The organism is Rhodococcus sp. NPDC059969 (genome assembly GCF_042738325.1).
Taxonomy (GTDB): Bacteria; Actinomycetota; Actinomycetes; order Mycobacteriales; family Mycobacteriaceae; genus Rhodococcus_F.
Window position 1 is genome coordinate 115,344 of sequence record NZ_JBHWUF010000009.1, and the last position, 57,671, is coordinate 173,014.

The 57,671-nt window shown below is 62.8% G+C and carries 42 protein-coding genes and 1 pseudogene (1 of these 43 only partly in view); 35 read left to right on the forward strand and 8 right to left on the reverse strand.

Annotated features, from left to right (window positions below):
- The 3 genes and pseudogenes from ACFWAD_RS22770 to ACFWAD_RS22780 all read left to right on the forward strand — a co-directional run.
- Window positions 1-12,175: pseudogene (locus tag ACFWAD_RS22770) on the forward strand (non-ribosomal peptide synthase/polyketide synthase); it begins 14,678 nt to the left of the window's first position.
- A gap of 110 nt (window positions 12,176-12,285) precedes the next feature.
- Entirely contained in the window at window positions 12,286-13,308 is a 1,023-nt protein-coding gene (locus ACFWAD_RS22775; protein ID WP_378547979.1) for an alpha/beta hydrolase, read from the forward strand.
- A gap of 101 nt (window positions 13,309-13,409) precedes the next feature.
- The gene (locus ACFWAD_RS22780) at window positions 13,410-14,237 is read left to right on the forward strand and encodes a helix-turn-helix domain-containing GNAT family N-acetyltransferase (RefSeq protein ID WP_378547982.1); all 828 of its coding nucleotides are present in this window, start codon (window positions 13,410-13,412) and stop codon (window positions 14,235-14,237) included.
- Between the two features lie 11 nt (window positions 14,238-14,248).
- Here ACFWAD_RS22780 and ACFWAD_RS22785 read toward each other — a convergent pair whose 3' ends face one another.
- From ACFWAD_RS22785 to ACFWAD_RS22805, 5 genes are read right to left on the reverse strand one after another with little or no spacing between them, the layout of a single operon-like run.
- Window positions 14,249-15,715, reverse strand: a complete 1,467-nt coding sequence (locus ACFWAD_RS22785; RefSeq protein WP_378547985.1) for an FAD-dependent oxidoreductase — start codon at window positions 15,713-15,715, stop codon at window positions 14,249-14,251.
- Window positions 15,716-15,769: 54 nt separating this feature from the next.
- A complete protein-coding gene (locus ACFWAD_RS22790; RefSeq protein WP_378547988.1) occupies window positions 15,770-16,231 on the reverse strand; it encodes a carboxymuconolactone decarboxylase family protein in 462 nt (153 codons plus the stop codon).
- Window positions 16,228-17,178, reverse strand: a complete 951-nt coding sequence (locus ACFWAD_RS22795) for an NAD(P)-dependent oxidoreductase (protein ID WP_378547991.1) — start codon at window positions 17,176-17,178, stop codon at window positions 16,228-16,230. Before ACFWAD_RS22795 ends, ACFWAD_RS22790 begins: the two co-directional genes overlap by 4 nt.
- Entirely contained in the window at window positions 17,175-17,924 is a 750-nt protein-coding gene (locus ACFWAD_RS22800) for an SDR family oxidoreductase (protein WP_378449797.1), read from the reverse strand. The genes ACFWAD_RS22795 and ACFWAD_RS22800 overlap by 4 nt, the downstream gene beginning before the upstream one ends.
- 51 nt (window positions 17,925-17,975) lie before the next feature.
- On the reverse strand, window positions 17,976-19,442 hold the full coding sequence (locus ACFWAD_RS22805) for an aldehyde dehydrogenase (protein ID WP_378547994.1): 1,467 nt from the start codon (window positions 19,440-19,442) through the stop codon (window positions 17,976-17,978).
- Between the two features lie 199 nt (window positions 19,443-19,641).
- On the opposite strand from ACFWAD_RS22805, the gene ACFWAD_RS22810 reads away from it, so the two are divergent.
- The 20 genes from ACFWAD_RS22810 to ACFWAD_RS22905 all read left to right on the forward strand — a co-directional run bounded on the left by ACFWAD_RS22810 (window position 19,642) and on the right by ACFWAD_RS22905 (window position 39,190).
- The gene (locus ACFWAD_RS22810; RefSeq protein ID WP_378547997.1) at window positions 19,642-20,499 is read left to right on the forward strand and encodes a mycofactocin-coupled SDR family oxidoreductase; all 858 of its coding nucleotides are present in this window, start codon (window positions 19,642-19,644) and stop codon (window positions 20,497-20,499) included.
- Between the two features lie 97 nt (window positions 20,500-20,596).
- Window positions 20,597-21,202, forward strand: a complete 606-nt coding sequence (locus ACFWAD_RS22815; protein ID WP_283306808.1) for a TetR/AcrR family transcriptional regulator — start codon at window positions 20,597-20,599, stop codon at window positions 21,200-21,202.
- Window positions 21,199-22,404, forward strand: a complete 1,206-nt coding sequence (locus ACFWAD_RS22820; RefSeq protein ID WP_378548000.1) for a cytochrome P450 — start codon at window positions 21,199-21,201, stop codon at window positions 22,402-22,404. Before ACFWAD_RS22815 ends, ACFWAD_RS22820 begins: the two co-directional genes overlap by 4 nt.
- Window positions 22,404-23,210 (forward strand): SDR family oxidoreductase, encoded by an 807-nt coding sequence (locus ACFWAD_RS22825; protein ID WP_378539739.1) that lies wholly within the window; start codon window positions 22,404-22,406, stop codon window positions 23,208-23,210. The genes ACFWAD_RS22820 and ACFWAD_RS22825 overlap by 1 nt, the downstream gene beginning before the upstream one ends.
- Window positions 23,207-24,601: a cytochrome P450 gene (locus ACFWAD_RS22830; protein WP_378548003.1), complete on the forward strand. Its 1,395-nt coding sequence runs from the start codon at window positions 23,207-23,209 to the stop codon at window positions 24,599-24,601. The genes ACFWAD_RS22825 and ACFWAD_RS22830 overlap by 4 nt, the downstream gene beginning before the upstream one ends.
- A gap of 2 nt (window positions 24,602-24,603) precedes the next feature.
- Window positions 24,604-24,795 (forward strand): ferredoxin, encoded by a 192-nt coding sequence (locus ACFWAD_RS22835; protein WP_378548006.1) that lies wholly within the window; start codon window positions 24,604-24,606, stop codon window positions 24,793-24,795.
- A gap of 58 nt (window positions 24,796-24,853) precedes the next feature.
- Window positions 24,854-25,405, forward strand: a complete 552-nt coding sequence (locus ACFWAD_RS22840; RefSeq protein ID WP_378449790.1) for a nuclear transport factor 2 family protein — start codon at window positions 24,854-24,856, stop codon at window positions 25,403-25,405.
- A gap of 5 nt (window positions 25,406-25,410) precedes the next feature.
- Window positions 25,411-26,658, forward strand: a complete 1,248-nt coding sequence (locus tag ACFWAD_RS22845; protein ID WP_378548009.1) for a hypothetical protein — start codon at window positions 25,411-25,413, stop codon at window positions 26,656-26,658.
- A gap of 26 nt (window positions 26,659-26,684) precedes the next feature.
- Complete coding sequence (locus ACFWAD_RS22850) at window positions 26,685-28,322, forward strand: acyl-CoA synthetase (protein WP_378548012.1); 1,638 nt, start codon at window positions 26,685-26,687, stop codon at window positions 28,320-28,322.
- A 54-nt stretch (window positions 28,323-28,376) separates the two neighbouring features.
- Complete coding sequence (locus tag ACFWAD_RS22855) at window positions 28,377-29,630, forward strand: cytochrome P450 (protein WP_378548015.1); 1,254 nt, start codon at window positions 28,377-28,379, stop codon at window positions 29,628-29,630.
- Window position 29,631: 1 nt separating this feature from the next.
- Complete coding sequence (locus tag ACFWAD_RS22860) at window positions 29,632-30,405, forward strand: ABC transporter permease (RefSeq protein ID WP_283306798.1); 774 nt, start codon at window positions 29,632-29,634, stop codon at window positions 30,403-30,405.
- Window positions 30,402-31,274, forward strand: a complete 873-nt coding sequence (locus tag ACFWAD_RS22865; RefSeq protein WP_378548018.1) for an MlaE family ABC transporter permease — start codon at window positions 30,402-30,404, stop codon at window positions 31,272-31,274. The genes ACFWAD_RS22860 and ACFWAD_RS22865 overlap by 4 nt, the downstream gene beginning before the upstream one ends.
- 9 nt (window positions 31,275-31,283) lie before the next feature.
- Window positions 31,284-32,453: an MCE family protein gene (locus ACFWAD_RS22870; RefSeq protein WP_378548021.1), complete on the forward strand. Its 1,170-nt coding sequence runs from the start codon at window positions 31,284-31,286 to the stop codon at window positions 32,451-32,453.
- Window positions 32,450-33,472, forward strand: coding sequence for an MCE family protein (locus ACFWAD_RS22875; protein ID WP_378548024.1), 1,023 nt, complete (start codon window positions 32,450-32,452; stop codon window positions 33,470-33,472). Before ACFWAD_RS22870 ends, ACFWAD_RS22875 begins: the two co-directional genes overlap by 4 nt.
- Entirely contained in the window at window positions 33,469-34,491 is a 1,023-nt protein-coding gene (locus ACFWAD_RS22880; RefSeq protein ID WP_378548027.1) for an MCE family protein, read from the forward strand. The genes ACFWAD_RS22875 and ACFWAD_RS22880 overlap by 4 nt, the downstream gene beginning before the upstream one ends.
- Window positions 34,491-35,753, forward strand: a complete 1,263-nt coding sequence (locus ACFWAD_RS22885; RefSeq protein WP_378548029.1) for an MCE family protein — start codon at window positions 34,491-34,493, stop codon at window positions 35,751-35,753. The genes ACFWAD_RS22880 and ACFWAD_RS22885 overlap by 1 nt, the downstream gene beginning before the upstream one ends.
- Window positions 35,750-36,907, forward strand: a complete 1,158-nt coding sequence (locus ACFWAD_RS22890) for an MCE family protein (protein ID WP_378548032.1) — start codon at window positions 35,750-35,752, stop codon at window positions 36,905-36,907. Before ACFWAD_RS22885 ends, ACFWAD_RS22890 begins: the two co-directional genes overlap by 4 nt.
- The gene (locus tag ACFWAD_RS22895; RefSeq protein WP_378548035.1) at window positions 36,904-38,223 is read left to right on the forward strand and encodes an MCE family protein; all 1,320 of its coding nucleotides are present in this window, start codon (window positions 36,904-36,906) and stop codon (window positions 38,221-38,223) included. Before ACFWAD_RS22890 ends, ACFWAD_RS22895 begins: the two co-directional genes overlap by 4 nt.
- On the forward strand, window positions 38,190-38,726 hold the full coding sequence (locus tag ACFWAD_RS22900; RefSeq protein WP_378548040.1) for a hypothetical protein: 537 nt from the start codon (window positions 38,190-38,192) through the stop codon (window positions 38,724-38,726). Before ACFWAD_RS22895 ends, ACFWAD_RS22900 begins: the two co-directional genes overlap by 34 nt.
- Before the next feature lie 5 nt (window positions 38,727-38,731).
- The gene (locus ACFWAD_RS22905; protein WP_378539753.1) at window positions 38,732-39,190 is read left to right on the forward strand and encodes a hypothetical protein; all 459 of its coding nucleotides are present in this window, start codon (window positions 38,732-38,734) and stop codon (window positions 39,188-39,190) included.
- On the opposite strand, the gene ACFWAD_RS22910 is transcribed toward ACFWAD_RS22905, so the two are convergent.
- A complete protein-coding gene (locus tag ACFWAD_RS22910; RefSeq protein ID WP_003943994.1) occupies window positions 39,187-39,777 on the reverse strand; it encodes a TetR/AcrR family transcriptional regulator in 591 nt (196 codons plus the stop codon). The two genes, ACFWAD_RS22905 and ACFWAD_RS22910, sit on opposite strands and share 4 nt — an antisense overlap.
- 219 nt (window positions 39,778-39,996) lie before the next feature.
- On the opposite strand from ACFWAD_RS22910, the gene ACFWAD_RS22915 reads away from it, so the two are divergent.
- A complete protein-coding gene (locus ACFWAD_RS22915; protein WP_378548043.1) occupies window positions 39,997-41,535 on the forward strand; it encodes an FAD-binding protein in 1,539 nt (512 codons plus the stop codon).
- 30 nt (window positions 41,536-41,565) lie between these two features.
- On the opposite strand, the gene ACFWAD_RS22920 is transcribed toward ACFWAD_RS22915, so the two are convergent.
- Window positions 41,566-42,075: a MarR family transcriptional regulator gene (locus tag ACFWAD_RS22920; protein ID WP_347872870.1), complete on the reverse strand. Its 510-nt coding sequence runs from the start codon at window positions 42,073-42,075 to the stop codon at window positions 41,566-41,568.
- Window positions 42,076-42,250: 175 nt separating this feature from the next.
- On the opposite strand from ACFWAD_RS22920, the gene ACFWAD_RS22925 reads away from it, so the two are divergent.
- Window positions 42,251-43,033 carry a dioxygenase gene (locus ACFWAD_RS22925; RefSeq protein WP_283306787.1) on the forward strand — a complete coding sequence of 261 codons (783 nt, stop codon included), beginning with the start codon at window positions 42,251-42,253 and terminating at the stop codon, window positions 43,031-43,033.
- Between the two features lie 39 nt (window positions 43,034-43,072).
- On the opposite strand, the gene ACFWAD_RS22930 is transcribed toward ACFWAD_RS22925, so the two are convergent.
- Entirely contained in the window at window positions 43,073-43,531 is a 459-nt protein-coding gene (locus tag ACFWAD_RS22930) for a peroxiredoxin (protein WP_378539725.1), read from the reverse strand.
- A gap of 57 nt (window positions 43,532-43,588) precedes the next feature.
- Here ACFWAD_RS22930 and ACFWAD_RS22935 point away from each other — a divergent pair, with 57 nt between their 5' ends.
- The 10 genes from ACFWAD_RS22935 to ACFWAD_RS22980 all read left to right on the forward strand — a co-directional run bounded on the left by ACFWAD_RS22935 (window position 43,589) and on the right by ACFWAD_RS22980 (window position 57,642).
- Entirely contained in the window at window positions 43,589-45,175 is a 1,587-nt protein-coding gene (locus tag ACFWAD_RS22935) for an anthranilate synthase component I (RefSeq protein ID WP_378548045.1), read from the forward strand.
- Window positions 45,172-45,879: a TIGR02234 family membrane protein gene (locus ACFWAD_RS22940; protein ID WP_214890297.1), complete on the forward strand. Its 708-nt coding sequence runs from the start codon at window positions 45,172-45,174 to the stop codon at window positions 45,877-45,879. The genes ACFWAD_RS22935 and ACFWAD_RS22940 overlap by 4 nt, the downstream gene beginning before the upstream one ends.
- Before the next feature lie 125 nt (window positions 45,880-46,004).
- The gene (gene trpC / locus ACFWAD_RS22945) at window positions 46,005-46,814 is read left to right on the forward strand and encodes an indole-3-glycerol phosphate synthase TrpC (protein WP_003944016.1); all 810 of its coding nucleotides are present in this window, start codon (window positions 46,005-46,007) and stop codon (window positions 46,812-46,814) included.
- Between the two features lie 74 nt (window positions 46,815-46,888).
- The gene (trpB, locus tag ACFWAD_RS22950; protein ID WP_378548048.1) at window positions 46,889-48,268 is read left to right on the forward strand and encodes a tryptophan synthase subunit beta; all 1,380 of its coding nucleotides are present in this window, start codon (window positions 46,889-46,891) and stop codon (window positions 48,266-48,268) included.
- Entirely contained in the window at window positions 48,265-49,068 is an 804-nt protein-coding gene (gene trpA / locus ACFWAD_RS22955; RefSeq protein ID WP_378548053.1) for a tryptophan synthase subunit alpha, read from the forward strand. The genes trpB and trpA overlap by 4 nt, the downstream gene beginning before the upstream one ends.
- Window positions 49,065-50,147, forward strand: coding sequence for a prolipoprotein diacylglyceryl transferase (gene lgt / locus ACFWAD_RS22960; protein ID WP_378548057.1), 1,083 nt, complete (start codon window positions 49,065-49,067; stop codon window positions 50,145-50,147). Before trpA ends, lgt begins: the two co-directional genes overlap by 4 nt.
- Window positions 50,144-50,569 (forward strand): TM2 domain-containing protein, encoded by a 426-nt coding sequence (locus ACFWAD_RS22965; RefSeq protein WP_378548060.1) that lies wholly within the window; start codon window positions 50,144-50,146, stop codon window positions 50,567-50,569. The genes lgt and ACFWAD_RS22965 overlap by 4 nt, the downstream gene beginning before the upstream one ends.
- A gap of 127 nt (window positions 50,570-50,696) precedes the next feature.
- On the forward strand, window positions 50,697-51,530 hold the full coding sequence (locus tag ACFWAD_RS22970) for an NINE protein (RefSeq protein WP_378548172.1): 834 nt from the start codon (window positions 50,697-50,699) through the stop codon (window positions 51,528-51,530).
- A gap of 132 nt (window positions 51,531-51,662) precedes the next feature.
- On the forward strand, window positions 51,663-56,147 hold the full coding sequence (gltB, locus tag ACFWAD_RS22975) for a glutamate synthase large subunit (RefSeq protein ID WP_378548063.1): 4,485 nt from the start codon (window positions 51,663-51,665) through the stop codon (window positions 56,145-56,147).
- The gene (locus ACFWAD_RS22980) at window positions 56,140-57,642 is read left to right on the forward strand and encodes a glutamate synthase subunit beta (RefSeq protein ID WP_378548066.1); all 1,503 of its coding nucleotides are present in this window, start codon (window positions 56,140-56,142) and stop codon (window positions 57,640-57,642) included. The genes gltB and ACFWAD_RS22980 overlap by 8 nt, the downstream gene beginning before the upstream one ends.
- Window positions 57,643-57,671 lie beyond the last annotated feature (29 nt).

A 57,671-nucleotide genomic window follows, 5' to 3' on the forward strand; every position in this document is an offset into this window, starting at 1 on the left:
CGAAGGTGTGGTCGCTCGTGCGATCTCTGACGTACTCGATCTCGACCAGGTGGGGGCCGATGACAATTTCTTCGGGCTCGGCGGGGACTCTCTCAGTGCTACCCGCGTCATAGCGCGTATCAACACCGCGGCGAGCACAAAACTGGGGGTCAAAGCTCTGTTCGACACTCCGGTGGTAGCTGATCTGGCGGCCTCGATCGATCCGGCGGAATCTGGACTTGGTGAAACGGGGTTCGGAGGGTCAGGTCTAATTGAACTCTCGGGTATGGCACGGCCAGAACACATTCCACTGTCCCTGTCGCAGTCGCGTATGTGGTTCCTCAACCAGTTCGACACTTCATCTCCGCTCTACAACATTCCCGTTGCCCTGCAACTCGACGGATTCCTCGATCTCGAAGCGCTCGAAGTTGCGCTCGGCGATGTGGTGGAACGGCATGAATCCCTTCGGACGATCTTTCCGACTTCCGCGGACGGGCCGCACCAGGTGATTGTCGAACCAGCGCTCGCTGCTCCTCGGATCCACCCCGTACGGATTGTCGGCGAGCAGATATTTGCGGCGCTGCATGGGTTCTTCGACGTGGGATTCGATGTGGCCGAGGAGTTCCCGCTGCACGTGAGGTTGCTCCGAATCGGACCGGAGCAGCATGTTCTTGCGATCGTTGTCCACCACATCGCGGCCGACGGCTTCTCGATGACGCCACTGGCACGTGACCTGATGCGCGCCTATACATCCCGTGCGCAGGATCAGAGTCCGAGGTGGGCGCCATTGCCCATCCACTACGCTGATTACAGCGTGTGGCAGAGGGGGATCATCGACGCAGAAGATGCTCCAGGTACGTCGATCGCGGAACAATTCACCTACTGGACCGAGGCGCTGTCGGGAATCCCTGAAGTCTCACCGCTCGTTCTTGATCGACCTCGAAGGCCGAAGCGCTCTTCCGAAGGTGCCGTGGTCTCGGTGAGTATCTCACCTGAAGTTCATCGAGCTTTGACTGACCTTGCACACCAGCATGATTCGACACTTTTCATGGTTCTGCACGCGGCGTTCGCGGTGCTGCTGGCGCGGCTCTCGGGGTCAGGCGACGTTGTGATCGGGACGCCGGTCGCGGGACGCGGCGAAGCGGTGTTGGACGACGTGGTAGGGATGTTTGTCAATACTCTGGTTCTTCGTACGCCGGTCGAATCCGGAGCAACCTTTGCCGACACTCTGGCGGCAGTGCGGTCGACAGATCTCGGCGCACTGGACCATGCGGACATTCCCTTCGAAAAGCTGGTGGACTACCTTGCGCCCGATCGTTCCACTGCGCATTCACCCCTATTTCAGGTATTACTCGAACTCCAGACCGCCACGAGTCTGCGCCTCGAACTACCGGAGTTGACGATCCGTTCGCTCGACATCGATCTCGAGGTGGCAAAATTCGATCTGCAACTGAGTGTGTTGGAGCAGGTCGACGAGCGCGGCGTTCCGGATGGGATCAGCGCCGGCTTCCGCTACGCCACGGATGTTTTCGATCAAGGATCAGTGGAGCGAATTGCACAGCGCTTCGGGAGGGTGATCGACGCCGTGATCGAAGATCCGTCTGCGATTGTCGGTGACATCGACATTCTTCTGACCGGCGAACGTAGCGAGGTGCTGGTTGCGCCGCCTCCCTCGGTTATCGGCAGGAACGATGATTCGCTCTCGGATCTCTTCGAACGAGCGGTGCTCACTTCGGGCGATGCCGTGGCGGTGCGTTGTGACGGCCAGTCGGTGACCTACCGCGAACTGGACGAGCGAGCCAACCGCCTCGCGCGACTGCTGGTGGCGCAGGGGGTCGTGCCAGAGACACTCGTGGCAGTGGCGATGACCCCGTCGTTCGAACTTCTTGTGGCTCTGCTGGCGGTGGTGAAATCGGGCGGTGGATACCTACCGGTGGACGTGACGTCTCCGCTCGAACGGGTGAGTTTCGTGCTGCGTGACGCTGCGCCGCTGTGCGTACTGACGACGACCGCGGGCGGTGATGACGTCGGCGACAGCGGCGTGCCCGTGATCGTCGTGGACAGTGCCGACACTCGTGATGCGCTGCAGAGGTTTTCGCCGCTGCCGGTGACCGACGAAGACCGACTACTACCGTTGCGGCCCGATTCGGTGGCCTACGTGATTTACACCTCGGGGTCCACCGGGAGACCGAAGGGGGTGCAGGTACCTCATCGCAGCGTCGTGACGCTGCTGGCAAACACCAGAGCGCTCTTCGGATTTGACCGCGGCGATGTGTGGACGATGTTTCATTCGGCGGCATTCGACTTCTCGGTGTGGGAAATGTGGGGTGCACTCGCACACGGAGGCCGACTGGTACTGGTCGACTATTTCACGGCACGGTCACCCGAGGCATTCCTCGAATTGCTGCGGGACGAACGTGTCACGGTGCTCAATCAAACGCCTACCGCTTTCTATCAATTGGCGGAAGCCGACCGGCGTGCCGGGGGCGAGGACCTGTCATTGCGTTACGTGATCTTCGGCGGTGAGGCGCTCGACTTCGGACAGCTGACGCGCTGGTACGCCCGACGCGGGACCTCGCCACCGGATCTGGTCAACATGTACGGCATCACTGAGACAACCGTGCACGTCAGCCACCTACCGCTGGATCGTGAACTGGTGCGTGAAGGATCTGCTTCGGTGATCGGGCGGGCACTGCAGGGGTTGCGTGTGTACGTGCTGGATCAGCGGTTGCACCCCGTGCCGCCCGGCGTCGTGGGTGAACTGTATGTCTCCGGCGACCAGGTCTCACGCGGATACCTCGGCCGATTCGGCCTCACCGCCACACGTTTCGTTCCCGACCTCACAGTCATCGGTGCGCGCATGTACCGGTCCGGTGACGTGGGGCGCGTGAATGACTACGGGCAACTGGAGTACCTCGGTCGCAATGACATGCAGGTGCAGGTGAAGGGCTATCGGATCGAACTAGGCGAGGTGGAGTCTGCTCTGCTCTCCGGAGCCGGAGTGGCGCAGTCGGCGGTGGCGGCTCGCGGAGACCGGTTGGTGGGCTACGTGGTGGCGGAGTCCGGTGCAACCGTCTCTCCGAAGGCGCTGCTCGAGGTCCTCTCGGCGAAGTTGCCAGCACACATGGTCCCCGCTGTCGTGACGGTTCTCGATGCCCTGCCACTGACGGTGAACGGGAAACTGGACCGGAAAGCGTTGCCTGAACCTGACTTCGGGCAACAGACAACCGAGAGTCGTTCTCCCGTCTCGGACACGGAAAGTATCCTTGCGAGCCTCTTTGCCGACGTTCTGGGACTCGACGAGGTGGGGGTGGACGACTCGTTCTTCGCCCTCGGTGGCGATTCGATCATGTCCATCCAGTTGGTGACCCGCGCCAAGGCTGCCGGAGTTCTCGTCACACCGCGCGAGGTGTTCGAGCGCAAAACCGTGACAGCGCTGGCCGAGACGGCCGGAACGGCTGGCAACCGTGTCGTCCTCGACGAATTACCTGGCGGCGGCGTCGGTGAGATCGAATTGACGCCGATCGTCAAATGGATGCTTGAGCGTGGTGGAGATTTTCGCCGGTTCTCCCAATCTGTTCTGCTCTCGGTTCCTGCCACGCTCGACGAGGACACGTTGACACAGGCCATGCAGGCCGTGTTGGACCATCACGACATCCTCCGAGCCTGTCTTCGGGTCGCACCGAATCCCGAATCCGTTAAGCGAATGGACGTCGAGCCTGCGGGCGCGGTGAGGTCGCCGACAGTCGTGCACCGCGTGCACCTCGACGGCGCTGTGGCCGAGACGGTCTCGACGGCACTTGGCGCCGCTCTGGATCGGCTCGATCCGGGGACCGGCGTGATGGTGCAAGCAGTGTTGTTCGATCCTGACGGATCTGGGCGCAAGCGGTTGCTTCTCGTGGCGCACCACCTCGTGACGGACGGGGTCTCCTGGCGAATTCTGATCCCCGATCTCGCGCTCGCGTGTGCGCAGGTGCAGTCAGGCATCGACCCTTCACTGGCTCCGGTCGGGACGTCGATGCGTCGATGGGCGCGCGGCCTCGTCGACGCCGCGCACGAGCCGGATCGGGTGGCCGAACTCGACTACTGGCGGGACACACTGCGAGGTCCGGACCCGATGCTCGGCGCGCGCTCCTTGGCGACGACGGATACCGGCGTGAGTGCCGCAGACATCGAAATGCGGGTACCCCCGGCCTTGACCGAAACCGCGTTGACCGATGTGCCGCAGGCGATTCACGGGAGCGTCGAGGACGGATTGTTGACGGCGTTGGCTATGGCTTTGGTTCGCTGGCGGAGCGAGCGTGGGATCGACGCTCCGGAGGCGTTGATCAGCCTCGAGGGTCACGGACGTGAGGAACCGGTGGTCCCGGGGGCTGATCTTGCTCGTACCGTCGGATGGTTCACGTCGATCTTCCCGGTGCGCCTCGATTTGAGCGGAGTGGATCCGAGTGATGCCTGCGCCGGCGGTCCGGCTGCAGGCTTGGCTGTCAAGGCTGTCAAGGAACAACTCCGGGCGGTGCCGGAACGGGGTATCGGATACGGCCTACTCCGATACTTGAACGATGCGACAGCACAGTCGCTTTCGCAATTTTCTGCCCCACAGATCAGTTTCAACTACCTCGGACGGGTCGGTGGATCCGAGGCCGATGCTTCAACGGAATGGATACCGATCCGTGACGAGGGTCTGCGGGCAGTTGCGGTCACCGAGCTGCCGCTGGCGGCTGTCCTCGAGGTCAACATCATGATCATCGAGGGCAGCGACACTGCAGATCGCCCGGAGCTCGTTGCCGCCTGGACCTATTCGCCGGACATTCTGCGCGAGGACGAGGTCCGCCACCTCGCGCAGTTGTGGGTCGATGCACTCGTCGGGCTCGGCGAATACGCAGCGGACGGTGGCGGATTCACACCCTCGGACTTCGATCTGGTCGAGCTTCGACAGGATGCGATCGACGACCTCGAGAGTCGGTGCGACGACCTTCGCGACGTCTGGCCACTCTCACCACTTCAAGCAGGTCTGCTGTTCCATGCCGAACTGGCCGAAGAGTCCGTCGACGCTTACCTCGTGCAGGTGACCCTCGACCTCGTCGGCGACCTCGATGCGGAACGCCTTCGCCGCGCGGCCGATACGCTGCTCGACAGGCATGAAAACTTGCGCAGCGCCTTCCTTCATGACGCGGACGGCCGCGCCGTCCAGGTGGTCCGAAGCAAAGTGGCTGCGCCATGGCAGGCAGTCGACCTCGCTGCCAAGTCAACTCGGGATCTCGAGCAAGTACTGGCACAGGACCGAGCGCTCCCGTTCGACATCTCGCGTGCGCCGCTGATCAGGTTCACGCTCATCGCGATTGCCCCGGAAACGTTCAAGCTTGTGCTGACCAACCACCACATCCTTCTGGACGGCTGGTCGATGCCACTTCTGATCAGGGAGTTGGCGACCCTGTACGTTGCGGACGGTGAGGCGTCGGAGCTGTCGCGTGCACGCCCCTACCTCGACTACCTGACCTGGATGAACCGTCGCGACGGGGAAGCCTCCCGCGGGGTGTGGGCGAAGGCACTGCAGGGAATTGACGGACCGACGCTGCTGGCCCCGCAAGATCGGTTGCGTCGACTCTCCACCATGGCGGCCGAGTGGGTGTTCGATCTGGACGAGGATTTCACGACGAAACTTCGCGGCGTAGCGAGGAGCCGAGGGCTGACGTTCAATTCGATAGTCCAGGCGTCGTGGGGGATCGTCCTCTCGGCGCTGACCGGGCGAGACGATGTGGTGTTCGGAGCGACTGTATCGGGTCGACCTCCCGAGCTGACCGGGATCGAAACCATGATCGGGCTGTTCATCAACACAATTCCGGTCCGAATCACGGTGCGCCCGGGTGAGAGTGTCGGCGCTCTCCTACAGCGGATTCAGTCTGAGCAGGCGGAGTTGTCGGATCACCACTATCTCGGACTTTCCGAGATCCAAGACGCCTCCGGGCCGGAGATCGGCTTCGACACGTTGACAGTCTTCGAGTCGTACCCCGTTGACCGTCAAGGACTGTCGACCGATACGGACAACGCGGGGATCCGCATCGCCGGCGTCGAGGCGAAGGATGCTGCCCACTATCCGCTCAGTTTGGTGGCGTCGGTCGATACCAGGCTTCGGCTGAAGTTCGAGTATCTACCCGAGGTTTTCGACTCGGGCGATATCGAGTCCATCGCCGGCCGACTGCGGCGCGTGCTCGAAGCGTGTGTCCATCCAGATCAATCCTCGGCCGCGGTGTCGGTGCTGACGGAGATCGAACGCGACCAACTGGTGCCCGTCCGTGGTGCGGTTGGTGGGTCGACCCGCATTTTTCCAGAGATCTTCGACGCGGCAGTTCAGCAGGATCCGGATGCACTCGCTGTTGTGTCGGCGAGCGGCAGCATGACCTATGGCGAGCTGGATTTCCTGTCGAATCGTATTGCTCGCGTACTCGTCTCGCGAGGACTGGGGACCGAGGACTACGTCGCGGTCGGTGTTCCGCGTTCTCTCACCTCGGTATTGTCGATACTCGCCGTGGCCAAAACAGGCGCTGCATTCGTGCCGATCGATCCGAACTACCCTGACGAGCGGATCACCCACATGTTGAGCGATTCCAACGTCGGCGTCGGATTGACCACCACCGCATGTCGTGATCGGCTGCCCGATATCGTAGAGTGGCTGATTCTCGACGATCCGGACTTCACCGAGAAGTGCGAAGGATTCTCGGGCTGCCCTCTGACCGACAGCGACCGACTCCGTCCGATCGGGTTGGATTCCGCGGCCTACGTCGTTTACACCTCGGGGTCGACCGGCGTGCCCAAGGGAGTGGTGGTCACTCATCGCGGCCTCGACAATTTCGCGCGGGACCAGGTCGAACGCTACGGTGCAACACCACAATCGCGCACACTGCACTTCTCCACTCCGAGTTTCGACGGGTCGCTCTTCGAGTATCTGCAGGCTTTCGGCGCCGGCGCAGCCATGGTGATCGCTTCGCCTGGGGTGTACGGGGGCGAAGAGCTTGCGGAGCTTCTGGCCGAGCACGCCGTCACCCACGCGTTCATCACCACCGCGGCACTGGCTTTGGTGGATCCAGCTGGGCTCGAGCAACTTTCGGATGTCGTGTTCGGTGGTGAAGCCTGCCCGCCCGACCTTGTCGCTCGCTGGGCGCCCGGCCGCAGGCTGTACAACGCCTACGGACCGACCGAGGCGACGATCATGTCCAACGTCAGCCCGCCGATGGCGGCTGGTGAACGCATCACGATCGGTGGACCAATCAGGGGTGTAAGCGAACTGGTGCTCGATTCGCGGCTGCAAGCCGTTCCCGTCGGGGCGCCTGGCGAGCTGTACCTTGCCGGGCCTGGAGTGGCGCGGGGATACCACCGTAGGCCGGGATTGACGGCAGAACGCTTTGTCGCCAACCCGAGTGACCCGGGAACGCGGATGTACCGCACCGGAGACATCGTGCGATGGACGGCCGAATCGCGTATCGAATACATCGGCCGCACCGACTTCCAAGTCAAGATTCGGGGCTTCCGTGTCGAACTGGGTGAGATCGACAGCGCGCTCATGGCGGAGCCGAACGTCGGGTTTGCCGTCACCATTGCTCACCGCGGCCCCGCGGGAGACTCCCGGCTCGTGTCGTACGTCGTGCCGGCAGAGGGCCGATTGGACACCAGGTTCCTGATTAATGCCCTGGCCGAGCGATTGCCTTCGCACATGGTGCCCGCCGCAGTTGTCGTGCTGGAGAGCATTCCGCTGACAGCCGTCGGCAAACTCGACCGCTCGGCGTTGCCCAGTCCCGAGATCCACACGACCGCAGGGGATATTCGTTCACCTGTCGGCCCGATCGAGCAGGCGGTGTCGAACGTGTTTGCAGAGGTGCTCGGCCTCGACTGCGTCGGTGCCGACGGTAATTTCTTCGACCTCGGGGGAAATTCTCTCAGCGCTACATCGGCCGCGGCCAGGCTGCGGGCAGTGCTGAAAGCCTCCGTCGGCGTGCGGGATCTGTTCGAGGCGCCGACGGTAGCAGCCTTGGCTGCGGTGATCGAACAGTCGGTTGCTGGACCGTCGGGGCGCCCGGTGTCGGAGCCGCGACCTCGACCCGAAAACATCCCGTTGTCGTTTGCTCAGCAGAGAATGTGGTTCGTCAATCAACTGGACACCAGTTCGCCCGCGTACAACATCCCGCTCGTGGTGCGACTGACCGGAAAACTCGACAAGCCGGCGTTGAGAGCAGCGGTGTCCGATGTCATCGCCCGCCACGAATCGCTACGAACGATGTTCCCGGTTCGCGGCGACGGGCCGCTCCAGCACATAGTGCCCACCGACAGCACGGCGCTGCCGCAGTTGGCCGAACCACCTGTTGCCGACGAACATCACCTACGCGGCGAGCTTGCCAGAATGGTCTCGGCAGGGTTTGACGTCGCAGCGCGAATCCCAATGCGCGCAGCGTTGTTCACCATGGGCGAGCGCGAACACGTACTTGCGGTTGTGGTGCACCACATCTCCGCCGACGGTTTCTCGATGTCCCCGTTGGTGCGTGATGTGATGACGGCCTACGAGGCCCGCGTACGCGGCGAAGAACCGCAATGGGCGCCTCTGGTGATCCAGTACGCCGACTTCACCCTCTGGCAGCGAGAGCTTCTGGGTTCCGGCGAAAACCCGGCATCGGTGATCTCCGAACAGCTGGATTACTGGCGACGCACACTCTCGGGCGCACCCGACCTCCTGGAACTTCCTCTCGATCGGGACCGGCCCGCACAGCAGACTTTTCACGGCTCGCGCATCCACTTCTCGATCGGCCGTGACCTCCATCGCCGTATCCAGGAGCTTTCGAGGCAGCATCAGTCCACTGCATTCATGACAGTGCACGCGGCGCTCGCAGTACTGCTGGCACGTCTCGGCAGCACCGACGACGTCGTGATCGGGACACCGATCGCCGGTCGAGGGGACCGCGTCCTCGATGACCTGATCGGCATGTTCGTCGGAACACTTGCCCTGCGTACACAGGTGGACTCGGCTCAGTCGTTCCGGGACTTCGCGGCGCATTGTCGCGAGGTCGACCTCGCGGCGTTCGCGCATTCCGAGGTTCCGTTCGAGAGGGTTGTCGATGCGGTCGGGCCTAAACGGTCGACGGCCTACGCTCCCATCGCCTCGGTGTCGTTGGAATTCCAGAACAACGAACGGCCGAATCTGCAACTGCCGGAGTTGGAAGTCCGCGGCATCGACCCCCAACTCGACGTCGTGAAGGTGGACCTGGAATTCCTCCTGGCCGAGGAATTCGACGAAAGTGGAGCGCCCCGAGGGATGAGCGGCGCGGTCGACTTCGCCACTGATCTCTTCGATCCAGGTACGGTCAGCAGCTTTGCCGACATGTTCGTACGTGTTCTCGAATCCGTGACTGTGCACCCCGAAGCGGCCATCGGTGACATTGCGCTGTTCGGTGATCTCGAAACTCGCGAGTTGGTGCCGGCGCGTGGACAGACGGGAGTACCACCGAAACTATGGCCCGACTTGTTGACGACCGCTGCTGCGGTCGACCCGGACTCGGTGGCTCTGTCACTGGAGAACCGGCAGATCAGCTACCGCGAACTGGACGAGTGGTCGAACCGTGTGGCCCGGGAACTGTGCGGTCGGGGTGTGGGCCCGGAGACCTTCGTGGCGTTGGGGATGCCACGATCGATCGAGTCGGTGGTGGCCATCTGGTCGGTGGCCAAAGCCGGAGCTGCTTTTGTGCCCGCCGATCCCGACTACCCGCGTGGGCGCGTCGAATACATGCTCGCCGATTGCCGAGCCTCACTCGGATTGACGGTTCGCGGAAGCCGAACCCATCTACCCGACGTGATTCCTTGGCTCGAACTCGACGATCCTGACTTCGAGCAGCGGGTGGCGGCGTTGTCGCCGGAACCGATCACCGACCACGACCGAACTGGTGAATTGCGCCTCGACCATCCTGCCTATCTGATCTACACCTCGGGTTCTACCGGAAAGCCCAAGGGAGTGAACATCACTCATCGCGGTCTGGCCAACTTCACGGCAGAGACTCGAGAGAGGTTCGAGGTCACGCACGATTCGCATGTCTCGCAGTTGGCGTCGCCGAGTTTCGACGCGTCCATCTTCGAGTTGACCATGGCGTTCAGTGCGTCCGCACGGGTCGTGATCGTTCCACCGGCGGTGTACGGTGGCGCCGAATTGGCAGACGTTTTCCGGCGCGAGCAGGTCACTCATGCCACCATCACGCCGACTGCGTTGGCGGCGCTCGGTGACAACGGATTCGAGGCGCTTCGTGTCCTCGATCTGGTGGGCGAGGCCTGTCCGCCGGAGGTGGTCACGCAGTGGGCGCCGGGTCGGAGGCTGCACAACGGGTACGGCCCGACGGAAACCATGGTGCAGGCAAGCGTCAGTGATTCGATGAAACCCGGGGCAGGGGTGAACATCGGCTCGCCCGCAGTGGGATTCGGTTTCCTGGTGCTGGACGAGCGTTTGCAACCCGTCCCGGTCGGTGTGCCGGGGGAGTTGTACATCATCGGCCCGGGTATGGCACGTGGGTACCACAATCGGGCCTCACTGACGTCGGAGCGATTTGTGGCCTGCTTGTACGGGGCCCCGGGGCGTCGGATGTACCGCACCGGAGATGTCGTGCGCTGGCGTGAGTCCGGCGGCGACAGTGCACGTGATGACAGCAGTGCACGTGATGACAGCAGTGCACGTGATGACAGCAGTACCAACGATGACAACAGTGCAAGTACTGGGTCACATCACACGCTGGAGTACATCGGGCGCAGCGACTTCCAGGTGAAGATCCGTGGTTTCCGGATCGAACTCGGCGAAATCGATGCAGTTCTCACGCGACACCCGTCCGTGGACTTCGCTGCCACCATCGGCCAGGTCGGACCCTCAGGTGAAACGGTCCTGGTGTCGTATGTGCGTGCGTCGGATGCCGAATCCAGGGACAGCGAAGCCACGGACAGCGTAGCCAGGGACAGCGAAGCCCCGGACAGCGACGAGATACGGGTGTACGCGGCCGACCGACTACCCGCGCACATGGTTCCGTCGGCGGTGGTACTTCTCGAGCGAATACCGATGACGCCGGTGGGTAAGCTCGACCGGAAGGCTCTGCCGGCACCCGAATTCAGTTCGGCCGCAGCAGAGTTCCGCGAACCGGTCACCGAGACCGAACACGCAGTGGTCGACGCATTCGCCGAGGTTCTTGGCGTCGACCGGGTGAGCACCGCGGACAGCTTCTTCGACCTGGGTGGGTCGTCTCTGGTTGCCACCCGAATCGTCAGCGCACTGCACTCCCGATTCCAACGCAGGATTCCACTTCAATGGCTGTTCCTGGACCCGACACCCGCCGGAATTGCTCGGCGCCTCGACCTGCCGGCTGTGAGCGCCGGCATGGAAGAGTTTCTCGCCGTGGTTGTTCCGCTGCGCGCAGAAGGACGTGGGCGACCACTGTTCTGTGTGCACCCTGCTATGGGGCTGTCCTGGGGGTATGCCGGTCTGGTGCGGTACCTGCCCGAGGATCGACCGGTGTACGGCCTTCAGCTCCCCGCACTCAGCGACGACGGTGACTATCAGTCGATCGAACAGTTGGCGCATCGCTACGTCGAAGAGATGGAGGCCGTGTCGCCGGAAGGGCCCTACGACTTGCTCGGGTGGTCGCTCGGTGGCGTCATCGCGCACGCCATGGCCGTCGAATTGCAATCGTCCGGCAGCGACGTCGCAACACTGACGATGATGGACAGTTACCCCGACAACGGCGATGCGGCGCCGTCAGCCGTCCTCGATGTACGGGACCTGTTGAGAGGACTCGGTCTCGAGGTCGAGACCGACGAAGATCTGACCTTCGACGAGGCGGCGGCCGTGTTGACCCAGTCGGTCGGGACCGAGGCCGGGGTCGACGGCCGGGACCTCGAGCGGATTGCCCGTGCGTACGAAACCTCGCAGCGAATCACGCACCAGTTCGTTCCACAGGTTTACGAAGGAGACCTGGTGATTTTCCCGGCAACCGGAGGAGACGACACGATTCCGCGCGAAAGGTCGACCCAGGAATGGGGTCCGCTCGTGACCGGCCGGATCCTGGAGATACCGGTGGGCTGCGGACACAACGAGATGATCGAGCCTGCGGCCATGGCGGTCATCGGACCGGAGATGGCTCGGCTCCTCACGATGTTTTCGGGTTACTCCGAACGGGCATGACAACTTCAAGCCACCAAGCCACCAAGCCACCAAGCCACCAAGCCGCAAGCCCGCGACGCGAGCGCCACCAAGCTGTTGCCGGGCACCGCGATCGAGCACGAGGAGCGGCAATGAGAAGGATCGGACGCACTCGGGCGGTACTTGTCGTCGCCCTCGTCGCCTGGACAGGATTGTTCGGTGAAGCAGCGCTGGCTTCGGCAGATCAGGCGCGGACATTGCCTTCAGACGGATCAGCTCTCGATCACGTCGAGCAGATCAACGCACGTCAACTGACCATGTACGTCTACTCGGCTGCAATGGACAAGGTGATCCCACTCGAGGTGATTCGGCCGGCAGACACCAGTGCGCCGAGGCCGACTCTCTATCTGCTCAACGGCGCCGGTGGCGGCGAGGACACGGCTACGTGGCAGACACGGACAGACGTCGTCGACTTCTTCGGCGACAAGAACGTCAACGTCGTGAATCCCATCGGCGGTGCATACAGCTATTACACAGACTGGGAGAAGCCTGATCCTGTTCTGGGACTGAACAAGTGGACCACGTTCCTCACCCAGGAGTTGCCGCCGATCGTCGATGCCACACTCGGTACGACGGGTGCGAACGCCGTCGCCGGATTGTCGATGGCCGGTACGTCGGTTCTGAGTCTGGCCGAGGCCGCGCCGACGGTTTACCGTGCGGTCGGTGCCTTCAGCGGTTGCGCCGAGACGAGTACTCAGCCGGGTCAGGACTACGTGAGATTCGTGGTCGGATTCCGCGGCGGCAACGTCGACAACATGTGGGGTCCCGTCGGTGGTCCGGGGTGGGTGGCCAACGATCCGGTGGTCAACGCCGAGAGATTGCGAGGCATCGATCTCTACATCAGCAACGGAACGGGGCTGCCGGGTCCACACGAGAACCTGGGTGGACCGATGGTCAACGGTGATCCGGGCGTTCTGGCCAACCAGGTGATCGTGGGCGGAGTCATCGAGGCCGGGACTAACCAGTGCACCCATCGTCTGGCCGAGCGGCTCGACTCCCTGGGCATCCCCGCCACCTACGATTTCCGGGCAACGGGCACGCACTCCTGGGGTTATTGGCAGGACGATCTTCACAACTCGTGGCCGGTGATTGCCGAGTCGATCGGTGCACGTTAGCCGGCGTACCCGAGGGTCGGTGGCTGAGTTGTTTCTCACTTCGGCGCCAGTCTCCGAACCTGGCCGCCCGAACTGCAGGTCAGCGGCGTTATAGTCGCCAGATGAGTTCAGATACACTCGCGCCCCTCGACACCGATGTACTTGCGCGCAGGTTTGCGTGTCTGGGTGATCCGACGCGGTTGCGAGTGCTTCGACTTGCAGCTGCCGGCCCGGTAGAGGTCGACGAGATTGCACGCGCTGCATCACTCGAAGCGTCCGCCCTGGGTGCTCACCTCGAGGCGTTGAGCGAGGTCGGCTTCGTCGAGGTGACGATGCACGAAGGCAACTCGGTTGTCAGTGTCGCCGGAACCGCGTACTCAGATCTGATGGCAGCGGCCGCCGTCGTAGCCGCGCGCGGTCCGGTCAGAGACACCTTGGGGCTGCTTCCCTCCGATGTAGTTCTGCGCCGCATGGACTCGGGTGACTGGGACGCCGTGCGGTCGATCTACCGCGAGGGAATCGACACCGGAACCGCGACCTTCACCACGTCGGTGCCATCCGCCGAGAAGCTCGACGCTCAATGGTTGCCTGATCATCGATGGGTCGCAGAGATCGACGGACGCGTCGAAGGCTGGGCGAGCCTGAGCCCGGTGTCCTCGCGTGACTGCTACCGCGGGGTCGCCGAGAACTCCATTTACGTCGGCAGTGGTGCTCGCGGTCGCGGGGTCGGCAAGCTGCTGCTTCGCCAACAGGTGCAGGCCGCCGACGCCAGCGAGATCTGGACCGTACAGTCGTCGATCTTCCCGGAAAACCGTGCGAGTGTCGCGCTGCACCAGGCCGTCGGGTTCCGAATAGTCGGGACTCGGTCGCGTATCGCTCAACTGGGTGGGCGGTGGCGTGACACTTTGTTCCTCGAACGTCGCAGCGAGGATGCTGTCGCTGACATTTGAGAAACAGGCGCTCAGCCCTTGGCGGCGCTGATTCCGGCGCGTCGACCGTAGAAGCTGCCGTCACCGAGGGACGTGCCTGACGCATAACCGCCGGCGCAGACTCCGGCAGTGCAGCGGCCGGCGGCAAAAAGCCCGGGTATCGGCTCGCCCGAGACGTGCAGGACCTCCGAGTTGATCGATGTGCGCAGACCGCCGAGTGTGAATCCGGCGGTGAAGTTGCGAAGATCGAGCGCCGCGACGGGCGAGCCGATCGGCTTGACCCACTCCTTCTTCTTGCCGAGAACCGGGTCTTCACCGCGGGCTGCGTGGCGGTTGTAGACCTCCACGGTCGACTGCAGCGTGCCCGCCGGCAGACCCATGTCGGATTCGAGTTCCTCGACGGTTTCGGCCACCCACTTGGGCTGGAACCTGAAGAACGGTGTGGAACTGTCTGCGGCGCAACCTTCTTCGTAGGAAACCTCGTCGATGATCAAGTAGGCCTGATTCTCGTTGCGTAGCAACGTTTCCTGCCCGATCCTTCCTGGGTACGTGTCCTCGTTGACGTAGCGCTGGCCGCGTCCGTTGACAAGTATGCCGCGGATCATCAACTGGGGGTCACCGAAGAATGCGACCTCGGTTGCGTCCATGTGCGCGAGGTCGGCGCCCAGAGCCTGCGCCATCTGGATCGCCTTGCCGTCATGCTCCTCGATCGCTGCGCCGGGCCGGCCGATCAGTCTTGGCGCGTACGACTGGATCATCGATTCGTTGTAGGCGAAGCTTCCCGTAGCCAGTATGACGCCCGTGCGTGCTCGGACCGCCACTTCTTTACCGTACTGCTTGGCGATGATGCCGACGACTCGATCGCCGTCGACGACCAAGCGTTGTACCCGCATGTCGTATTCAGCTCGTACGCCCAGGCTTTCGGCTGTCTCGATCAACGGCTTCATCAACATGAAGCCGCCGCCTTTCTCTCCGGTGCGTTTGCCGCTCATCTGCGGAACGTGACCGCGAGGGGCCGGTGTCGCGATCGTGTTGAACGGTGCCGAGTTCTCGCCGCCGGAATACATGAGCCCGTCGTCGAAAGGCGTTTCCCAACCCGGTTGGCCGTAGAAACTTTCCTTGAACGGCACACCGTTGTCGACGAGCCAGTTGTAGTGTTCGACGCTGCCTTCGCAGTAGTCGGTGATCTTCTCCTCGTCCGCGCCGGGACCGAGCGCGGCCATCATGAACGACTTCATGTTCGCGGGGGAATCCTCGAACCCGAGTGCCTGCTGCAACGGGGTTCCGCCGCCCAGATAGATGAATCCGCCGGCCAACGCCGCGGCGCCGCCCCATCCACTCGTGCGTTCGAGCACCAGCACTTCGGCACCCGCGCGGGCCGCCTCGATCGACGCGCTTACTCCGGCGATGCCGTAGCCGGCGACGACAACGTCAGCCTCGAAGTGCCACTGTTCGATGCTTGCTGCGGACTGCGGACGGATTGAGCTGGCCTCGGCCATGGATTCGGGTCCTTCGTTCTTCGGTAAGTTGATTGCAGTATCTCGATCGACGGTTCAGTCGGTGTCCGTTTTCGCGGAATCCGCGGCAGCCTTTTCCTTGGCGCGTGCGGCTTTGCGTCGGTCGGCCTTCACGGCGATCAGCGCGTTGTTGAGGCCGGTGGCCAGCGGCCAGCCGACGTAGTGGCACAAAAAGATCGCGGCCTCTTCGAACTGCTGCTCGGTTAACTCTTCGTTGTGGAGAGCAGCGTTGATCTGGATCTTTGCGACGTCGCTCTGCCCCTGGGCGGTGATGGCGCCGATCAGCAGCAGTCGGCGATCACGCACCGTCAGCCCCGGTCGTGTCCAGATGTCGGCGAAGAGATGGTCGGCGGTCACCGCGAAGAAATCGCCGGGAACATCAGCGGGGAGTTCCCAGCCGTACACCTCGTTCATCTTCGCGACGCCGCGAGCGCGGGTCTCGGAGATGCGGTTTCCGTCGGGTCCGCTGGTGTCGGTCATGTGGGTGGTGTCGGTCATGCGTGCTCCCGTGTCGTAGATGCCGGTGAAGGTTCGCCGTCCCCGTTTCCATCCCCGTGATCGACGCCGAGTCCGACGCCGAGTCCGGAGAGTGCAAGGTGCGCGAGCGGCAGTTCGAGTTCCAGCCGGTCACCGAGGTCGATGGCCAAGGCCAAGTCCTTCTCCCCGAGATTGCGAACGTGCTGCAGTATCGAGAACCACGGATCATCCTCCGAGACCGGTGCGGTGGTGTCGCGAAGCATGATCGCGCCGGCGCCACCGGTGATGGCATCGGTATGCCTGACGACCTTTCCGAGCGTGCGGAGATTCAGTCCTGCAGCCTCGGCGAGTCGCGCAGCTTCGGTCGTGGCGGTGAACGAGACGAAATGAAGAAGGTTACGTGCGAGCTTCATTCGAGTTCCTGCGCCGACATCACCGGCATGAACCACCAGTTCGGCCCAGGATCCGAATGGCTCACGGACGGCCTCGAACGCCTCCTCCGATCCACCGATCATCACCGCCAATCTGCCCTGGGCGGCACCGCCCGCACCGCCGCTGATCGGCGCGTCGATCAGCAGAACACCACGCACCTCGCAGATACGAGCGAGTTCCACCGCCGTGGTGTCCGAGATGGTCGAGTGAATCGCGACGACGGTCCCCGGCCGTGCAGTCGTCAGAATCCCGTGCGGCCCGTCGACGACGTCGCAGACCTGCGCGTCGTCGAGGACCGTGACGGAGATGATGCTCGCGCGCGCAGCCACCTCGGCGGGCGTCGATGCTGCGCCTGCACCCGCGGTGGTGAACGGCTCGAGCGCTTCGGGGCGGGCATCACACACCACGAGCCCTCCCGGCCAGTCCAGGAGGCGCGTCGCCATGGGCGCACCCATGTTGCCCAGACCGATGTACCCCAGACGGGGTTTCGAAGAGCTGGGTTTCGGCGAGCGGGGCTCAGAAGCGGATTCCGTCACGACCGGTACACCTGCCCGCCGTCGACGTTGAAGATCTGCCCGGTCACCCAGCCTGCGTCGTCCGAGAGGAGGAACAGGCACATGCCGACGAGATCATCCGGTGTTCCCATGCGCTGCAACGGGATTCGCTTGACCATGTCCTTGACGATGTTGCCGGGGGTGACGGTTCGAGTCGCCTCGGTGTCGATGGGACCGGGAGCTATGGCGTTGATGCGGATGTTCGACCAGCCGAGTTCGGTCGCGAGTTGTTGCGTCAGGCTGTTGACCCCGGCTTTCGCGAGTCCGTAGTAGTTCGAGTACAACCAGGCTGCCGTGGAGGACTGGTTGACGATCGAGCCACCCTTCTCCCGCATGTGAGGTACGACGGCGCGGCACACCTGCAATGCGCCGTCCATGTTGACGCTCATGAACTTTCGGTAGTAGTCCCAGTCGACGGTCAAGAGGGAATCGATCTTCATTCCGCCGTAGATGGCAGCGTTGTTCACCAGATGCTCGATGCTTCCGAACTGCTCGATAGTGAACTCGGCAAGTGCTGCAGTCGATTCCCCGTCGGCAACATCGACATCCTTGAACACCGCGCGCCCACCGTCCGCGGTGATCTGTTTTGCTACAGCTTCGCCGAGTTCGCGATTGAGGTCGGCGATCACCACGTTGGCGCCCTCGGTGGCCAACGCGCGAGCGTATGCCTCCCCGATGCCCTGCGCCGCGCCGGTGACTATCGCAGTGCGACCGTCGAAACGTCCCATGTCGACCTACTTTCGTGGTGATGATCTGCGGTGATGGTGGCGGTGTGAATGTCAGGAAGGTGAGGCGACGAGCTTGGTTTCGAGGTATTCCTCGAAACCTGCGAGACCCATTTCGCGGCCGATCCCGGATTGTTTGTAGCCACCGAACGGTGCATCGGCCGAGTACCAGACCCCGCCGTTGACGCTCAGCGTTCCGGTTCTGACACCCGCCACGACGTGCGCGATGCGATCGGGATCGGTGCCCCACACCGACCCGGACAGTCCGTAGGGCGAATCGTTGGCGATCCGGATGGCGTCGTCGTCGCTGTCGTACGGAAGGATCACGAGAACAGGACCGAAAATCTCCTCCTGCGCTACGCGAGACGAGTTGTCCAGCCCCGCAATGAGAGTGGGCTCGACGAAGAAGCCCCTCTCGGGATCGTCGGGACGGCCTCCACCCGTCACGATCGTGCCGCCCTCGTCGACCGCGAGCGCGAGGTAGCTCTCCACCCTCTCGCGCTGGCGCGCCGAGATGACCGGACCGCACACCGTTCCGCGGGCGCTGGGGTCACCTGCCCGAATACCGGCCATCGCTGTGGACGCCGCAGCAAGTGCATCGTCGTACCGACTGCGCGGCACCAGTAGCCTGGTACTGAGCGCGCAGCCCTGACCCGCGTGAACAGAGACGGAGAACGCTGCAACCGAGCATGCACCCTTGATGTCCGCATCGTCGAGGACGATGAATGCCGACTTGCCCCCGAGTTCGAGGAAGACCTTCTTGAGTGTCTGGGCGGCAGAGGCCATGACCGCGCGTCCGGTGGCGGTGGAACCGGTGAAGGACACCAGATCGACCCGCGGGTCGCTGCACAATTGTGCGCCGAGTGAATGATCCGTGGACGTCACTACGTTGACGACTCCCGCGGGGATCTCGGTTTCTTCGGCGATCACCTTGGCGACCAACGCAGCGCACCAGGGTGTGTCCGGTGCGGGTTTGAGAACGATGGTGTTGCCGGCTGCGAGGGCGGGACCGAGCTTGGCGAAATTGATCTGGTGCGGGAAGTTCCACGGTGTGATCGCACCTACGACGCCAACTGCTTCCTTGAGCAATCGGCGATGGGTGGGTATGCCCATGGGTGACGCGTGGCCGAGATCTTGTTCCCACGCATAGGATTCGATCAGGTCGGCCCAGTAGCGAAGATCTTCGATCGGGCCCTCGAGTTGTGGGCCGCTCGTCAGCATGACGGGCGCGCCCACCTCGGCAACGGTGATTTCACGTAGTTCTTCGATGTGGGACTGGAGTGCCTCACACAGTTGGCGCAGGCAGCGAGCGCGAAAAGCGTGATCACGTGCCCACTCGGTGCCGTCGAAGGCACGGCGTGCGGCGGCGATGGCCGCATCCATGTCCGCGGCGGTGCCTTCGGCAGCGCGGCCGATCAGTTCCTCTGTTGCCGGATTGAAAACTTCGAAAGTTCCGCCCGATCCGGGAATCAGCTTTCCGTCGACGAGAAGTGCAGAACTTTCTGCGGGTCGAAGCGTCATAGCGCGAGCCCTCTCTTTCTGGACATGTGTCTGGACTCTAGTTCACACTTCGGATTGAGGCAATGGGTTTTGGGGCATAAGAGATTTCGAGCCAAGTTGTTCGAAAGTCGGTGGATCGGCCTCGACGAAAAGCGCCTCACGTCCGGTGAGGCGCCGCTACGGTTCACCACACCGTCCATACCCGCAGAGGAGTAATCGGATGAACAGAGTTGACGGAAAAGTGGTGCTGGTGACCGGAGCTGCGCGAGGTCAGGGGCGCAGTCATGCCGTTCACCTGGCACACGAGGGCGCGCATGTCATCGCCTTCGACCTGTGTGCCGACATCGCCAGCAACGAGTATCCACTCGCCAGTCCTGCCGATCTCGAGGAGACGGCTCGACTGGTGAAAGAGACCGGGCAGCAGGTGGTGGCGGCCCGGGTCGACGTCCGCGATCGCGCCGGACTCGAAACGGCCCTGGCGGAGGCGGTGAGCCAATTGGGCGGACTGCATGTCGTCGTTGCGAATGCCGGTATCTGTCCGCTCGGCAAGCATGTGTCCACCGCAGGTTTTGTCGACGCGTTCGACGTGAACTTTCTCGGTGTCGTCAACACAGTGCACGCGTCGATGGAGTATCTCGGCGAAGGGGGTTCGATCATCGCGATCGGATCTGTCGCCGGCCTGGTGCCGCAGACCGGATTCAACGGTCAGCAGGCGCTCCAGGGTCCGGGAGGAGACGGATACGGCCTGGCCAAGAAGCTGATTCAGGCCTACACCAGTTCGTTGGCGCTGACCCTCGGGCCGAGCTCCATTCGAGTCAACGCGATTCACCCGACCAACGTGAACACCGACATGTTGCAGAGCATGCCGATGTACCGGACGTTCCGTCCTGATCTCGAGAATCCGACCGCCGAGGATGCGGCAGTGACGTTCCCGTTCATGCAGGCGATGCCGACTCCGTGGGTCGAGCCCGCAGACATCTCGCATGCAGTCGTGTACCTGTCCTCCGACGAGTCGCGTTTCGTGACTGGTCAGCAACTGCGCGTCGACGCCGGTGCCGGGATGAAGATCGGTCTGTAGTAAAACTTTTCGCCTTGCTGCTGCCTGTCGGCGGTGAATTTTCGGAGTTTCGCCGTTTCGTTGCCCTGGACACGACGCTGTAGTAACGTCCAGACACGTGTCCAGCAAACGGGGCGAGCGAAGTGGCGGGGGATCGGTTGTCTACGAATCCACCCGTCGGCGCCTCACGGGCAAACAGGCGGAGACGGTAGCCAGACTGGCCGAGGCGACCGTGAAAGTGTTACGCGAACAAGAGTTTTCCGGTCTGAGTATCCGTTCGGTTGCGGCCGAGGCCGGCGTGGGAACTGCCACCGCCTACACGTACTTCGCGTCCAAGGAGCATCTGGTCGCCGAGGTCTTCTGGAGAAGACTTCAGGGGTCGTCGGCGCCCGACGGTGCCGGACTGGATCGCACCGCGCACGTGCTGTCTGTGCTTCGCAACATCGCACTGCTTCTCGCGGACGAACCGGAGGTGTCTGCAGCCGTGACCAACGCCCTGCTCGGCACCGATCCGGAAGTGGAGCATCTCCGCGGCCGGATCGGGTTCGAGATCCACCGCAGACTCGCCTCGGCACTGGATCCGAATGGCGAGCCCGAAGTGCTGGAAGCGCTCGAAATGCTCTATGCGGGAGCGCTTCTGCGCGCAGGTATCGGGTACGGAACCTACGCGCAAATTGCCGGACGCCTCGAGGCATCCGCACTACTGATCCTGGAGAAATCATGACAGAAGCTTTGATCGATCCGGTGGTCTTCAATCCGTACGACTACCACTTCCACGACGACCCGTATCCGACGTACAAGCGTCTGCGCGAGGAATCCCCGCTCTATCACAATCCGGACGTGGGCTTCTGGGCGTTGTCGCGGTACACGGACGTGGTCGAGGGGTTCAAGGACAACAAACGCCTGTCGAGCGCAAACGGTGTGTCTCTCGATCCCGCGGCATACGGGCCACACGCACACTATGTGATGTCGTTCCTCGCGATGGACGACCCTCGCCATATGCGGTTGCGCCAGTTGGTCTCTCGCGGATTCACACCGCGACGGGTCGCGGAACTCGACGGACGGATACTCGAACTGACGAAGCAACACCTGATACCTGCGCTGGGCGCAGCGGAGTTCGACTGGATCACTGAGGTGGCGGGAAAGCTGCCGATGGACGTCATCTCCGAGCTCATGGGAGTCCCCGAACCCGATCGAGCCGAACTGCGGCGTAAGGCGGACCTGGTGGTACATCGGGAGGCGGGTGTCCTCGACGTCCCGCAACCAGCGGTGGAAGCCTCGATCAGCCTGATGGGCTACTACAAGGACATGATCGCGCAGCGTCGGCGCGCGCGGACGGACGATCTGACCTCGGCGTTGCTCGACGCCGAGATCGACGGAGACAAGCTCTCGGATCAGGAGATCCTCGGGTTCATGTTCTTGATGGTGGTGGCGGGAAACGAAACCACGACCAAGCTTCTCGGAAACGCGTTGTACTGGGGCTCGCACCACCGCGCACAGATCACCCCCGTGCTCGACGATCCCGAACGAGCCTCGGAGTGGGTGGAAGAGACCCTCCGCTACGACACGTCGAGCCAGATCGTGGCGAGAACGAGTGTCGTCGACCTCGAATATCACGGGCGTACCATTCCCGCGGGAGAGAAGGTATTGCTCCTGATCGGTTCGGCCAATCGTGATGCGGACGTGTTCGAAGACGCGGACAGCTTCCAGATCGGTCGAAGCTCGTCCGGCAAGCTTGCCAGTTTCGGTGGCGGCGTTCACTTTTGCCTCGGCGCCCACCTCGCAAAGCTCGAAGCCAAGATCGCCCTCGCAGAATTCGGCCGTCGGGTCAGCAGCTACGAGGTCGACGAGTCCGGAATCGAACGTGTCCATTCGACGAATGTCCGGGGCTTTGCGGCCCTACCCGTGAAAGTGCAGGTGCGCTGATGCCTCGTTTCGAACCCAACCCGGCTCGCCGGCCCGCACTGATCAGTGGTGCGTCGTCGGGAATCGGTACCGCTACCGCGTATGCCCTGGCCGAACTCGGCCACCCCGTTGCCCTCGGTGCGCGTCGACTTGCAGAGTGCGAGGCCATTGCCGAGAAGATCCGCAGTAACGGCGGCGAGGCCTACGCACACTTCCTCGACGTCACTGACGGAGATTCGGTCGACGGATTCGTCGCGGCAGCGGAGGCGGTGCACGGTCCCACCGAGATCGTCGTCTCCGGTGCCGGTGACCTCGAATTCGGCGCCGCGGACGAGATGGATCCGGAGGCGTTTCTCCGGCAGATCCAAGTCCACCTCGTTGGTGCGCAGCGATTGGCGCACCGCGTTCTCCCCGGTATGCGTCAACGTCAGCGTGGTGACTTCGTCCTGATCGGCTCCGACTGCGCTGAACGCCAGCGGCCGCTCATGGGCGCTTACGACGCAGCCAAAGCCGGACTCGAAGCCATGGGACGTCAGATGCGAATGGAACTGGAGGGAACAGGTATTCGCGCGTCGATCGTGCGGCCAGGGCCGACACTGACCGGCATGGGGATGGACACGACACCGGAGATCATCGGGCCGGTCGGGGAATCGTGGAGTAAGTGGGGGTTTGCCCGCCACGGCTACTTTCTGCGTGCCTCGGACATCGCCAATGCCATCGTCGCCGTCGTGTCGGCGCCGCGCGGGGCTCACATCGTGCTCGTCGAAGTTCAGCCCGAGGCACCACTGGACAAACTTCCCACTGCGAACTCACAGGAGACGACATGACGCACGGAGTGCAGGAGACGTCGCGAACACTGCCCGAGCCACCGCGGGTGTCCGGTGGGGACCTCCCGCACGGGCATCTCGAGGAACTGAGAACCGACCCGATTGCGCTGATGCGCAGGGTGCGCGAAGAGTGCGGTGACGTCGGTGCCTTTCGACTTGCCGACCGCACCGTGATCTTGTTGTCGGGAGCGGAGGCGAACGAGTTCTTCTTCCGTTCCACTGACGAAGATCTCGACCAGCAAGCTGCGTACCCGTTCATGAAGCCGATCTTCGGTGAGGGCGTGGTCTTCGATGCCAGCCCGGAGCGGCGTAAGGAGATGCTGCACAACTCGGCACTGCGCGGTGAGCAGATGCGTGGGCACGCCGCCACGATCGGCCGCGAGGTCGAGGCGATGGTCGCGCAGTGGGGAGACGAAGGTGAGATCGATCTGCTGGACTTCTTCGCCGAGCTGACCATTTACACCTCGTCGGCGTGCCTGATCGGCAAGAAGTTCCGCGACGAACTCGACGATAGCTTCGCCAAGCTGTATCACGAGCTCGAACAAGGCACGGATGCTTTGGCTTTCGTGGATCCGTACGCGCCGATCGAGAGCTTCCGCCGACGCGACGAGGCCCGGTTGGCGTTGGTCGCTCTGGTGCAGGAGATCATGAACGGCCGGATCGCGAATCCTCCACAGGGCAAGGAGGACCGTGACATGTTGGACGTGTTGGTTTCGGTCAAGGACGAGAACGGCGACCTCCGGTTCAGTGCCGACGAGATCACCGGCATCTTCATCTCGATGATGTTCGCCGGCCACCATACGACTTCCGGCACGGCAGCGTGGTCGCTGATCGAGATGTTGCGGCATCCGGACACCATGTCGGACGTGGTCGAGGAACTCGACAATCTGTACTCCGACGGCGCTGACATCAGTTTCCATGCTTTGCGACAGATTCCGGTTCTCGAGGCAGTGGTCAAGGAAACCCTTCGACTGCATCCGCCGTTGATCATCCTGTTACGAGTGGCGCGTGGAGATTTCGAAGTGGGCGGCTTCGAGATCAGGGAAGGCCACCTTGTCGCCGCGACACCCGCGATCTCCAATCGAATCGCCGAGGACTTCCCGCGTCCGGACACTTTCGATCCCGGCAGGTACATCGACCCGAATCAAGAGGACATCGTCAACCGCTGGACGTGGATTCCGTTCGGAGCCGGCCGGCATCGCTGCGTCGGCGCCGCATTCGCCCAGATGCAGCTCAAGGCGATCTTCTCGATCTTGCTGCGGGACTACGAGTTCGAGATGGCGCAACCGTCGCAGTCCTACCGAAACGATCACAGCAAGATGGTCGTCCAGCTGCAGCAGCCGTGCGCGGTGAGGTACCGGCGCCGAACGAGTCCCGGGAGCGAGGGGTGATCATGCACGTCGAAGTCGATTTCGACCTGTGTCAAGGCCATGCGGCATGCGAACTGGAAGCACCGGAGATCTTCGTTGTTCCGAAGCGAGGGAAGGTCAGTCTTCTGGACTCCGACCCACCTGAGTCGCTCCGCGGTGAAGCCGAGATGGCAGTCAGGTATTGCCCGACCGGCGCACTGAGAATTGTCGACTGATTGCAGCGGATTGTCGACTGATTGCAGCGAATTCACGTACTCGAGGGAGGAAGTTCAGATGACCGGTTTCGACCGCGCAGAGCTCGACGAGATGGTCCAACGCTGGATCGAGGCGAACAAGAAGGCCGAAGCGGCCGGCGATTGGAAGCCGTTGGCGGACATGTACACCGAGGACGCCACGTACGGGTGGAACTATGGCCCCAAGCAGGATTTCATGGCGGTGGGGCGAGAGGAAATTCGCGAAGTCGCGCTCGGACTCGAGATGAAAGGCCTCGAAGGCTGGGAGTACCCGTATCAAGACTTCGTCATCGACGATCGAAGCGGCAACGTCATCGGTTTGTGGAAGCAGATTTCCGACGCCAAGCGTGAGGACGGGAGCAATTACTCCGTCTACGGTATCGGCGGAAGTTGGTTCCGCTACGGCGGAGATTTCCAATGGTCCTGGCAGCGTGACTTCTTCGACTTCGGGAACGTGTCGGCACTGTTCATGGAGATGATCGGCAACAACGCACTCTCGAAGGGGATGCAGGGGCGGATCCAGCGATCGATCTCGGGCGACCCCCTACCGGGTTGGTATCGCGTGGGAACCGCGCCGGTTCCGCTGTGGTGAGTCCGATGTCGGTGCGCGATTCCTTCGAGGCACTCTCGCAGCGCGACCTTGCCGTGCTGGTGCCCGAGTTGCTCCTGTGCGGGCAACTCATCGACCGCTCGGGCATGGCACATCTGATCGTCGAGTTCGGCCGCGAAGGAATGGCGCAGGTGGCCGTCGAGGAATGGGAATCGGCCAGTCCCTGGTACACCCGCCGCATGCAGAAGGCCCTCGGATACGAGGGCGACGACGTCGTGACCATTTTCAAAGGGCTGCAACTCGACATCGGCGCGCCGCCACAGTTCATGGACTTTCGATACCGGGTCGACGATCCGCTGCACGGTGAATTCTGGCTCGATCATTGCGGAGCGCTCATGGACGTCGAACCGTTGGGAGACGAGTTCGTCACTTCGATGTGCCACGACATCGAGGACCCGACCTTTGATGCGACTGCCATCGCGACCAACCCGCACGCCCAGATCCGCCCGATTCACCGACCACCGCGCAGACCCGCAGACCGACATCCGCACTGCGCCTGGACCGTTGTCATCGACCCGTCACACACTCCTCCCGTGATGACTGCACACACCGAGCAGATCGGACGCAGTGAAGCGGTGACGGTCGTGCTGAGCCCGATCGATCACGGCGGGGAAGGTAGGTCGGACTATTCGGGGCCGTTGTTGTCGGACCTGAGGTTCTCCGACTTCTCACGTTCGGCCTTGGTTCGTATCGCAGAGGAGATCTGCGTGCAGCATCACTTGTTGGCGTTGGGATTTCTGGCCGCGGTTCGCCGTCGTGCCAGTGAGGACAAGGCGCGCGAGATCACTCGCAAGCAACTCACGGGAATCGCAGGAGTGGCTGCACAGCGCATCCGAGATGCGCTCGGCCTTCCTTCGACTCTGGAATCGCTGGCGTTGGTCCTGTCCGTGCACCCCTTGCTCAGTCCGAAGCAGTACGTGGAGAGTGAGATTCGACCCGACGGCGATGCTCTGGAGCTGTGGATCTCGCGAGAAGGTCTTGTCGACCGCGACGGCGGTTGGCCGACCTTGCTCGGCAGCGGGCATCTCGATGCCCTCCAGGCGTTGGTTCGCGGAGTGAATCCGCACTTCACCGTGAGAGTGGTGGCCGAAGATGCCGCGGGACTCCTTCTGGCCGTGGACATGACCGAAGCGCCGGCTCCGGAATGCGTCGAAGTAGCCATCACGAAGGTCAGTACCGGCGCGGCCTTCGTATTCGAAGATCGCGGAATTCCCTTGCCTCTCTTCGTCGTCTGAGTGACCGAACCCGAAGGACTCATCCAATGGCTTACACGTTCGCAGACCTGTTCGAGCATTCTGTCGACGCGATGCCCGATCGCCTCGCGCTGATCGTGTCCGGTGAGGAGGTGACTTACCGTGAGCTCGACGAGCGGGCGAACCAATTGGCGCACTACTTCCAGTCCGTCGGGTTGGGTGTCGGTTCGCACATCGGCATTCACCTGCACAACTCGATCGAGGCGATGGTCGCAGTCCTCGCGGCTTTCAAGATCCGCGGGGTTCCCATTACGGTGAACTACCGCTACACGAGCGACGAATTGGTCTATCTGTACGAGAACGCGGATCTCGAGGCGTTGGTTTTCCATCGTGGTTTCGCCGAACGAGTCGCCGAAGCCTTGGTGTCCACAGTGCGGGTGAAGCACGTCGTCGAGGTGCCCGACGAACTCGCTCTCGGGAATGAACCGTCGGTTCCGAGGGCAGTGGCGTACGGCGATGCCCTCGGTGACCAATCCCCGCTTCGTACAGGTGAACACGCATTTCCAGAGCGTTCCGGCGACGACGTCTACGTTCTCTACACGGGCGGAACCACCGGACGACCGAAAGGCGTCGTCTGGCGTCAGGAAGACATCTGGCGGGTGTTGGCCGGCGGCTACGACTTCTATTCGGGAGAGCCGATCGCCGACGAGTACCAACAGTCGCGTGGTGGCGCAGCGGCAGCCGAACCCATGCGGTGGTGCATGCTTCCACCGCTTATCCACACGTCCGCGTTGATGCCGACGTTCAACGCGCTGTTCTCGGGCAACACCGTCATCTTCGAACCCAAATTCGATGCCGCACACGTCTGGCGGGTCGTCGCCGAATATCGGCCGCAGGTCATTGTCATCACCGGTGATGCCATGGGTCGTCCACTGGTCGAAGCCCATCGCGAATTGCAACCTGATGCGTCGAGCCTGGCTGTACTCGCGTCCGGCGCTGCACTCTTCTCCGGTTCGGTCAAAGACGCGTTCTTCGACGTATTTCCGAATCTGATGATCTCCGATTCGGTCGGTTCCTCCGAAACAGGCTTCGGCGGAATCGGATTCGCAACCAAGGGCCTCGAGCAGCGCGGAGGCCCCAAGGTGGGAGCCAACAGATTCACTGTCGTCGTCGACGACGACAACCGAGTGTTGGAGCCGGGCTCGGGCGGCGAAGGATGGCTGGCGAAACTCGGTAACGTTCCTCTCGGCTACTACAAGGATCCGGTGAAGTCGGCCGAGATATTCCGCGAGGTGAACGGCGCACGGGCAGTGGTGACCGGAGACCGGGCACGGATCGAGGACGACGGCTCGGTCACCCTCCTCGGACGGGGAAACATGGTGGTCAACACCGGCGGCGAGAAGGTCTTCGTGGAAGAAGTCGAAGCAGTGGTGAAGGCCCATCCCGACATCTACGACGCGACGGTGATCGGTGTTGCCGACGAGCGGTGGGGCAATCGGGTGGCGGCTGTGCTTCGCATCCGCGACGGTGTGGAACCGGATTTCGAATCCATCGAGAAGCACTCGCGCAGCCATCTCGCCGGCTACAAGATCCCGCGTTCCTTCTGGATCGCCGACGACGTTGTTCGAGCGCCGAGCGGTAAACCGGACTACCGGTGGGCAAAGGAGTTCTCGCAGAGCCGAGACCCTGCCCACCGGATCGACTAGCGCTCGCACGCCGCACCCGGCACCCCGTTACCCATCCGTAAAGGAGCATCTGCAATGCGTGAGATCGACCTTCCCGACGGGTTCGACGTGACCGACCCCCAGCTGTACGGCGAGCGCGTCCCGCTTGCCGAATTCGCCGAACTACGACGGTGCGCTCCGGTCTGGTGGAACGCGCAGGAACCGGGCACCGGCGGATTCCATGACGGTGGTTGTTGGGTGGTCTCTCGACACGCAGACGTTCGTGACGTCTCGTTGCGCAGCGAGGAGTTCTCCAGCAACGTCAACGGTTGTATTCCGCGCCACGAGGACAACATCTCCGCTGAGGAGTTGGAGGCAACCAAACACGTTCTGATCAACAAGGACGCCCCCGAGCACACGCAGTTGCGCAAGTTGGTGGCGCGCTTGTTCACTCCGCGGTCGGTGGAAGCGATGCGAGCCGGCCTCGAAGCGCGCGCGGAGGCCATCACGTCGGCCGCCGTAGCGGAAGGCAGCGGTGATTTTGTCAGCCAGGTCGCCAGTGAGTTACCCATGCAGGCGATTTCGGAGTTGATCGGTGTACCGCAGGACGGGCGTCGTCAGCTCTACGAATGGTCGAATCAGATGACGGGCTACGACGACGAGTCGCTCGCCGGCGAGTCCCGGATGGCGTCGGCGCAGATCTTGGGCTACGCCTATCAACTGGCTGAGGCGAGACGGGAGGAACCGCTCGACGACATCATCTCCCGTTTGGTGCATGCCGACATCGACGGACAGAAACTCACCCCGGAACAGTTCGGTTTCTTCGTCATCATGTTGGCTGTCGCCGGCAACGAAACGACGCGCAACGCCACGACGCTCGGCATGATGGCGTTTCTCGAACATCCGGATCAGTGGGAGCTGTACAAGCGTGAACGTCCGCGCACCGCTGCGGACGAGATCATCCGCTGGGCTTCGCCGCTCACGTCGATGCAGCGGACAGCAGTGGTGGACACACAGATCTCCGGCACTGCGATCGCGAAGGGGCAGCGCGTCGTACTGCTCTACGGCTCGGCCAACTTCGACGAGACCGTGTTCGAGAACCCCGACGTCTTCGACATCACCCGAGATCCGAACCCGCACCTCGCATTCGGGGGAACCGGACCCCACTACTGCGTGGGCGCCAACCTGGCCAGAATGGAGGTCGACCTGATCTTCGGCAAGATCGCCAATCACATGCCCGACATCAGCAAACTCGGCGATCCGAGCCGGTTGTCGTCCGGATGGCTCAACGGAATCAAGGAATTCAAGGTCGATTACGGCAACTCCACGTCGTGTCCTTCGGGGCATTGACATGTACAGCGGAAAAGTTTCACTTGCCGGCCCGATGCGCGAACTCGGCCAGTTCTACCGGATGGGCGCCGATGTTGCAGTGGGCTTGTTCCGCACCCGCTTTCAGGTGCAGGAGTTTCTCGAGCAGAGTTGGATGATCGCCAGGGTGTCGATCGTGCCGACGGTGTTGGTGGCCGTGCCGTTCACGGTTCTGGTGAGTTTCACGCTCAACATCCTGCTCCGTGAGATCGGCGCCGCCGACCTCAGCGGCGCCGGGGCCGCGCTCGGCGCCGTGACCCAGGTCGGTCCGGTGGTGACAGTGCTGATCGTGGCAGGCGCCGGCGCGACAGCCATCGCCGCCGATCTGGGATCGAGAACAATTCGCGAAGAGATCGACGCCATGGAGGTGCTCGGGATCGATCCGATCAATCGGCTGGTGATTCCGCGGGTGGTCGCGTCGACCGTGGTGGCTTTGCTGCTCAACGGACTGGTCTGCGTCATCGGTATTGCCGGGGGCTACGCCTTCTCGGTGTTTCTCCAGGGCGTCAACCCCGGCGCGTTCGTCGAGGGAATCACGTTGCTGACAGGTCTGCCCGAGGTGGCGTTGTCGATGGTCAAAGCCGCATTGTTCGGGATGCTCGCGGGATTGGTGGCCTGTTATCGCGGACTGTCGGTACGGGGTGGGCCGAAAGGTGTGGGGGAGGCCGTGAACGAAACGGTGGTGTATGCGTTCATGGCGTTGTTCGTGGTCAACACCATCGTCACCGCGGTCGGCATCCGATTGACGGCGGGGTGACCCCGGTGACCTTGTCGGACTCGCTTGCACAGATCGGCAAGTTCGGACGCACGCGCGCGCAGGTGGCCCGGACGTCGCGCTCGATCGACGACGTCGGGAGACAAGCTGTCTTCTTCGCGCGCGCCATCGCTCACATCCCGTGGGCCATTCGCAAGCACCCGAAAGAAGTGTTGAGACTGGTAGCCGAGATCAGTATGGGCACAGGCGCTTTGGCGGTGATCGGCGGCACCGTCGCAGTCGTGGGATTCTTGACTCTCGCCTCGGGCGGCACCATAGCGATTCAGGGTTTCAGCTCGTTGGGCAACATCGGAGTCGAAGCGCTGACCGGTTTCTTCTCGGCATTCATCAACGTGCGTATCGCCGCGCCGGTCATCGCGGGAATCGGTTTGTCCGCCACGATCGGCGCAGGTTCGACCGCACAGATCGGTGCCATGCGCATCAGCGAGGAGATCGACGCCCTCGAATCGATGGCGATCAGTTCGGTGCCGTACGTCGTCAGCACACGCGTCACTGCGGGGATGCTGGCGATTCTGCCGTTGTACTCCCTGGCGCTCGTAGGATCTTTTCTGGCCGGAAGGTTCACCACAGTCGTACTGTTCGGTCAGTCGTCCGGCCTCTACGACCACTACTTCACGACGTTTCTCGATCCGGTCGACGTCGCATGGTCCTTCGTTCAAGTGCTCGTGATGGCACTACTGGTGATGCTGATCCACACGTACTACGGATACAACGCGTCCGGGGGACCGTCGGGCGTGGGAACTGCAGTGGGCCGCGGGGTTCGGCTCTCGCTGATCTGCGTCGTGGCGGTGACCCTGCTCGTCTCACTCGCGCTCTACGGCGGTTCCGGCAACTTCAATCTGTCCGGTTAGGGGGACTGCGTGCACAGATACGGCTACAAGTTGGCTGCTCTGGGCTTGGCTGCGGCGATCGTCGGGGTCATCGCTTTGTCGGTCGCGTCTTTCAACCAGGTGTTTGTCGCTCGCGTCCCGATCACGGTGATCGCGGAGCGCGCGGGGCTCGTGATGGATCCGGGCGCGCGGGTGAAGATGGCCGGGGTGACTGTGGGCTCGGTGGAGTCCATCACGCCGACTGACGACGCCACCGCGCAACTGTCGTTGTCGATCGATCCCGAAGCGCTCGAGTCGATTCCGTCAAACGTGGATGTGGCGATCACGTCGAACACGGCCTTCGGCGCGAAGTTCGTCAGCCTGTCCTCGCCGGAGCAGCCGAGTAGTGCGCGACTTGCCGCCGGGGCGACAATCGACGCATCCCGGGCGACCGTCGAGTTGAACACCGTGTTCGAGAAACTGACCACCGTGCTCAGGACGGTGGATCCGGGCAAGCTCGATTCGACATTGGGAGCACTTTCGACCGCCCTCCAAGGACGTGGCGAGCGCCTCGGTGTCGCACTCGAACTAGCTGATACGTCATTGGCCGAATTCAACACTGCACGTGAGGCGCTCGATCACGTACTGACCGACCTGCCGACCGTCACGCAGACCTACCGCGACGCTGTTCTCGACCTCTTGGACACCCTCGACTCGCTCACGACCACGGGCACCACTGTTCTCGACGAGCAGGAGAATCTCGACCTACTCCTGCTCAATGTGATCGGGCTGGCCCGCACCGGCGAGGACGTACTGGGAGCCAACGCCGACGGCGTCGACACCGTTCTTTCCCTGCTACGTCCGACGACCGCTCTGCTCGAGGAATACTCCCCGGTGATTCCCTGTATGTTCCACGGTCTGCAGGAGAGCAAGCGGATCGGCGACGGCGCCTACAACGGTCAACCGGGCATCAAGATGTCGATAGGTCTGATTGCCGGAACCGAACCGTACCGCTATCCCGACGACCTGCCCAAGGTGGCGGCTACCGGCGGTCCGCAGTGTATGGGTCTCCCTTTGCGTGATCCGAACGTCAACGCGCCGTACCTGGTGACCGACACCGGGGTGAATCCGTTTGCGCCAGAGCGTCAACCGAATGGTGGGCAGCCGATGAACACGGTCCCGGACCTGATGAGCTATCTGTTCGGGACGGAGATCCGATGAAAGTTCGTGGGTACACCGTCAAGTTCGGGCTCTTCGTCCTGGTGATGATCCTCGTCAACGCCGGGCTGATCCTCGTGTTCGGCCAAATGCGGGGCGGCGACGCCAAGTCGTACTCGGCGGAGTTCGTCAACGCCTCCGGGCTCAGAGCGGGCGACAAGGTACGCATCGCCGGTGTGCCGGTCGGTTCTGTCGGCTCCGTCGAATTCGGTGGGAATCACCGTGCCCACGTGAGTTTCAGTGTGGATACGGGTGACACCGTGACCGTATCGACCAGAGCCGCTGTTCGATATCAGGATCTGGTGGGTAATCGATACCTCGAATTGCTCGACGATCCGGGGATCGCGGAACCGCAACCGGAGGGCGAGAGCATCCCCGTCGATCGCACCGCACCGGCACTCGACCTCGATGCGCTACTCGGTGGTTTCAAGCCGCTGTTTCAAGCCCTGGACCCGGAGCAGGTCAACGCGTTGTCGATGTCCTTGCTCGAGGTGTTTCAAGGCCAGTCCGGAACTGTGGCATCGGTGCTGGCGCACACCGGATCGATTACGAACACTCTCGCAGACCGCGACCAACTGATCGGTCGAGTGATCGGCAACCTCGACGGTGTGCTCAGCGAATTGCGCAGCCGCGGTGGTCAGTTCAGTGACACTCTCGATCACCTACAACAGCTGGTCAGCGGGCTCGCGGCGGACCGGGAGATGATCGGGACTGCCGTCGAGAGTGTGAACACCGCATCAGGCACCTTCGCCGATCTCCTCGCCGGAGTTCGCCCGGACATCGCCGGGAACCTGTCGAAACTGGATGCAAGCCTGACTCCGCTGATCGACCAGCAGAGTGAGCTCGATCGGATTCTCGCATCGATGCCGTCGAACTACAGGCAGTTGATCCGAGTGGGTTCGTACGGATCGTTCTTCAATTTCTATCTCTGCGGTATCGCGCTGAAAGTCGACGGGGCAGACGGCACACCGCTCACTGTCGATTTGGTGGACCAGACGACCGGAAGGTGTGCGCCCCGATGAGAGAGATGGCACAGAACCAGGCAGTACGAGTGGGCGTCGTGGGATTGGTCGTCACGGCAGCCGTCGTACTGGCGTCGTTGCAGTATCAGAACCTCCAGTTCTTGAAATCAGGCGTCGGATACAGCGCGGTGTTCGCCGACGCCGGCGGCCTGGCTCAGGGAGATGAGGTCAATGCCGCAGGCGTGAAGATCGGGACGGTGGACCGGATCGAGGTCGAGAACGGACTCGCGCGCGTGGACTTCACACTGGACGGGTCGATCGCTCTGGGGGAAAGCACGTCTGCGGCGATCACCACGATGTCCCTCCTGGGCAAGCGGGCTGTCTCACTCGATGTGGACGGTGTGGGAAGGATCGCGGTCGGCGGCGAGATCCCGGTCGAGCGAACGAGATCGGCGTATTCGCTGCCCGACGTACTCGGCGATCTCACCACGACCGTGGAGGACATCGATCTCGACCAGCTCTCCGAATCGCTCGACGCGGTGGGGCAGGTGATGGGGGCCAGTGCGCCGAATCTGCGGCCGGCACTCGACGGTGTCGCGCGGATCTCCGACAGTGTCAATCGACGGGACGAGATGTTGCGCGGCTTGTTGTCCGATGCAAACGACGTCGCCGGGACGCTGGCCGAACGTGGACCACAGGTCAATGCACTACTCGTCGACGGCAACGCCCTGTTGGGTGAACTGGATCGGCGACAGGCGGCGCTGGGGGAAGTGATCACGAACATCTCGGCATTGTCGACCGAGCTGAGCGGACTCGTGCACGACAACGAGGCGCAATTGCAACCGGTCCTCGTCAAACTCGACACGGTTGTCGGCATTCTGCAGAACAACAAGGACAACCTCTCCCAAGGAATCGACGGTCTCGGCACGTACGTGGGCACGCTCGGTGACACCGTGGCCAGTGGGCCCTTCTACTACGCGTACGTCCAGAACCTGGTGCCGGCTCAATACACCCAACCCTTGATCAACGCAATGTTCGGGCTTCCGCCTGCGCCGCTACCGATTCCGGAGGTCAAGTGATGGGTGCAGCACACGTTCGTCTGTCGTCGAAGTGGCGCCGAATCGCCGCCGTCGGCGCAGGGATCATCGGCGTCGTGATCATCGTCGTATCGGGATACGTTGTGCTGCAACACGTGCGCTACTACAACGTGACGGCATACTTCACCTCGACGACGGGACTGTACGTCGGCGACGACGTTCGTGTCGTGGGAGTCGACGTCGGTCACGTCACCGGCATCACCCCGCAAGGAGACCGGATGCGCGTCGAACTGACACTGGCACGCGAGGTTCCGGTGGCCAGAGACGCGCAGGCGGTGATCGTCGCGCAGTCTCTGGTCTCGGCTCGCTTCGTGCAGTTGACGCCGGCGGTGACGGACGGCGGCGACGCGTTGGCCGACGGGGCGGAGATCGGGCTCGACCGCACGGCCGTCCCGGTGGAATGGGACCAGATCAAGGAACAGTTGGGCCGGGCCGCGGATGCATTGGGCCCGAACGGATTCGATCGGGGGCCTGCCGCCAACTTCCTGGACGGTGCCGGATCTGCACTCGCGGGCAATGGTGAAGCTCTGGGACGCTCGGTGACCGAACTCTCGGAGGCGATGAGCACGCTCGACGAAGGCGGCGCCGACCTGTTCGGCACGATCCGCGGACTGCAGACCTTCACGACCGCACTCGCCGCAAGCGACGAACAGATCGTTCAGTTCCAAGGGCGACTGGCAAATGTCTCCAGCGTGCTCGCCGAGAGCCGGACGCAATTGGCGCCGGCTCTCGCCGATCTGGACGCCGCCGTCGTCGACGTACAGCGGTTCGTCGAACAGAACCGAACCGGCTTGACGGAGCAGATCGCGAAGTTGGCCGACGTGTCCCAGGTATTGGTCGACAAGCGCGCAGGTCTCGAGAAGGTACTGCATCTGGCTCCGACAGCATTGTCGAACTACTACAACGTCTACCGGCCGGCCCAAGGAGCGATGGTGGGTGTGCCCGCATTCCAGAACGTCGGCAACCCGATCGACTTGATCTGCGGCGGAATCGCCGGCCTGGCCAACGACACCTCGAAGAAGGGCGCGGATTTGTGCATCGAATACCTCGGCCCGTTGCTCAACACGATCAAGGCCAACTATCCCGACCTGAGCATCAATCCGACCCGGGCGCTCGGCGCTCTTCCGGATCAATTGGTGTACAGCGAGCCTGGTCTGGAACCGACTGGCGCCTTGGGCTTTCCGACGGTACCGGTTGCGTCGAGTCTGACCGGACTGATCATGCCGTCGACAGGATCACGATGACTGCCCGCTGGTGGGGAACAGTGTGTGTGGCGGCGAGCGCCGTGCTCGTTCTGACGGGTTGTCAATGGAGCGGGCTGAATTCGGTATCGCTGCCAGGCGCGGCTGGACGCGGTGAGGGGAGTTTCGCAGTCGTGATCGAGATGCCGGACGTCACGTCGATAAGTCCCAACTCTCCGGTCATGGTCAACGACGTGACGGTCGGAAGTATCAGTGCGATCGAGACCGACAACTGGCACGCACGGGTGACGGTCGCACTCGACGGTTCGGTGTCCCTGCCCGCCAATGCGACCGCCAAGATCGGCCAAACCAGCCTGCTCGGGTCCAAACACGTTGCGCTTGCGCCGCCTACCGATGTTGCGCCGGAAGGGCGGTTGTCGGAGGGATCGGTGATCCCCCTCGCGTCGGCCGGCGTCTATCCCACCACCGAGGAAGCGTTGACGGCACTGTCATTGGTCCTCAACGGCGGCGGGCTCGCTCAGATTCACAGCATCACTACGGAGCTGAACACGGCGCTCGGCGGACGGACCGACGCGGCTCGCGACCTACTGAGTCAGATGGATACCGTGACCGAAACACTCGACCGCCAACGTGATGCGATGGTCACGACCATGGAGAATCTCGACGTCTTCGCCGGTGAAATCACGGCCCAGAGAGATGTTCTCGGTCAGGCCTTGGAGACGCTCGATCCTGCCTTGGCGGAACTGAGCGCCCAGCGCGTGAGCCTGACCACCGCGCTCGATGCGGTCGGTAGGTTCGGGGACGTCGGGACCGATCTGGTCGATCGGACCCGCGACGATCTGAAAGCCAATTTGAGCTCCTTGGAATCGACGCTGCAGAAGGTGGTCGAAACGGGGCCGGACCTGATCAACAATTTGGGCAACCTGAGTACCTTTCCCTTCCCTCAGACGACCATCGACGACGGAATGCGCGGCGATTACACCAATCTGTGGGCGCTGATCGACCTCACGAGTAATCGTCTCCAGTCGGGGCTCGGCTTCGGCACTCCGTTCGGGGCGCCGCAAACCCCCGTGGAGAACGGAATCCTGGTAGATCCCTTGACCGCCCCACTGGGCACATGGCAGCCCGGCCCACTCGGCACAGGGCAGACCGGCCCACTTGGCACAGGGCAGACCGCCCAGGGCGGTGGACGATGATTCTCACGAAGTTGGTGCGAAGGCAATTGACGATCTTCGCGATCCTCGCCGTGATAGGCATGAGCGCGGCCGCGATCTCGTATCTGAGAGTTCCGACGATGCTCGGAATCGGGCGCTATACGGTGACAGTCGAACTGCCCGACGCCGGCGGTCTCTATCGCAACGCGAACGTGACGTACCGCGGCGACACCATAGGTCAGGTCAGGTCGGTGCGTCTCTTTCCGGGAGTTGTGCGCGCCGAATTATCCTTGGAGAGTGCGATTCCCGTTCCCGCCCGCGAGCTGACGGTAGCGGTGCGAAGTGTGTCGGCCATCGGCGAGCAATACGTCGACATGCAACCGAGTACCGCTGACGGACCCTTTCTGGCCGACGGAGACGTGATCGGCCCCGACGCTGTCACGATCCCGACCGAGATCGGACCGGTCCTCGATCAGGCGCGGGCGATGCTCGCATCGGTACCGCAGGACAAGTTGCGATCGGTGATCGACGAGTCCGCGGCAGCGTTCGGTGGCAGGGGAGAGGACCTGGCTCGGCTGCTGGATTCGACCACCTCGTTCGTCGATCAGATGTCTGCTGCCACATCCCCGGCCACGACGCTCGTACAGCAGTTGGATCCGCTCCTTCAGACCCAGGTGGTGACGGGCGACCAGATCCGCCAGTGGGCGTCCAGTGTCGCTCAGCTCAGTGGGCAGTTGGCGGTCGCGGACGGCTCCGTGCGCAACATCCTCGAGACCGGACCGGGCCTTGCGACCGAGGCCGACTTGCTCTTTCAAGGCCTGAAACCCACTTTGCCTGTGTTGCTTGCCAATTTCACCAGCACCGCTCAGGTGGCCCTGACCTACAACGCCGGGTTGGAGCAGGTACTGGTCATCCTGCCGCCACTGGTCGCCGCTCAGGAAACCGTTGTCCAACGCGGGCAGGTGGACGGCGCCGCGAACGTCAACTTCCACCTCCAGGCGCAGGACCCTGCGGCCTGCTCGACCGGCTACCTTCCGGCCGATCAGCGACGAGACCCGACCCAGATGAGTGTCCCGGACACCCCGGCCGACTTGTACTGCAAAGTTCCGCAGAACTCGGTCTTCGCAGTTCGTGGATCCCGGAACATTCCCTGTATGGAGGTACCGGGTAAACGAGCACCGAGCCCGGAGATCTGTCGGAGCCCAGATCCGTACGTCCCCTCGGGAACCAATGCGCCCGGCGAGTTGTACACGGGGCCAGACGGAGTCGACTATCAACACACGGAATTGGCTCCTGCTGCTTCCGATTCGGGGGAGGGTGAGCCGTGGCAACAGTTGCTGACGCCGACGAATCGCTGAGGGGCGAGGTGCTGAAGCCGGTCAGAGGGAAACGCGGTGTTCTCACTGCCCTGGCATGGATCGCACTCGCGGCTCTGAGCGCAGTTGTCGTCTTCGGTGCTCTGGCAGTTCGATCCGACCGGGCGCGAGAGACCCAGCGTCAAGAGTACGTCGACGGTGCGGTCGCAGGAGCCCTCGCTCTGATCGACGTTCACTCCGCCACAGTCGACGAGGATCTCGAGACGCTGCAGTCGCTGAGTACGGGAACCTTTGCCGACGAACTGAAGTCCGGCGAATCTGCGTTCGTCGCGTCCATCCGTGATTTTGCCGTCGAATCCGACGGGCGTGTCGACACCGCAGCCTTGGCATCGGAACCCGGTAACTCGGGGGTGGTGCTGATCGCGGCATCTGCTCAGGTCGGCAATTCAGCGGGAGAGTCTTCGGCGCGCACCTACCGTCTGCGCGTCGGTGTCGAGGACGTCGACGGGCGGGTACTGATGTCGAGTGTGGAGTTCGTGCCGTGAAGCGCATGGTCATGGCGCTTGCAGCGTTGGTCTTGATGGGAGTCGGCGGCACTGCGATCTGGAGTCACCACCGTTCGGGGGACGCTGAAACCGCACGTGTCGAGGTGATCGGTGTGGCGCCCACGCTCGTCGAGAAGCTCCTGAGCTACAACAGCGATACCGTCGACGACGATCTCGCACGAGCGGCCGAAGGCGCCGGCGGATCGTTTCAGGACAGTTTCACCGAATTCGGATCGAAAACAGTTGCCCCACAGTCGAAGGAGCAGGGAATCAGCACGAAAGCCCGAGTCGTCGATGTCGGTGTGCTCTCCGTTGCCGCGGACCGCGCAGAAGTGCTCGTGTTCGTCGATCAGATCACGACGAGTACCGTGCAACCGGCACCTGCGTCGACGTCGAGCCGAGTCGAGGTGACGCTCGATCGAGTCGAGGGAACATGGTTGGTGAGTGCCATGACTCCGGTCTAGTGGAGGTTGTCGCGACCGGCCATGATCAGCCTGGCGGTGACTTCGAGACGATCTGCGATCTGCGAATACGACTCGTACCCCATGCCTGCTCGGACTAGCGCTCCGGACCAGGAGATTTCGAGTGCTTCGAGCACGTCGGGATCGTACGACGGACCCAGTGCCTCGATGAGCCGCTCGCGGATGTTCTTGCCGATACGTCCGCGGAGGTGTTCGACGTCGGGATCGTTGCCCATCATCGCCGTGGTCACTGCCGCGGCCAGCTCCGGTTCGTCGGAGACGAGCAGTGCGACGCTGCGTAGAACCGAACAGACCTGCGCTTCCCGTTCCGCCTCGGGGGAGGGCTCGTGGGGTACCGCGTCGAGGCGACGCCAGAACAGTTCTGCCACAAGGTGACTCTTGGACGAGAAATAGGTGTATGCCGTAGCCGCGGCGACACCGGCCTCTGCTGCCACCATCCGCACGGTCAGATCGGCAAACCCTTTGTCGCGCAGGACCGTGATCGCTGCCGCGGTCAATCGATCGACGGTTTCGGCTTGCTGCTGGGTCAGTCGGCGGCGAGTGGACTCGAACTTGGTCTTACCAGACATGTGTCCAGACACTACGGGATCAGACCCATGCGAGCAAAGTGTGCGCTATCTCCGCATGTCTCGCTCCCGCTCGGTGTCATGTCTCGCTCCCGCTCGGTGTCACGTCTCGCTCCCGCTCGGTGGGAGAGAATGTCGAACCCCCGCGATCGCTAAGTCCGTGTGTTAGAACGATTTCTAGAACATGTTCGGAAATTGTGCCCAGAATCAGAGAGGCTGACGATGACGAAGTGGGACGAGACGTGCGACGTACTCGCTGTGGGATCAGGCGGTGGACTTACCGGCGCGTACACGGCAGCCCGCGAAGGCCTCGACGTCATTGCGATCGAAGCAACCGACAAGTACGGCGGAACAACGGCGTACTCGGGCGGCGGCGGAATGTGGTTCCCGTGCAACGCTGTTCTCCGCCGCGGTGGCGACGACGACACCATCGAGGATGCGCTGGAGTACTACCGATCAGTGGTGGGTGACCGTACGCCCGCCGACGTTCAGGAAGCCTACGTTCGAGGTGGCGCCGAGTTGATCGACTACCTCGAGGAGGACTCGAACTTCGAATTTCAGATACTGCCGTGGCCTGACTACTTCGGTGAAGAGCCCAAGGCTCGAGCGAGCGGACGGCACATTGTTCCCAAGCCGATGAACGCGAACAAGCTGGGTGCGCTTCGTGATTCGCTTCGTCCGCCGTTGGCGACGGAACGGCTGGGGGAGGAATTGCCGAAGTACCTCGTCGGCGGCCAGTCGTTGATCGGTCGATTTCTGTTGGCTCTTGCGGAACTCCCGAACGCCACCATGCACCTGAAGACCACTCTCGAGGAACTGGTTGTCGAGGACGGAGTGGTGGTCGGAGCCGTCGTCGATCGAGATGGTCGGCGTCGAACCATTCAGGCACGCAGAGGAGTGATCCTCGCCGCCGGTGGATTCGAGCAGAACGAGACCATGCGTGCCGAATTCGGTGTCCCCGGATCCGCTCTCGACACGATGGGCTGCCCCGGCAACCTCGGGAAGGCGCACCAGGCGGCGGTCGCCGCGGGTGCCGACACCGACCTGATGGGCGAGGCCTGGTGGTCGCCGGGACTCACCCATCCAGATGGGCGCTCCGCGTTTGCGCTGTGGTTCACGGGCGGAATTTTCGTGGACGACAACGGTTGTCGGTTCGTCAACGAATCTGCGCCGTACGACCGATTGGGCCGCGCCGTCATCGAACACATGCGGGTTGGGAAAGTAACCACGCCGTATTGGATGATCTATGACAGCCGGGAAGGCTCAGTGCCGCCGGTGAAGGCACCCAACGTCCCGTTGGCTCCGTCGGAGCAGTACGTGGATGCCGGATTGTGGAAGAGCGCCGAGACACTCGAAGACCTTGCCTACCAGATCAATGTTGCCGCGGAGAATCTGGTGGAGGCCGTGAAGCGGTTCAACGCATTGGCGGCAACCGGCGTCGACACGGACTTCGGTCGAGGAGGTACCGCGTACGACCGAGCCTTCTCGGAGGGCGCGTCGCCGCTCGTCCCGATAGATCGGGGACCGTTCCACGCCGCTGCTTTCGGTATCTCCGATCTCGGAACGAAAGGTGGTCTACGTACCGACGCGACCGGGCGCGTGCTGAATACTGACGGGACGGCCATCGCGGGGTTGTATGCGGCCGGAAACACGATGGCAGCGGCCAGCGGGACGGTGTATCCGGGCGGTGGAAACCCGATCGGTGCGAGCATGCTGTTCAGCCACCTGGCTGCGCTGGACCTGACCAAGCAGCCGTCGTAGGCAGCAGTCGCCCGTTTCGGGACTGGCTGGTCAGGCCTTGCCGAGTCCGGCGGCGATTCCCTTGTCCAGTTGGGTGAGCATTGCCGTACCCAGGGACGAAAGCTGGGCAACCTGGCGATCGTCGAGGCCCTCGAAGAGCAGGCCTTGGACAGACGCGACGTGCGGTGGCGCGGCCGCGACAACCTTTGCCATGCCTTCGTCGGTGAGTACCGCGTTGGATCCACGGCTCCCGCGGATGACTTCCCGTTTCACCCAGCCGGCCTTCTCCATCTTCGTGATGACGTGAGAGAGACGGGACAGGGACGCGTTCGCGCGCTGCGCCAGTACCGACAACTGGAGTTTGTGGTCGGGGGCGTCCGAGAGTGCGGCCAGCACGAAGTACTCGAAGTGTGTGAGTGCCGAATCTCGTTGCAGTTGAGTGTCGAGTGCGGCCGGCAACCGAGTCACGAGAGCGATCAGTGTCAGCCAGGCTTCCTGCTGCTCGGCTGTGAGCCACTTCGTCTGAGACTGCGCGTCGGTCTGCGCGGTCGGTTCACTCATCGGTGACTTCTCCTTCGGGTCGAGCATTCTTCTTGCACAGAGCGTGCTGGTGTACAGCGTCTCAGACGCATGTCCAGAAGAATCTTGCGGGGAATAGTTGCGGGACGCAAGTGTTGAGTTCTATATTAGGTTGAACCTTCAACTTAACGACGAATGTCTATCCCGAGGAGTCTGTATGTCCACCACGACAATGCCTGCGCTGTATCTCAGCCACGGCGCTCCACCCCTGGTGGACAGTGCGTTGTGGGTCGAGCAGTTGGGGGCGTGGGCCGGCGATCTTCCGAGACCGACGGCAATTCTCGTCGTCTCGGCGCACTGGGAATCAGCACCGCTGACGATCGGATCGACGACAACGGGGACCCCGCTCATCTACGACTTCGGCGGTTTTCCCGAGAGGTTCTACCGCGCGAAGTACAACTCTCCCGGCGCTCCGGACCTCGCCGCACAGGTCGCCGCATTGATGCCGGACAACGAACGGGTGGTTCAGCAGCCGAATCGGGGCCTCGATCACGGTGCCTACGTGCCGCTCACGGTGATGTACCCGGATGCGGACATCCCGGTCCTTCAGATTTCGCTGCCCACTCTCGACCCCGAGCGTTTGCTCCATCTCGGTGAGCGCCTACGGCCCCTCCGCGAGCAAGGTGTGCTGATCGTGGGATCAGGATTCACCACGCACGGGCTACCGTTCCTGCGCGATCCGTCGCCGGAAGCGCAGGCCCCGGGATGGTCGGCGGAATTCGATGCGTGGGCAGGGGAGAGGTTCGCTGCCGGTGACGTCGATTCGTTGATCGACTTCCGCGCCCAAGCTCCCGGGATGCCGTACGCGCATCCGACCATCGAGCACTTCGCCCCGTTGTTCGTCACGCTCGGTGCGTCGTCCGATCCGGAACAGGTGCCCACCCAGGTGATCGACGGATTCTGGATGGGACTTGCGAAGCGCTCGATTCAGGTCGCCTAGAGATTCGGGTAGCCCGGAGAATCGGGTTGCCCAGGGAAGTCAGCTCCGATTGCGAAGGAACTCGAGTGCCTGGTCGCCGTGTGTGTTGGCGCGCAGCTCGCTCGAGATGACTTTGAGAACGGTGCGGTCGGTGTCGATCACGAAGGTCGAGCGTTTGACCGGAGCCAGCTTGCCCAGAAGCCCGCGCTTGACGCCGAACTGTTCGGCTACCGCGCCGTCGGTGTCGGCAAGCAAGGGGTAGTCGAACGACTGTGCGGTTGCAAAGGTTGACTGGGCTTCGACCGTGTCGGTGCTGATGCCGGCCCGCGAAGCACCCACCGCCGCGAATTCGCCGCCGAGGTCACGGAAGTGGCACGCCTCGGCGGTGCACACCGGCGTCGAGGCTGCCGGGTAGAAGAAGAGGACCAGGGGTCCGTTCTCGAGCAGGCTCGTCAGCGAGCGCGGAGTTCCGTCCTGGTCGGGCAGCGAGAATTCGGGAGCGAGTTGGCCTGGTTTCATTCGGCCGAGGTTACCCGCGCACGACGACCGCGTGGGGGAGCCTGGGATGATGGAGCCATGCACGGCGAGCCCACCTCCATGTCCGCACGGTCGTCCGACACCGCGATCGTCGGTGACGCGTCCGATTCCACCACCACTCGGGAGCAGTTCCGTGCTCTCGCAGCCGAGCACCGGGTCGTACCGGTCACTCGGAAAGTGTTGGCGGACTCCGAAACTCCGCTCTCGGCGTACGAGAAGTTGGCCGGCAATCGTCCCGGCACCTTCTTGCTCGAGTCGGCCGAGAACGGTCGTTCGTGGTCGCGGTGGTCGTTCATCGGCGTCGGAAGCCCGGCCGCACTGACCGTCGTGGACGGAGAAGCCGCCTGGTACGGCAACGTTCCCGCCGGCGCTCCGGCCGGCGGCGACCCGATCGACGCGCTCGGTGCCACCCTTGAACTACTTCGTTCGGAGCGGCTACCCGACCTGCCCCCGCTGACCGGCGGAATGGTCGGATTCCTCGGCTACGACGCGGTGCGACGCCTCGAGAGATTGGGTGACTCCGCGGTCGACGACCTGCAGATCCCCGAGATGGTCATGCTGCTCGCTGCCGACATCGCCGCAGTCGATCACCACGAAGGGGCGATCACCCTCATCGCCAATGCCGTCAACTGGGACGGCACGGACGAGCGCGTCGACACGGCGTACGACGACGCGGTCGCGAGGTTGGACGCGATGACTCGCGCTCTCGCGGCGCCGGCGAAATCGACCGTCTCGACCTTCTCGAAAGCGACTCCGAACTACCGCCGTCAGCGCACCACCGAAAGTTTCGGTGTCGACGTCAAGAAGCTGATCGGCGACATCGAAGCGGGCGAGGCATTCCAGGTAGTGCTCTCGCAGCGATTCGAGATCGATTGCACTGCAGCGCCGATCGACGTGTACCGGATGCTGCGCGCGTCGAACCCCAGCCCGTACATGTATCTGCTCAATGTGCCGAACGGTGATGGTGAGACCGCGTTTTCGATCGTCGGTTCGAGCCCCGAGGCACTGGTCACGGTCGCCGAGGGTGTCGCGACCACGCACCCGATTGCGGGCACCAGATGGCGCGGTGCCACCGAGGAGGACGACATCCTGCTGGAGAAGGATCTCCTCGCCGACGAGAAGGAGAACTCCGAGCACCTCATGCTCGTCGATCTCGGGCGCAACGATCTGGGTCGTGTCTGCCGACCGGGCACGGTGAAGGTGCACGACTATCGGCACATCGAGCGTTACAGCCATGTCATGCATCTCGTCTCGACCGTCACCGGTCATCTGGCCGAGGGAAAGCACGCTCTCGACGCGGTGACCGCATGCTTCCCCGCTGGAACCCTCTCGGGCGCGCCCAAAGTGCGGGCAATGCAGTTGATCGAAGAACTCGAACCCACCAGGCGGGGAATCTACGGCGGCATCGTCGGCTACCTCGACTTCGCCGGCGACGCCGACACCGCGATCGCTATCCGAACGGCATTGATCAAGGACGGGGTCGGATACGTCCAAGCGGGCGCCGGCGTCGTGGCCGACTCGGATCCCGTGTACGAGGACACCGAGGCACGCAACAAGGCGATGGCAGTACTGAGCGCCATCGCGTCGGCGCACACCCTGCGCACCATCGGAGGTGACGACCTGTGAGTGAGAACGAGTCGATTGCAGCGGAGCAGCCTACAAGCGCTTCTCGTGGCACCGCTGTGCCGAGAACGCTTCTGCTGGCGTTGTCGGCGGCAGCTTTGTGGGGCAGCTCACGAATGACGTGGGTTCATCTGACCTCGAGTGACGGCAAGACGCTGGAGCGGACGACGGACCTTGACGGCAGCACGTGGGCGGCGGCGATGACTCCACTCGCGCTTGCGCTGCTGGCGGCTATCGCGGCTTCGTTTGCGGTGCGAGGTTGGGCCCTGCGGGTAGTCGGACTGTTGGTGGCACTCGTCGCAATAGCGGTTGCGGTTCCGGCGGTGCAGTTGTTGGTTTCCGGAGCTTCTGCGGATCGAGCGGTGGAGTTGGCCGAGTTGTCCGGTCACCCGGAAGACCTCTCGACGACTGTTTCGGTACTGCCTGCGCTGCTGGCCTTGGTCGGAGCGGTGGCGGCGCTCGGTGCGGCAGTGCTCCTGATGCGCAAACCTCCAGTGCGAGGCGGGTTGTCGTCTAAGTACGACAACCCTGCTGCGCGTCGGGAGGCGGCCGCAAAACTGGGCAAGGCTGACACCGCCGCATCGGACGAGCCTGTGACGCAACGGATGTTGTGGGACGCGCTCGACGCCGGAGAGGACCCGACAGTCGCCGACGGGGACGACGGAGCTGGGGGAGACAACGGTGCGAAACCGGGTTCGTCGCACTGAGTAAGACTGAACCCTCACCTGCGTGGGTACCCCGACGGAGTAGCAAAATTTCGTCCCACTAGGCTGAGACCACCCTGATGACGTATCTCACATCGGGCTCTTGCCCAGAAAGGATTCGGGCCACGATGACCGTACTCGACTCGATTCTCGACGGGGTGCGCGCTGATGTCGCCGCCCGCGAAGCCGTACTCGACTTCGCTGCAGTCAAGGCTGCCGCGGCCGCTGCACCGCCTGCACTCGATGCTGCAGCAGCACTTCTGGAATCGAGCATCGGCGTCATCGCCGAGGTCAAGCGCGCGAGCCCGTCAAAGGGTGCGTTGGCCGACATCGCCGATCCCGCAGAGCTTGCCGCGGCCTACCAAGCCGGTGGCGCACGCATCATCAGTGTTCTCACCGAAGAGCGCCGTTTTCACGGCTCGCTCGCCGATCTCGACGCGGTCCGCAAAGCCGTCACCATTCCGGTGCTGCGCAAGGACTTCATCGTGGGGCCGTACCAGATTCACGAGGCTCGCGCTCACGGCGCCGACGTCATCTTGCTGATCGTCGCCGCGCTCGAACAGCAGGCGCTCGCCTCGCTGATCGATCGCACCGAATCCCTCGGAATGACTGCCCTCGTCGAGGTGCACACGGAAGAAGAAGCCAACCGCGCGCTCGAAGCCGGCGCCAAGGTGATCGGTGTGAACGCCCGCAATCTCAAGACTCTCGAGGTGGACAAGAACACCTTCGGTCGCATTGCTCCCGGTCTACCGACCGAGACGATCAAGATCGCCGAGTCGGGTGTTCGCGGAACTGCCGATCTCTTGGCATACGCCGGTGCGGGTGCCGACGCGGTGCTCGTCGGTGAAGGCCTCGTGACCAGCGGTGACCCTCGCAAGGCCGTCGCCGATCTGGTCAACGCCGGCGCACACCCGTCCTGCCCGAAACCGTCTCGATAAAGCGCATCACCGGCCCGGCGTGCTTTGACGCACCCGGGCGGTGACCAGCGGCACCCTTGGGGCAGACTGGTGGGGTGACTTCACGTACTCAGGAACCAGGCTCCGGTGCAGTATCAGGTGCAGCATTCAAGGGCGGTAATCTGCCGCCCGCCAGCGCGGGACTCACCGAGCGCTCACATGATCCCGATGCCGGCGGCCATTTCGGCGTCTACGGCGGACGGCATGTGCCGGAAGCTCTCATGGCGGTCATCGAAGAGGTCACCGCGGAGTACGAAAAGGCTCGCGCGGACGACACGTTCTTGAACGAACTCGATCGCCTGCAGCGCGATTACACCGGACGCCCGTCGCCGATTTTCGAGGCAACGCGAATGAGCGAGTTCGCCGGTGGTGCGCGCATCATTCTCAAGCGTGAAGATCTGAACCACACCGGTTCTCACAAGATCAACAACGTTCTCGGTCAGGTTCTGCTGGCAAAGCGCATGGGTAAGACCCGCATCATCGCCGAGACCGGAGCAGGCCAGCACGGTGTGGCATCGGCCACCGCCTGTGCACTGCTCGGTCTCGAGTGCGTCATCTACATGGGTGCTGTCGACACCGAACGTCAAGCACTGAACGTCGCCCGCATGCGCCTACTCGGCGCGGAGGTCGTCTCGGTCGAAACCGGTTCGCGCACGCTCAAGGACGCGATCAACGAAGCCTTGCGCGACTGGGTTTCCCACGCGGACAACACCTATTACTGCTTCGGTACCGCGGCAGGTCCGCACCCGTTCCCCACCATCGTTCGCGACTTCCAGCGAGTGGTCGGCCTCGAAACCCGTGTCCAGGTTCAGGCACTGACTGGCCGCCTGCCCGACGCAGTCACAGCCTGCGTCGGAGGTGGTTCGAATGCGATCGGAATCTTCCACCCGTTCATCGACGATCTGTCGGTACGGCTGGTGGGCTACGAAGCAGCCGGTGACGGTGTCGAAACTGGTAGGCATGCAGCAACATTCGCCGGTGGTACACCGGGTGCCTTCCAGGGCGCCTACTCCTACCTGCTCCAGGACGAAGACGGTCAGACCATCGAATCGCACTCGATTTCTGCCGGTTTGGACTACCCGGGTGTCGGGCCCGAGCACGCCTATCTCAGCGACATCGGGCGCGCCACCTACGAACCCGTCACGGACAGCGAAGCCATGGATGCGCTTCTGCTGCTCTCGCGCCGCGAAGGCATCATCCCTGCCATCGAATCCGCCCATGCCGTCGCCGGCGCGCTCCGACTCGGCAAGGAACTGGGCGAGGGCGCGATCATCGTCGTCAATCTCTCCGGTCGCGGTGACAAGGACATGGATACCGCCGCAAGCTGGTTCGGCCTTTTCGACGGATCTTCGGATCAGACAACCGCTCCGGATCACGCAGCAGTTCGGGATAACGCAGCAGACCAGAACGACAACACGGAAGGCTCGGACAAGTGAGCGATCGACCATCACGCCTCGCACCCACTTTTGCTGCGTGCAAGGCTGACAAGCGCGCCGCCCTCGTCGGATACCTTCCTGCCGGTTATCCGACCGTTCCCGAATCGATCGACGTGTTCAAGGCGATGGTCGACGGTGGCTGCGACATCATCGAAGTCGGTGTCGCGTATTCCGATCCGGTCATGGACGGTCCGACCATCCAGCGCGCAGCCGAAACTGCACTCTCGAACGGTGTCCGTCTGCGCGACATCTTCACCGTGATCGAGCAGATCAGCTCGGTCGGCGGCAAGGCCGTCGTGATGACGTACTGGAACCCGGTGCTGCAGTACGGTGTCGACAAGTTCGCACGGGACCTCGCCTCCGCCGGTGGACTCGGACTGATCACCCCCAACCTCATTCCGGAAGAAGCAGGCGCCTGGATCGAAGCATCCGAGGAGCACCACCTCGACCGGATCTTCCTTGTCGCTCCATCCTCGACCGAGGAACGGCTCGCCATGACGCTCGACGCGAGCAGCGGATTCATCTACGCGGCCTCGACAATGGGTGTTACCGGCGCGCGAGACGCCGTCTCGTCCATGGCTCCGGAACTGACCGCACGAATCCGCGCGCACTCCGACATCCCCGTCGGCGTCGGACTGGGAGTCCGCTCCGGCGCCCAAGCTGCCGAAATCGCGGCATACGCCGATGCCGTCATCGTAGGTTCGGCCCTGGTCTCCGCGGTCGAGAACGGGTTGGGTGCGGTTCGCTCGCTCACCGAAGAACTCGCCGAGGGCGTCCGCTCGGCTACCGTGGCGTCGTGACCTCAACTGTGGACCTGCTGGCCTATATCCCCAGCCCGCCCCAAGGCGTCTGGTACGTCGGACCGGTGGCGCTGCGCGCCTACGCGCTCTTCATCATCCTCGGCATCATCGTCGCGATCGTGTGGGGAGATCGTCGTTGGGTCGCCCGCGGTGGCGAGAAGGGGACCGTTCTCGACATCGCGATCTGGGCTGTTCCCTTCGGTCTGATCGGTGGCAGGCTCTACCACGTATTGACCGACTGGCCTGCCTATTTCGGCGAGAACGGTACGCCTCTCGACGCACTCAAGGTGTGGCAGGGCGGCCTCGGAATCTGGGGAGCTGTCTTCCTCGGCGGTATCGGTGCGTGGATCGGCTGCCGGCGACGCGGCATTCCCGTATCTGCCCTCGGTGACGCGATTGCGCCCGGCATCCTGCTCGCGCAGGCCATCGGCCGTATCGGCAACTACTTCAACCAGGAGTTGTACGGTCGCGAGACCACCGTGCCGTGGGGCCTCGAGATCTTCGAGCGAGTGAACTCTTCCGGCCAACTCGATCAACTCGCGGGTGTTTCCAACGGAGAAGTCATCCGGGTCGTTCACCCGACGTTCCTCTACGAGGCTGTGTGGAACGTCCTGATCGTGATCCTGCTTGTCCTCGTCGACCGCCGATTCAAGATCGGCCACGGACGCCTGTTTGCTCTGTACGTCGCGGGCTACTGCCTGGGCCGGTTCGTCGTCGAGCTGATGCGCGACGATTTTGCCTACGAGATCGCCGGCATTCGAGTCAACACCTTCACTTCGGGGATCGTGTTCTTCGCCGCACTTGCCTACTTCTTCCTGGCGAAGAAGGGGCGTGAGGATCCGGCTGATTTGAAGTCGAAGAACTACGTTGCTGCGGTATCTGCCGGTGAAGCAGGAGCCGCGACGCCCGTTACCGAGAGTGATTCAGCAAAGACCGATGCAAAGGCGGATACAAAAACCGATGCAAAGGCCACTGAATCTGATTCCCCTCAATCCGATTCCGGTGAGGCAAGCGCCTCAACGGCAGCGACGGACGAGTCGTCGGACGCGGTGAAGCTGTCGAAGAAAGACAAGCCGTGACAGGTCCCTATTCGCAGGGAGGATTCCCCGAGGATCAGGGGCCGGTGTACGGCGCGCCCAATCCGTACGGCTATCAGCAGCCACTGCCGGCTCCGTCGATGTACGGGTTCGGTGATCCCTACGCGCCGTATGGTCGGCACCCGGTAACCGGGGAACCGTATTCCGACAAGTCGAAGGCCACTGCCGGCCTGTTGCAGATTTTGCTGGGCTTCTTCGGAATCTGTGGAGTCGGGCGCCTCTACATCGGAAGTGTCGGCATCGGACTGTGCCAACTGCTCGGCATGTTCTTCGCGCTGTTCATGTCGGCGTTCCTCATTGGAATTCCATTTGCCATCGGAATTTGGATCTGGGCGTTCATCGACGGCATCGTGATACTTTCGGGCAATGCGCGGGACGGTGCTCGCCGGCCATTGCGAGGATGAGTCGCGAGCACGAACTGAGGACAGATGTGTGGGGGACTGGCCATGAGAAGGTCGAACCTTCCTCGCGGCCCGATAACAAAAGCTATTACGTACCGTCGTCGAATCGAAGGAAAGTACGTTGCCTAACTTGAACAAGAATCCGGAACCTTCCGAGTCGGGGGACTCGTCTGGATCGCAGCCGCCAGTTCCACCGCAGTTCGGGTCGCCCTTCGACTACGACGCGACGGCGGATGCGTCGTTGACGGAGACATCGGCGCCCACGGAAAAGACGCCGTCGACGGAGACCACCGGCACCGGTCCAGGCTGGGACACGTATTCGGGAGTCGGAAACGGTCCGGGTTGGGGAAACCACCCCATCTACCCGCCGCCGACCGGAACCGAATCGACCACAGCGTTTCCCACTGCTGATTCCACACCGAATCAGCCCACAGCGCCGTACACGTCGCAGGAAAGCTACGCCGCTCAAAACTATCCGGCGCCTGACTACTCGAGCCCGACCCAATCCCCGACGGACGGTCCGGTCTACGGTGCGCCGGCAGATCAGACTCCGAATCCCTACGCGGCTCCGCCGCAGGGAAGCCAGAATTACGGTCAGCCGCAGGGCTACCCTCAGCCCGGATATTCACAGCCGGGTTACGGTCAGCCGCAGGGATACCCACAAGCACAGGGTTATGTCCAACCCGGTTACGGCCTGGTTGACCCGTCCGCACCGTACGGACGTGACCCGATGACCGGCGAACCGTACTCGGACAAGTCGAAGACCACCGCCGGATTGCTGGGTATTCTGCTCGGAGGATTCGGAGCGGGACGGTTCTATCTCAACCAGCCCGGCATGGCTGTAGCGCAGATCGCGGTCACTTGGTTGACGTGTGGCATCGGCGGAATCTGGCCGCTCATCGACGGAATCATGATGTTGACCGGCAGCGTGCGCGATCAGTACAACCGTCCTTTGCGTAGCTGATCGAGACGACGTTCGGAACTGTGACCCCCTGATGCCTCGGTATCAGGGGGTCACAGTTTTACTCTCGCGACCTGCGGTTATCGGCTGATAAACTAGCGCTCATCGGCTGCATGTCCGTGTGGAGGTCGCCGAGTGCCGTTTTCTCGAATACCTGACCCTCGAGGCCTGTACGACCCCGATCAGGAAACCGATTCATGTGGTGTAGCCGTGGTAGCAGACACCTCTGGACGGCACATGCATTCCATTGTCGACGAGGCGCTCGCGGTCCTGGGCAATCTCTCCCATCGCGGCGCAGTCGGGCGCGAATCCAACAGCGGAGACGGCGCGGGCATTCTGATTCAGCTGCCGACGGAGTTCTTCGACGCGGTGACCGAGTTCGAGCTCCCACCGCCCAATTCGATGGGTGAGAACACCTACGCGGCCGGAAACTGCTTTCTTCCGGTGGACGAGGAAGCACGTCGTCAAGCGGTTGTTCGGATCGATCAATGCGCAGCGGCAGAAGGACTGCAGGTTATCGGGTGGCGAGAGGTACCGGTCGACAGCGACTGCGTCGGAGCCGTTGCCGCGCAGTGTGCTCCGTACATCAGCCAGTGTTTTGTGATGTGCTCCCAGTCCAGCGATCACAGTGTGGGCGGAATTGCCTTGGACCGACGAGTGTTTGCGCTCAGGAGGCAAGTCGAGCGGATTCATTCGGACAGCACTGCAGTGTATTTCCCCTCGTTGTCCGCGCGAACCATCGTGTACAAGGGCATGCTCACCCCGGCGCAGTTACCCGGTTACTTCACCGACCTGCGCGATGGCAGATTGCGAACCGCCTTGGCAGTCGTGCACAGCCGATACTCCACGAACACTTTTCCGTCGTGGCCACTCGCTCAGCCGTATCGCTGCATCGCTCACAACGGCGAGATCAATACGATTGTGGGAAACAGGAATTGGATGCGTGCTCGCGAGCCGATGATGCGGAGCGCATTTTTCGACGGGGACATCGATCGCCTGTTTCCGATCTGCACCCCGGGAGGATCCGACTCTTCGTCGTTCGACGAAGTTCTCGAGCTTTTGACGCTCGGGGGCCGCAGTGTGCAACACGCCATCGCGATGATGGTTCCCGGCGCCTGGGAGAACGATTCTTCGATGCCTGACGCGATAAGGGCCTTCTATCAATTTCACGGTTGCCTGATGGAACCGTGGGACGGTCCGGCGTCGGTGACATTCAGCGACGGCACTGTTGTGGGGGCGGTGTTGGATCGCAACGGACTTCGACCAGGGCGATGGTGGCGGATGAAGAACGGCCGTATCGTGTTGGCCAGTGAGAGCGGTGTGTTCGACGCCCCCACATCCGAGGTGCTGGAAAAGGGGCGCCTCGAACCGGGGCGCATGTTCCTCGTCGACACTGCTCGCCGTCGCATCGTTCCCGATGCGGAGATCAAGTCGGAACTTGCGAGCACAGCTCCCTACCGGGACTGGCTCGCCGGGGGATTGGTCGATCTCGAGGACATCCCCGAGTCTGCGCCTGCCCGAGGCGATCCGGCTTCGCTGTTGCAACGTCAGCTGCTCTACGGATACCAGGCCGAGGACCTGCAGGACATTCTTGTCCCGATGGCAAGCTCAGGATTAGAGCCGTTGGGATCGATGGGCGTCGACACGCCGCTCGCTGTTCTCTCGGATCGACCGAAGCTCTTGTACGACTACTTCGTTCAGCTCTTTGCCCAGGTGACCAACCCGCCGTTGGACGCGATTCGCGAGGAAGTAGTCACGACACTCGCAACCACGCTCGGTGCCGAGCAGAACCTGTTCGAAGCATCTGCCCGGTCGTGCCGGAGGATCGTTCTGCAGAAACCGGTAGTCGGTCCGGTGGAATTGCAGAAGATCGCAAAACTCCGCGGCCCTCGAACTCCGACAAGCACTGTCCTGCAGGGAATCTTCGATGCGCGGGGCGGTCTCGCCGAGGGTGTCGAGAGGCTTCGTGAGTCCGCCCGAACAGCTGCGGCAGCTGGTATCGAAATCCTTGTGATCTCCGACCGTGGATCGGACTGCGAGCAGGCTCCAATTCCGTCGTTACTCGCAGTGTCGAGCGTGCACCACGATCTTGTTCGTCATGGCCTGCGAACCAAGGTCTCACTCGTTGTCGAGTCGGGTGACGCCCGCGAAGTTCATCACATCGCCTTGTTGATCGGCTACGGTGCGGCGGCTGTCCACCCGTATCTTGCTCTCGAATCGGTAGAAGCACTCAGCGAGCGAGACGAACTTCCGGGGATAGATCCGAAGACGGCAACGGACAACTATCTGAGAGCTACAAATTCCGGCGTGCTCAAGGTGATGTCGAAGATGGGAATCGCTACGGTTCACTCCTACACGGGCGCTCAGGTTTTCGAGGCCGTGGGCTTGGGCGGAGAGTTGGTCGACGAGTACTTCTGCGACACACGAAGCCGGATCGGCGGCATCGGTATCACCGAAGTCGCCCGCGAAGTCCTGATGCGTCACGCGGCAGCGTTCTCGGGGGCCGCGGTGCGGCATCGTCAGTTGAGCAGCAGCGGAGAGTTCCGGTATCGCCGCGGTGGTGAATTGCATCTGTTCACGCCAGAGTCCGTGTTTTTTCTTCAACATGCGACACGGTCAGGACGTATTGACATGTTTCGTCGCTACAGCGACGAAGTCGATCGACTGAGTGCGCGGGGCGGAACATTGCGGGGATTGTTTCGATTCCGACGCGGGATTCGTCCGCCGATTCCGCTTCGTCATGTCGAACCCGTCGAGATGATTCTCGCTCGATTCAACACCGGTGCGATGAGCTACGGCTCCCTCTCTGCCGAGGCGCACGAGACGATGGCGGTTGCGATGAACGCTCTCGGCGGACGTTCCAACACCGGTGAGGGCGGAGAGTCGCCGGAGCGGTTACGTGACAACGAGCGTCGAAGCGCCGTCAAGCAGGTCGCGAGTGGTCGCTTCGGGGTGACCAGCGATTACCTCGTCAACGCTACCGACATTCAGATCAAGATGGCCCAAGGTGCCAAACCGGGTGAAGGAGGGCAGCTTCCGGGGTCCAAGGTGTACCCGTGGATCGCGGAAACCCGGTACTCGACGCCAGGGGTCGGTCTCATATCTCCGCCCCCTCACCATGACATCTATTCGATCGAGGATCTCGCCCAACTGATCTACGACCTCAGATGCGCAAACGATCGTGCACGGATACACGTGAAACTGGTCAGCGCGGTCGGAGTCGGGACAGTTGCGGCAGGTGTGGCCAAAGCGCACGCCGACGTTGTGCTGATTTCCGGTCACGACGGTGGGACGGGCGCGGCGGCACTCTCGTCCATCCATCACGCGGGCACGCCGTGGGAGATCGGGCTGGCCGAAACTCAGCAGACGTTGGTGCTCAACGGGTTGCGCGATCGGATCGTCGTCCAGTGTGACGGGGGTTTGCGTACGGCGCGGGACGTCGTCATTGCCGCGTTGCTGGGGGCGCAGGAGTACGGGTTTTCCACGGCGCCACTCATCGCGGCCGGTTGCGTCATGATGCGGGTATGTCACCTCGACACCTGCCCCGTCGGAGTAGCAACGCAGAATCCCGAATTGCGCGAGCGATTCACCGGCCGGCCCGAGTATGTCGAGAACTTCTTCCGCTTCATTGCCGACGGCGTACGACGGTTGTTGGCAGAACTGGGGTTTCGACGTATCGACGACGCTCTGGGACACGCGGACGTATTGGAAATGACTCCGGAGGCGGCGCACTGGAAGAGCCGGACGTTGGAACTCTCGCCACTTTTCGACGTTCCGCCGGCGCCGGCCGGCGCGGCCTACCAGCCGTGTGTACCTGTTTCGAGCGAACTCGAACGCACCCTGATCGAGTGTGCCGCGGCCTCACTCGAGGACGCTCGACCCGTGAATATCGAACTGCCGATACACAATACGGATCGGGCGGTGGGAACGAGGCTGGGCGCTGAGGTGACCAGACGCTACGGCGCCGTCGGGCTACCCGACGGCACCATCGACATCGTGCTCAGCGGAACGGCAGGCCAGTCGCTCGGTGCGTTCCTGCCACCGGGCATCTCGTTGGTCGTAGTCGGCGATGCAAACGATTATGTGGGGAAGGGTCTCTCGGGTGGACGGATCGTACTTCGCCCGAGCGAAGACGCGCCCTTCAAGGCCGAGGAGCAGGTGATTGCGGGCAATACCGTGCTGTATGGCGCCACGAGCGGTGCACTCTATGCACGGGGGCGTGTGGGGGAGCGATTCGCCGTACGTAACTCGGGCGCGGTCGCTGTGGTGGAGGGCGTCGGAGATCACGCGTGTGAGTACATGACCGGGGGGCGCGTCGTGATACTCGGCCCGACTGGTAGGAACCTTGCTGCGGGAATGTCCGGCGGGATTGCCTTCGTACTCGACTTGAACGCCGAGAAGGTCAACTGCGACATGGTGGTTCTCGAGCGGCTTTCGGCGGAAGATTGTAGTCGGCTGGTCGAGATTCTCGGTTATCATCTGGCCGCGACCGGCTCGTCGGTCGCGGCACAACTTCTCGACGACTGGGTCGGTCAGAGTCCGAGATTCACCAAGGTTCTGCCTGTCGACTGTCAGAAGGTCGTTGAAGAGAACCAACTGGTGGAGCCGGCTCATGCCTGACCCACGTGGGTTCCTCAGCGTGAAACGATCCGGCGCACCGACCAGGCCGACCGATGTGCGTGTCGGGGACTGGGAATCGGTTTACGAGTCGATGGATCCCGTGGTGCGCAATCGAGACGTTTCTGCTCAGGCCTCGCGATGCATGGACTGTGCTGTGCCGTACTGCCATTCAGCCGGGGTGGGATGTCCGCTCGGCAATCTCATCCCGGAATGGAACGACCTGGTTCGGCGTGGTCGGTGGTCCGAAGCCTCGGAGAATCTGCATTCCACCAACAATTTCCCCGAGTTCACCGGACATCTGTGCCCCGCTCCGTGCGAAACGGCGTGCGTTCTCGCACTCGACGACGAGCGCACGTCGGGAGGTGTCACCATCAAACGCATCGAACAGGCGATCGTCGACAACGCCTGGGAGTCGGGTTCGTTGGGGCCACGGGTGCCCGTAGTTCACAGCGGGAACCGTGTTGCGGTAGTCGGTTCGGGACCGGCGGGACTGGCTGCGGCTCAACAACTGACACGCGCCGGACATCGTGTCACGGTGTTCGAGCGGAGTGATCGAATCGGGGGACTGCTTCGCTACGGAATCCCGGAATTCAAGTTGCCCAAAGCCTTGATCAATCGGCGCCTGGCCCAGTTGACCGCCGAGGGGACTCGATTCGTCACCGGCTGCGCCGTCGGAGTCGACGTGAGCGCACACGACCTCAGGACGAATTTCGAAGCGACAGTCCTGGCGGTCGGGGCCGATCGTGCCCGAGACACCGACGTGCCGGGGCGTGGCCTTCGCGGAATCCATTTTGCGATGAAGTACCTGCGTGCCGCCAACCGTGAATGCGAGGGTGACGGCGCCTCGAGTATCTCGGCGCGAGGTGAGAACGTCGTGATCATCGGTGGCGGTGACACGGCGGCCGACTGCCTCGGCACGGTGCATCGCCAGGGTGCGCGCTCGGTGACGGAACTGGATTACCACGTCCCACCCCCGGGGCATCGCGATCGAGACCGCGACCCGTGGCCGTTGTGGCCGCGGGTCCTGCGCAGCTCCCCGGCAGACGAGGAGGGCAGTGACAAACGGTTCCGATGGGCGGCGCAGGAATTTCTCGACGACGGTGACGGTGCGGTTCGTGCAATCCGGATGGTTCCGGTCGCCGTGTCGCGGGGAGAGAACGGACAGCGGACCATGGTGCAGACCGGGGACACGACGGATCTCGTGTGCGAGATGGTGCTGCTCGCTCTCGGATTCGACGGCGTCGAATCCGCGCCGCTGCTTACCGACCTCGATGTCGGCACCGATCCGCTCGGCAGAATCGAGTGTGATGTCGGGTGGCAGACCCGAACACCCGGCGTGTTCGTCTGCGGTGACGCGCATCGTGGGGCGTCGCTCGTCGTGTGGGCGATTGCCGAGGGGCGGTCGGCCGCACGTGCCGTCGACGTGTATCTCACCGGTGGGTCCGACCTTCCGTCGGCGGTACATCCGAAGGCATTTCCGCTGTTCGTGAGGTGAACAACTGAATCGAGTAAGAACAGAAAGTG

Coding starts and splice junctions, on each gene's coding strand:
- ACFWAD_RS22805 (WP_378547994.1), bottom strand. CDS start 19,442: ATGACGCTTCGACCCGCAGAAAGTTCTGCACTTCTCGTCGACGGAAAG.
- ACFWAD_RS22980 (WP_378548066.1), top strand. CDS start 56,140: ATGCCTGACCCACGTGGGTTCCTCAGCGTGAAACGATCCGGCGCACCG.
- ACFWAD_RS22845 (WP_378548009.1), top strand. CDS start 25,411: ATGTCGGTGCGCGATTCCTTCGAGGCACTCTCGCAGCGCGACCTTGCC.
- ACFWAD_RS22830 (WP_378548003.1), top strand. CDS start 23,207: ATGACGCACGGAGTGCAGGAGACGTCGCGAACACTGCCCGAGCCACCG.
- ACFWAD_RS22840 (WP_378449790.1), top strand. CDS start 24,854: ATGACCGGTTTCGACCGCGCAGAGCTCGACGAGATGGTCCAACGCTGG.
- ACFWAD_RS22915 (WP_378548043.1), top strand. CDS start 39,997: ATGACGAAGTGGGACGAGACGTGCGACGTACTCGCTGTGGGATCAGGC.
- ACFWAD_RS22895 (WP_378548035.1), top strand. CDS start 36,904: ATGATTCTCACGAAGTTGGTGCGAAGGCAATTGACGATCTTCGCGATC.
- ACFWAD_RS22850 (WP_378548012.1), top strand. CDS start 26,685: ATGGCTTACACGTTCGCAGACCTGTTCGAGCATTCTGTCGACGCGATG.
- ACFWAD_RS22910 (WP_003943994.1), bottom strand. CDS start 39,777: ATGTCTGGTAAGACCAAGTTCGAGTCCACTCGCCGCCGACTGACCCAG.
- ACFWAD_RS22930 (WP_378539725.1), bottom strand. CDS start 43,531: ATGAAACCAGGCCAACTCGCTCCCGAATTCTCGCTGCCCGACCAGGAC.
- ACFWAD_RS22875 (WP_378548024.1), top strand. CDS start 32,450: ATGAAAGTTCGTGGGTACACCGTCAAGTTCGGGCTCTTCGTCCTGGTG.
- ACFWAD_RS22905 (WP_378539753.1), top strand. CDS start 38,732: ATGGTCATGGCGCTTGCAGCGTTGGTCTTGATGGGAGTCGGCGGCACT.
- ACFWAD_RS22935 (WP_378548045.1), top strand. CDS start 43,589: ATGCACGGCGAGCCCACCTCCATGTCCGCACGGTCGTCCGACACCGCG.
- trpC (WP_003944016.1), top strand. CDS start 46,005: ATGACCGTACTCGACTCGATTCTCGACGGGGTGCGCGCTGATGTCGCC.
- ACFWAD_RS22860 (WP_283306798.1), top strand. CDS start 29,632: ATGTACAGCGGAAAAGTTTCACTTGCCGGCCCGATGCGCGAACTCGGC.
- ACFWAD_RS22925 (WP_283306787.1), top strand. CDS start 42,251: ATGTCCACCACGACAATGCCTGCGCTGTATCTCAGCCACGGCGCTCCA.
- ACFWAD_RS22920 (WP_347872870.1), bottom strand. CDS start 42,075: ATGAGTGAACCGACCGCGCAGACCGACGCGCAGTCTCAGACGAAGTGG.
- ACFWAD_RS22790 (WP_378547988.1), bottom strand. CDS start 16,231: ATGACCGACACCACCCACATGACCGACACCAGCGGACCCGACGGAAAC.
- ACFWAD_RS22785 (WP_378547985.1), bottom strand. CDS start 15,715: ATGGCCGAGGCCAGCTCAATCCGTCCGCAGTCCGCAGCAAGCATCGAA.
- ACFWAD_RS22780 (WP_378547982.1), top strand. CDS start 13,410: ATGAGTTCAGATACACTCGCGCCCCTCGACACCGATGTACTTGCGCGC.
- ACFWAD_RS22880 (WP_378548027.1), top strand. CDS start 33,469: ATGAGAGAGATGGCACAGAACCAGGCAGTACGAGTGGGCGTCGTGGGA.
- ACFWAD_RS22825 (WP_378539739.1), top strand. CDS start 22,404: ATGCCTCGTTTCGAACCCAACCCGGCTCGCCGGCCCGCACTGATCAGT.
- ACFWAD_RS22810 (WP_378547997.1), top strand. CDS start 19,642: ATGAACAGAGTTGACGGAAAAGTGGTGCTGGTGACCGGAGCTGCGCGA.
- ACFWAD_RS22855 (WP_378548015.1), top strand. CDS start 28,377: ATGCGTGAGATCGACCTTCCCGACGGGTTCGACGTGACCGACCCCCAG.
- ACFWAD_RS22885 (WP_378548029.1), top strand. CDS start 34,491: ATGGGTGCAGCACACGTTCGTCTGTCGTCGAAGTGGCGCCGAATCGCC.
- ACFWAD_RS22820 (WP_378548000.1), top strand. CDS start 21,199: ATGACAGAAGCTTTGATCGATCCGGTGGTCTTCAATCCGTACGACTAC.
- ACFWAD_RS22835 (WP_378548006.1), top strand. CDS start 24,604: ATGCACGTCGAAGTCGATTTCGACCTGTGTCAAGGCCATGCGGCATGC.
- ACFWAD_RS22890 (WP_378548032.1), top strand. CDS start 35,750: ATGACTGCCCGCTGGTGGGGAACAGTGTGTGTGGCGGCGAGCGCCGTG.
- ACFWAD_RS22800 (WP_378449797.1), bottom strand. CDS start 17,924: ATGGGACGTTTCGACGGTCGCACTGCGATAGTCACCGGCGCGGCGCAG.
- ACFWAD_RS22775 (WP_378547979.1), top strand. CDS start 12,286: ATGAGAAGGATCGGACGCACTCGGGCGGTACTTGTCGTCGCCCTCGTC.